The sequence below is a fragment of the Butyricicoccus sp. OF10-2 genome (genome assembly GCF_003481925.1).
Classification (GTDB): Bacteria; Bacillota; Clostridia; order Oscillospirales; family Butyricicoccaceae; genus Agathobaculum; species Agathobaculum butyriciproducens.
Genome location: NZ_QUMC01000001.1, coordinates 1 through 57,671, shown reverse-complemented (window position 1 = coordinate 57,671; position 57,671 = coordinate 1). Strand labels below are relative to the sequence as shown.

43 protein-coding genes, 1 tRNA gene, 9 pseudogenes and 1 riboswitch (1 of these 54 running past the window's edge) are annotated in these 57,671 nt (G+C 56.4%); of the genes and pseudogenes, 24 read left to right on the top strand and 29 right to left on the bottom strand.

The window, feature by feature from the left end:
• The 6 genes and pseudogenes from glgB to DXB00_RS00245 all read left to right on the top strand — a co-directional run.
• Positions 1-1,774, top strand: partial view of a 1,4-alpha-glucan branching protein GlgB gene (glgB, locus tag DXB00_RS00265; protein ID WP_119214340.1) — the 3' portion only. Its footprint begins 446 nt before the window's first position; the window shows 1,774 of its 2,220 coding nt (coding positions 447-2,220); the start codon falls outside the window, past its left edge; the stop codon is at positions 1,772-1,774.
• 96 nt (positions 1,775-1,870) lie between these two features.
• Positions 1,871-3,078: pseudogene (locus tag DXB00_RS00260) on the top strand (glucose-1-phosphate adenylyltransferase).
• Positions 3,079-3,093: 15 nt separating this feature from the next.
• The gene (locus tag DXB00_RS00255) at positions 3,094-3,921 is read left to right on the top strand and encodes a sugar phosphate nucleotidyltransferase (protein ID WP_119214339.1); all 828 of its coding nucleotides are present in this window, start codon (positions 3,094-3,096) and stop codon (positions 3,919-3,921) included.
• 58 nt (positions 3,922-3,979) lie between these two features.
• Positions 3,980-4,219 (top strand): annotated as a pseudogene (locus DXB00_RS16235) (glucose-1-phosphate adenylyltransferase subunit GlgD); the annotation flags it as partial.
• A 192-nt stretch (positions 4,220-4,411) separates the two neighbouring features.
• Positions 4,412-5,847: pseudogene (gene glgA / locus DXB00_RS00250) on the top strand (glycogen synthase GlgA).
• Positions 5,848-6,141: 294 nt separating this feature from the next.
• Positions 6,142-8,589, top strand: a complete 2,448-nt coding sequence (locus tag DXB00_RS00245; RefSeq protein ID WP_118728829.1) for a glycogen/starch/alpha-glucan phosphorylase — start codon at positions 6,142-6,144, stop codon at positions 8,587-8,589.
• A gap of 228 nt (positions 8,590-8,817) precedes the next feature.
• Here the strand turns inward: DXB00_RS00245 and spoIID are convergent, their stop codons facing one another.
• Positions 8,818-9,777 (bottom strand): stage II sporulation protein D, encoded by a 960-nt coding sequence (gene spoIID, locus DXB00_RS00240; RefSeq protein ID WP_118728828.1) that lies wholly within the window; start codon positions 9,775-9,777, stop codon positions 8,818-8,820.
• A 156-nt stretch (positions 9,778-9,933) separates the two neighbouring features.
• On the opposite strand from spoIID, the gene DXB00_RS00235 reads away from it, so the two are divergent.
• Complete coding sequence (locus DXB00_RS00235) at positions 9,934-10,176, top strand: hypothetical protein (RefSeq protein WP_116704711.1); 243 nt, start codon at positions 9,934-9,936, stop codon at positions 10,174-10,176.
• Positions 10,154-10,471, top strand: coding sequence for an RNA polymerase sigma factor (locus tag DXB00_RS00230; protein ID WP_118728827.1), 318 nt, complete (start codon positions 10,154-10,156; stop codon positions 10,469-10,471). Before DXB00_RS00235 ends, DXB00_RS00230 begins: the two co-directional genes overlap by 23 nt.
• Positions 10,472-11,078: 607 nt before the next feature.
• Here the strand turns inward: DXB00_RS00230 and thiC are convergent.
• The 3 genes and pseudogenes from thiC to DXB00_RS00215 form a co-directional block, all read right to left on the bottom strand.
• A complete protein-coding gene (gene thiC / locus DXB00_RS00225) occupies positions 11,079-12,401 on the bottom strand; it encodes a phosphomethylpyrimidine synthase ThiC (protein WP_118728826.1) in 1,323 nt (440 codons plus the stop codon).
• Positions 12,402-12,896: 495 nt separating this feature from the next.
• Positions 12,897-14,065, bottom strand: a pseudogene (gene thiH, locus DXB00_RS00220) (2-iminoacetate synthase ThiH).
• Positions 14,066-14,108: 43 nt separating this feature from the next.
• On the bottom strand, positions 14,109-14,873 hold the full coding sequence (locus DXB00_RS00215) for a thiazole synthase (protein ID WP_116704713.1): 765 nt from the start codon (positions 14,871-14,873) through the stop codon (positions 14,109-14,111).
• A gap of 79 nt (positions 14,874-14,952) precedes the next feature.
• Here DXB00_RS00215 and mscL point away from each other — a divergent pair, with 79 nt between their 5' ends.
• Entirely contained in the window at positions 14,953-15,366 is a 414-nt protein-coding gene (mscL, locus tag DXB00_RS00210; RefSeq protein WP_118728824.1) for a large conductance mechanosensitive channel protein MscL, read from the top strand.
• A gap of 47 nt (positions 15,367-15,413) precedes the next feature.
• Here the strand turns inward: mscL and thiF are convergent, their stop codons facing one another.
• Both thiF and thiS read right to left on the bottom strand, forming a co-directional pair.
• Entirely contained in the window at positions 15,414-16,049 is a 636-nt protein-coding gene (gene thiF, locus DXB00_RS00205) for a sulfur carrier protein ThiS adenylyltransferase ThiF (protein WP_117751049.1), read from the bottom strand.
• Positions 16,050-16,255: 206 nt separating this feature from the next.
• Positions 16,256-16,450, bottom strand: coding sequence for a sulfur carrier protein ThiS (gene thiS / locus DXB00_RS00200; protein WP_199677238.1), 195 nt, complete (start codon positions 16,448-16,450; stop codon positions 16,256-16,258).
• A gap of 72 nt (positions 16,451-16,522) precedes the next feature.
• Positions 16,523-16,625, bottom strand: a riboswitch (TPP riboswitch).
• A gap of 98 nt (positions 16,626-16,723) precedes the next feature.
• Between thiS and DXB00_RS16820 the strand changes: the two genes are divergently transcribed.
• Together DXB00_RS16820 and DXB00_RS16815 are read left to right on the top strand one after the other, a co-directional pair.
• Entirely contained in the window at positions 16,724-17,305 is a 582-nt protein-coding gene (locus tag DXB00_RS16820; RefSeq protein ID WP_243107109.1) for a DNA polymerase Y family protein, read from the top strand.
• Entirely contained in the window at positions 17,254-17,928 is a 675-nt protein-coding gene (locus DXB00_RS16815) for a DNA polymerase Y family protein (RefSeq protein ID WP_243107108.1), read from the top strand. Before DXB00_RS16820 ends, DXB00_RS16815 begins: the two co-directional genes overlap by 52 nt.
• A gap of 34 nt (positions 17,929-17,962) precedes the next feature.
• Here the strand turns inward: DXB00_RS16815 and DXB00_RS00190 are convergent, their stop codons facing one another.
• The 11 genes from DXB00_RS00190 to yajC all read right to left on the bottom strand — a co-directional run bounded on the left by DXB00_RS00190 (position 17,963) and on the right by yajC (position 26,969).
• Positions 17,963-19,003, bottom strand: coding sequence for a hypothetical protein (locus tag DXB00_RS00190; RefSeq protein ID WP_119214338.1), 1,041 nt, complete (start codon positions 19,001-19,003; stop codon positions 17,963-17,965).
• Positions 18,969-19,469, bottom strand: a complete 501-nt coding sequence (locus tag DXB00_RS00185) for an RNA polymerase sigma factor (protein ID WP_119214337.1) — start codon at positions 19,467-19,469, stop codon at positions 18,969-18,971. The genes DXB00_RS00190 and DXB00_RS00185 overlap by 35 nt, the downstream gene beginning before the upstream one ends.
• A gap of 87 nt (positions 19,470-19,556) precedes the next feature.
• Complete coding sequence (gene pdxR / locus DXB00_RS00180) at positions 19,557-20,963, bottom strand: MocR-like pyridoxine biosynthesis transcription factor PdxR (protein WP_119214336.1); 1,407 nt, start codon at positions 20,961-20,963, stop codon at positions 19,557-19,559.
• A gap of 738 nt (positions 20,964-21,701) precedes the next feature.
• Entirely contained in the window at positions 21,702-22,652 is a 951-nt protein-coding gene (locus tag DXB00_RS00175) for an AEC family transporter (RefSeq protein ID WP_119214335.1), read from the bottom strand.
• Positions 22,645-23,109, bottom strand: coding sequence for a MarR family winged helix-turn-helix transcriptional regulator (locus tag DXB00_RS00170; protein ID WP_110435344.1), 465 nt, complete (start codon positions 23,107-23,109; stop codon positions 22,645-22,647). The genes DXB00_RS00175 and DXB00_RS00170 overlap by 8 nt, the downstream gene beginning before the upstream one ends.
• 225 nt (positions 23,110-23,334) lie before the next feature.
• Positions 23,335-23,868, bottom strand: a complete 534-nt coding sequence (locus DXB00_RS00165; protein ID WP_119214334.1) for a hypothetical protein — start codon at positions 23,866-23,868, stop codon at positions 23,335-23,337.
• 71 nt (positions 23,869-23,939) lie between these two features.
• Positions 23,940-24,434, bottom strand: a complete 495-nt coding sequence (locus DXB00_RS00160; protein WP_118728817.1) for an NAD(P)-binding domain-containing protein — start codon at positions 24,432-24,434, stop codon at positions 23,940-23,942.
• A 98-nt stretch (positions 24,435-24,532) separates the two neighbouring features.
• Positions 24,533-25,912, bottom strand: a complete 1,380-nt coding sequence (gene scfB / locus DXB00_RS00155) for a thioether cross-link-forming SCIFF peptide maturase (protein ID WP_117751057.1) — start codon at positions 25,910-25,912, stop codon at positions 24,533-24,535.
• 70 nt (positions 25,913-25,982) lie between these two features.
• Complete coding sequence (gene scfA / locus DXB00_RS00150; RefSeq protein WP_110435348.1) at positions 25,983-26,126, bottom strand: six-cysteine ranthipeptide SCIFF; 144 nt, start codon at positions 26,124-26,126, stop codon at positions 25,983-25,985.
• Positions 26,127-26,138: 12 nt separating this feature from the next.
• Positions 26,139-26,555 (bottom strand): TIGR04086 family membrane protein, encoded by a 417-nt coding sequence (locus DXB00_RS00145; protein ID WP_117751058.1) that lies wholly within the window; start codon positions 26,553-26,555, stop codon positions 26,139-26,141.
• Positions 26,556-26,615: 60 nt separating this feature from the next.
• Positions 26,616-26,969 (bottom strand): preprotein translocase subunit YajC, encoded by a 354-nt coding sequence (yajC, locus tag DXB00_RS00140; protein WP_242988051.1) that lies wholly within the window; start codon positions 26,967-26,969, stop codon positions 26,616-26,618.
• A gap of 344 nt (positions 26,970-27,313) precedes the next feature.
• On the opposite strand from yajC, the gene sigK reads away from it, so the two are divergent.
• The 4 genes and pseudogenes from sigK (at position 27,314) to DXB00_RS00115 (ending at position 30,691) form a co-directional block, all read left to right on the top strand.
• Complete coding sequence (sigK, locus tag DXB00_RS00130; protein ID WP_110435350.1) at positions 27,314-28,021, top strand: RNA polymerase sporulation sigma factor SigK; 708 nt, start codon at positions 27,314-27,316, stop codon at positions 28,019-28,021.
• A 132-nt stretch (positions 28,022-28,153) separates the two neighbouring features.
• A tRNA-Gln gene (locus DXB00_RS00125) sits at positions 28,154-28,227 on the top strand.
• A gap of 125 nt (positions 28,228-28,352) precedes the next feature.
• Positions 28,353-28,817, top strand: coding sequence for a zinc ribbon domain-containing protein (locus DXB00_RS00120; protein WP_119214332.1), 465 nt, complete (start codon positions 28,353-28,355; stop codon positions 28,815-28,817).
• 120 nt (positions 28,818-28,937) lie between these two features.
• A pseudogene (locus tag DXB00_RS00115) lies at positions 28,938-30,691 on the top strand (1-deoxy-D-xylulose-5-phosphate synthase).
• A 169-nt stretch (positions 30,692-30,860) separates the two neighbouring features.
• On the opposite strand, the pseudogene ppdK reads toward DXB00_RS00115, so the two are convergent.
• The 4 genes and pseudogenes from ppdK to DXB00_RS00095 all read right to left on the bottom strand — a co-directional run bounded on the left by ppdK (position 30,861) and on the right by DXB00_RS00095 (position 39,675).
• Positions 30,861-33,491 (bottom strand): annotated as a pseudogene (ppdK, locus tag DXB00_RS00110) (pyruvate, phosphate dikinase).
• 220 nt (positions 33,492-33,711) lie between these two features.
• Complete coding sequence (locus DXB00_RS00105; RefSeq protein WP_119214331.1) at positions 33,712-36,045, bottom strand: trypsin-like peptidase domain-containing protein; 2,334 nt, start codon at positions 36,043-36,045, stop codon at positions 33,712-33,714.
• A 90-nt stretch (positions 36,046-36,135) separates the two neighbouring features.
• Entirely contained in the window at positions 36,136-38,703 is a 2,568-nt protein-coding gene (locus tag DXB00_RS00100; protein ID WP_119214330.1) for a DNA translocase FtsK, read from the bottom strand.
• 150 nt (positions 38,704-38,853) lie between these two features.
• Positions 38,854-39,675, bottom strand: a complete 822-nt coding sequence (locus tag DXB00_RS00095; protein WP_118728810.1) for a Cof-type HAD-IIB family hydrolase — start codon at positions 39,673-39,675, stop codon at positions 38,854-38,856.
• Between the two features lie 163 nt (positions 39,676-39,838).
• Between DXB00_RS00095 and DXB00_RS00090 the strand changes: the two genes are divergently transcribed.
• The 9 genes from DXB00_RS00090 to DXB00_RS00050 all read left to right on the top strand — a co-directional run bounded on the left by DXB00_RS00090 (position 39,839) and on the right by DXB00_RS00050 (position 48,019).
• Entirely contained in the window at positions 39,839-40,051 is a 213-nt protein-coding gene (locus tag DXB00_RS00090; RefSeq protein WP_118728809.1) for a hypothetical protein, read from the top strand.
• Between the two features lie 20 nt (positions 40,052-40,071).
• Positions 40,072-41,346, top strand: a complete 1,275-nt coding sequence (locus tag DXB00_RS00085) for a phage terminase large subunit (protein ID WP_118728808.1) — start codon at positions 40,072-40,074, stop codon at positions 41,344-41,346.
• Positions 41,347-41,361: 15 nt separating this feature from the next.
• Positions 41,362-41,553, top strand: a complete 192-nt coding sequence (locus tag DXB00_RS00080; RefSeq protein WP_118728807.1) for a hypothetical protein — start codon at positions 41,362-41,364, stop codon at positions 41,551-41,553.
• Complete coding sequence (locus DXB00_RS00075) at positions 41,543-43,102, top strand: hypothetical protein (RefSeq protein WP_118728806.1); 1,560 nt, start codon at positions 41,543-41,545, stop codon at positions 43,100-43,102. Before DXB00_RS00080 ends, DXB00_RS00075 begins: the two co-directional genes overlap by 11 nt.
• Positions 43,077-43,568 carry a hypothetical protein gene (locus DXB00_RS00070; protein ID WP_118728805.1) on the top strand — a complete coding sequence of 164 codons (492 nt, stop codon included), beginning with the start codon at positions 43,077-43,079 and terminating at the stop codon, positions 43,566-43,568. Before DXB00_RS00075 ends, DXB00_RS00070 begins: the two co-directional genes overlap by 26 nt.
• 48 nt (positions 43,569-43,616) lie before the next feature.
• Positions 43,617-44,648, top strand: coding sequence for an FN3 associated domain-containing protein (locus tag DXB00_RS00065; protein WP_117751069.1), 1,032 nt, complete (start codon positions 43,617-43,619; stop codon positions 44,646-44,648).
• Positions 44,649-44,767: 119 nt separating this feature from the next.
• Positions 44,768-45,136 carry a hypothetical protein gene (locus tag DXB00_RS00060; protein ID WP_110435363.1) on the top strand — a complete coding sequence of 123 codons (369 nt, stop codon included), beginning with the start codon at positions 44,768-44,770 and terminating at the stop codon, positions 45,134-45,136.
• Positions 45,136-46,956, top strand: coding sequence for a hypothetical protein (locus DXB00_RS00055; RefSeq protein WP_118728804.1), 1,821 nt, complete (start codon positions 45,136-45,138; stop codon positions 46,954-46,956). Before DXB00_RS00060 ends, DXB00_RS00055 begins: the two co-directional genes overlap by 1 nt.
• A gap of 16 nt (positions 46,957-46,972) precedes the next feature.
• Positions 46,973-48,019 (top strand): hypothetical protein, encoded by a 1,047-nt coding sequence (locus DXB00_RS00050; protein ID WP_118728803.1) that lies wholly within the window; start codon positions 46,973-46,975, stop codon positions 48,017-48,019.
• A gap of 349 nt (positions 48,020-48,368) precedes the next feature.
• On the opposite strand, the gene eno is transcribed toward DXB00_RS00050, so the two are convergent.
• From eno to DXB00_RS00005, 8 genes and pseudogenes are all read right to left on the bottom strand, one after another.
• On the bottom strand, positions 48,369-49,688 hold the full coding sequence (eno, locus tag DXB00_RS00045; protein ID WP_117489732.1) for a phosphopyruvate hydratase: 1,320 nt from the start codon (positions 49,686-49,688) through the stop codon (positions 48,369-48,371).
• Positions 49,689-49,938: 250 nt separating this feature from the next.
• A pseudogene (gene gpmI / locus DXB00_RS00040) lies at positions 49,939-51,425 on the bottom strand (2,3-bisphosphoglycerate-independent phosphoglycerate mutase).
• A gap of 362 nt (positions 51,426-51,787) precedes the next feature.
• Positions 51,788-52,558 (bottom strand): triose-phosphate isomerase, encoded by a 771-nt coding sequence (gene tpiA, locus DXB00_RS00035; RefSeq protein WP_110435367.1) that lies wholly within the window; start codon positions 52,556-52,558, stop codon positions 51,788-51,790.
• A 112-nt stretch (positions 52,559-52,670) separates the two neighbouring features.
• Positions 52,671-53,859 (bottom strand): annotated as a pseudogene (locus DXB00_RS00030) (phosphoglycerate kinase).
• A 223-nt stretch (positions 53,860-54,082) separates the two neighbouring features.
• Positions 54,083-54,960, bottom strand: a pseudogene (locus DXB00_RS00020) (DegV family protein).
• An 11-nt stretch (positions 54,961-54,971) separates the two neighbouring features.
• Entirely contained in the window at positions 54,972-55,457 is a 486-nt protein-coding gene (gene trmL / locus DXB00_RS00015) for a tRNA (uridine(34)/cytosine(34)/5-carboxymethylaminomethyluridine(34)-2'-O)-methyltransferase TrmL (protein WP_116704729.1), read from the bottom strand.
• A gap of 175 nt (positions 55,458-55,632) precedes the next feature.
• The gene (locus tag DXB00_RS00010) at positions 55,633-56,553 is read right to left on the bottom strand and encodes a hypothetical protein (protein WP_118728801.1); all 921 of its coding nucleotides are present in this window, start codon (positions 56,551-56,553) and stop codon (positions 55,633-55,635) included.
• A complete protein-coding gene (locus DXB00_RS00005; RefSeq protein ID WP_119214327.1) occupies positions 56,474-57,040 on the bottom strand; it encodes an RNA polymerase sigma factor in 567 nt (188 codons plus the stop codon). Before DXB00_RS00005 ends, DXB00_RS00010 begins: the two co-directional genes overlap by 80 nt.
• Positions 57,041-57,671 lie beyond the last annotated feature (631 nt).

Below are 57,671 nucleotides of genomic sequence, written 5' to 3'. Positions count from 1 at the left end.
GGTCAACATCTACGAATGCCACCTCGGCTCGTGGAAGATGCACGAGGACGGCAACTTCTACTCCTACCGCCAGCTGGCGGACGAGCTTGTGCCGTATGTCAAGGAAATGGGCTACACCCACATCGAGTTTATGCCGCTGACCGAGTATCCGTTCGACGGCTCGTGGGGCTATCAGGTAATCGGCTACTTTGCCGCCACCAGCCGCTACGGCACGCCGAAGGATCTGATGTACCTGATCGACAAGGCGCATCAGGCCGGTCTGGGCATTATCATGGACTGGGTTCCGGCGCACTTCCCGAAGGACGGCTGCGGACTGGTCGAGTTTGACGGCTCGCACCTGTACGAATACGCCGATCCGCTCAAGATGGAGCACAAGGAATGGGGCACGCGCGTATTCGACTACGGCAAGGTCTCCACGAGAAACCTGCTGTTCTCCTCCGCGATGTTCTGGATCGAGAAATTCCACATGGACGGCCTGCGTGTGGACGCGGTCGCTTCCATGCTGTATCTGGACTACAACCGGCAGGGCGAATGGCGGCCGAACGTCCACGGCGGCCGTGAGAACCTCGAGGCCGTTGACTTCCTGCGGCTGCTCAACGAGTACATCCTGACCGATCATCCGGACGTTATGATGATCGCCGAGGAGTCCACCGCATGGCCGATGGTGACCAAGCCGGGTTACGACGGCGGTCTGGGCTTCAACTTCAAGTGGAACATGGGCTGGATGAACGACATGCTGTGCTACTGCTCGGCGGACCCGTTCTTCCGCAAGGACATGCACGACAAGATCACCTTCTCGTTCATGTACGCCTTTTCCGAAAACTACATCCTGCCGCTCTCGCACGATGAGGTCGTGCACGGCAAGTGCTCGCTCATCAGCAAGATGCCGCCTCCGTATGAAAATCAGTTCGGCGGTCTGCGCGCGCTGTACGGCTACATGGCCGCACACCCGGGCAAGAAGATGCTGTTCATGGGCGGCGAGTTTGCACAATTCTCCGAATGGGCGTACCAGCGCGGACTGGACTGGATGCTGCTGGATTATCCGGCGCACCGCCAGATGCAGGCGTACGTCAAGGCGCTCAATCACTTCTACCTTGCTACTCCGCAGCTGTGGGAGCAGGATACCGACTGGCGCGGCTTTGAGTGGATCAGCCATGAGGACAACCGCAACAACATCATCGCCTTCCGCCGTGTGGCGAAGGACGGCTCGGATATCGTGGTCGTTGTCAACTTCTCTCCGGAGGAGCAGCAGGAATACCGCGTCGGCGTTCCGATCACCGGCACTTATGAAGAGATATTCACCTCGGACAAGACCGAGTTCGGCGGCAGCGGCATGGCAAACGGCAAGCTCAAGACCGAAAACAAGCCCATGCACGGTCAGGAACAGTCCATTGTTCTGAAGATTCCGCGCTTCGGCGTGCTGTTCTTCAAGGGCAAGGCAAGAGCCAAGCGCCGCACCAAGGCAGAGATCGAGGCCGCAAAAGCCGCGGCTGCCAAGAAACCGGTAAAGCGCACCCGCTCGACCAAAGCAGTTGCGAAATCCGGAACCAAGGCCGTTGCCCGCACAACCGAGAAGGCCGTAGCCAAGACCGGCTCCAAATCCGTTGCAAAGACCACCGAAAAGGCGGTGGCACGCACCAGAACCAAGGCAGTTGCGAAAACCACCGAAAAGGCGGTGGCACGCACCGGAACCAAGGCAGTTGCGAAAACCACCGAAAAAGCGGTTTCCGTACCGACAGACAAGGCAGTAACCGCAACCGGCGGTTCTAAATAAGCAAGCGCAAGTTTGCTGCAAAAGAGATACACAGAGGGGATACGCCAGACGGCGTATAGATCGCAGCGATGCAAACTGTGAAAAAGGAGAATTTACATGTATCGGAAAAAAGAATGCGTAGCCATGCTGCTCGCAGGCGGCCGCGGCAGCCGTTTGTATGTGCTGACCAAAAAGGTCGCTAAGCCTGCCGTACCGTTCGGCGGTAAGTACCGTATTATCGACTTCCCGCTTTCCAATTGCGTCAACTCCGGCATTGATACTGTCGGCGTGCTGACCCAGTACGAGCCGCATGTGCTCAACGCTTACATCGGTTCCGGCCAGACGTGGGACCTCGACCGCCTGCGCGGCGGCGTCTATGTTCTGCCGCCGTACGAGAGCAAAAAGACCGAGTGGTACAAGGGCACCGCAAACGCCATCTACCAGAACATTCAGTTCCTGGAGGATTACGATCCCGAGTACGTCCTCATTCTCTCGGGCGACCACATCTACAAGATGGACTACAACAAGATGCTCCAGCAGCACAAGGAGACCGGCGCTGACGCGACCATCGCGGTGCTGGACGTTCCGCTTTCCGAGGCTTCCCGTTTCGGCATCATGAACTGCAAGCCGGACGGCACCATCTACGAATTTGAGGAGAAGCCGAAGGAGCCGAAGTCCACGCTGGCTTCCATGGGCATCTACATTTTCACCTGGAAAAAGCTGAAGGAATACCTCATCAATGACGAGGCCAACGAGCAGTCCTCCAACGACTTCGGCAAGGATATTATTCCGGCGATGCTGAATAACGGTGAAAAGCTGGTTTCCTACCGCTTCAAGGGCTACTGGAAGGACGTAGGCACCATCGAGAGTCTGTGGGAAGCAAACATGGACCTGCTCTCTCCGAACTCCGGCCTGCAGCTTTCCGATGACAGCTGGAAAATCTACGGCCGCACCACCGGTTCGCCTCCGCATTTCACCTCCAAGCAGGCTAAGGTTACCCATACCCTGCTCTCCGAGGGCTGTGAGATCTACGGCGACGTTTCCGAGTCCGTCCTGTTCTCGGATGTTAAGATCGGCAAGGGTGCCAAGGTGGAATATTCCATCCTGATGCCGGGTGCCGTGGTTGAGGAAGGCGCGACCGTGCGCTACTCCATCGTAGCCGAAAAGGCCGTTATCGCCAAGGGCGCGGAAGTCGGCGGCAGCCGTCCGACAGCGACGTAGACAACTGGGGCGTTGCGGTAGTAGCCGAAGGCGTTCGCATCGGCAGCGGCGCAAAGCTGGCCGCTAAGGAAATGGCAGACGAGGATCTGCCGGACGTAAAGTAAGGGGGCGGCACAAACATGAACAGCGTTTTAGGCATGATCATTGCATTTGATACCGACAACGATCTTCGCGAGATCACCGAGCACCGCACGGTCGGTGCGGTACAGTGGGGCGGCCGGTATCGCATTATCGACTTTATGCTTTCCAATATGGTAAACAGCGGCATTTACCGCGTGGGCGTACTGATGAAGGACAAGTACCAGTCCCTGATCGACCACATCGGCAATGCCAAGGACTGGGATCTTTCCCGCAAGAACAGCGGCGTAACCATGCTGCCGCCGTACTCCTACTCCAAGAAGGCATCTCCGCTGGTAACCGGCGAGTACCGCGGCAAGATTGACGCACTGGCCGGTGCGGTTGACTTCCTGCAGAAGAACCGTGCAGACTATGTAGTTGTAGCGGACGGCGACATTGTTGCCAATGTACCGCTCGACGACGTGATCGACCGCCATATCAAGTCCGGCGCAGACCTGACCATGGTATGCACCAAGAAGCAGAAGAATTCCCCGTTCACCACCTATGTGGAGCTGAACCGCAAGAAGGAAGCCGTTGACATCCGCGTTGGAGACTGCAACGAGGGCAAGTGCAAGCATGCGGCACTCGGCATTTACGTCATGAGCCGCCAGTACCTTATCCACATGCTGTCCGACTGCGTAACCCATAACTGCATCCACTTCGAGCGCGAGTTCCTCACCCGTGCCCTGATGGACGGCACGGTAGCCGCTACCTGTTCAACGAGTACGCCGTCAAGATCGAGGACACCTTCGACTACTACCGCTCCAACATGGACATGCTCGACAAGGATGTCCGCAACGAGGTATTCAAGCGCACCCGTCCGATCCTGACCCGCATCAAGGACGAGGCTCCGACCTATTACGGCGATGAAGCGATGTAGAGGACTGCCTCATCGCCGACGGCTGCCGCATCGAGGGCAAGGTAAAAAACTCCGTCCTGTTCCGCGACGTTGTGATTGAAAAGGGCGCCGAGGTCAATAACTGCATCATCATGGAAGGCGGGCGCATTCTGACCGAGGCTTCGCTCCGTCATGTCATCACCGACCGCAATGTTATTATCCGTGATGGCCGCACGATGATGGGACACGAAAATTATCCGATCACCATCGCAAAAAACGCAACCGTTTGATCCTTTTCTGTTAAATCCGCATAAACTTCTGTTTAGAAGTTGCTATCACAGCAAAAACGCATTTTCCGCAGCGCAAATGTTCGTGAAATATTGCTATATTACATTCAGACAGAAACGAGTATAATAAAATTACAACGGGTGCGGAAACGGTCAGCGCTGTTTCCGCACTCTCTGTTGGGGAGGCTCGGCTTTATGAAAATCATGTATGTTACCAGCGAATGCGCTCCGTTCATCAAAACCGGCGGATTGGGCGATGTAGCAGGTTCGCTCCCGCAGGCACTCGCTGCCAAGGGACATGACGTGCGTGTATTCTGCCCGCTGTATTCTGCGATCGACCAGAGTATGCGCGAAAAGTTCTATTACATCAAAAACGCTTACGTCCGTCTGGGCTGGCGCAACCAGTACTGCGGTATCTTCCGCTATGAGGCAGACGGCGTTACCTATTATTTCATCGATAATGAGTATTACTTCGCACGCGGCCAGATCTACGGCGAGTACGACGACGCAGAGCGCTTCGCGTACTACTCCAAGGCGGTACTCGAGGTACTGCCCGATCTGGACTGGAAGCCGGATGTGATCAACTGCAACGACTGGCAGACTGCCCTCGTTCCGGTTTATTACAACCTGATGTTCGCTTCCCGTCCGTTCTACGAGAATATCAAGACCGTGTTCACCATCCACAACATCCAGTATCAGGCCGCTACGGCCGTGAGATTCTGGAGTATGTGCTCGGCATTGACGACGCACACTTCCGCTCCGGCTTTATGGCGATGGACGGTGACGTCAACCTGATGAAGGCTGCTATCGTGGCTTCCACGGCTATCACCACGGTTTCGCCGACCTACGCAAACGAAATTCAGACCGAATACTACGGCTACCGTCTGGATTCCGTGCTGCGCATGAACAGCTACAAGCTGCACGGCATCCTGAACGGCATCAACATGGATGCCTTCAATCCGGAGACCGACAGCAAGATCTTCAAGAAATACGGCCCGAACAATCCGCAGGATAAGCAGGTCAATAAGACCGAACTGCTCAAGCTCTGCGGCCTCGAGGGCGATGCAAACACGCCGGTTATCGGCATTGTCACTCGCTTTGTTGACCAGAAGGGACTCGACCTCATCGAAGCAGTCCTGCCGGATATTCTGGCAGATGATGTTCGCCTGATCGTGCTCGGCACCGGTGACTACCGCTATGAGCAGATGTTCATTGAGGCAAAGCGTCGCTGGCCGGATAAGGTTTCCGCGTCCATCATGTTCTCCGGCGATCTGGCAAACCGCATTTACGCAGGCGCCGATATGTTCCTGATGCCGTCCAAGTTTGAGCCGTGCGGCCTGGCACAGATGATCGCACTGCGCTACGGCACTATTCCGATCGTCCGCGAGACCGGCGGCCTCAAGGACACCGTTCACGCCTTTGTCGATTATGCCGGCACGGGCAACGGCTTCACCTTTGCAAGCTACAACGCGCACGACATGCTGCACGTTATCCGCGAGGCCTGCGGCGTATTCCGCTTTAACAAGCCTGCGTGGAGCAAGCTGATTATGCAGGGTATGCAGAGCGACTTCAGCTGGGGCAGCTCTGCCGATAAATATATCGAGGTTTACAAGACCGCGATGGGTCAGTAACCGACCTGTCAGCCCGACCCGTCACCCGATTTGAGGGAATACGGTGACGGTAACTGGTGATTCCGTAATTTTCATCCCATTGAAATCTACGGCACCCTTAGAGGTGCTGACGAGTGATACGGCAAGAGTGATTTGCGAGTAAAGTTTGTGATTTGGCTAGGCGCGGTTCCGCAGCAATACTTTGTGTATTGCAAGGGATCGCAACGACGCCAAAGCGCAAAATTTCCGCAAAGCACCGCAGACGTATCGCTCGGCAGTGCCTCCAAACAACTATGTGAGGAGATAAGAAAGACCATGCCAAAGACCCAGTACACAAAGACCGCTTTGAAAGAAGCCATTGCAGGTAAACTGCAAAGACATTTCGCCTGCGAGGTAGAGGACGCTACCAAGGATCAGGTATACGAGGCTTGTGCCCTCGTAGTGCGCGATGCACTGACAGAGCACATGATCGAAACCCAGAATGAGGTAGAGCGCGACGGAGAGCGTCAGGTGCATTATCTGTGCATGGAATTTCTTGTCGGCCGCAGCCTGCGCAACAACGCCTACAACCTCGGTATGCTGGACGCTCTGACCGCAGCCCTGAAGGACATGGGCTTCGAGATGGCGGACATCTTCGAGGAGGAAGCGGATCCCGGTCTGGGCAACGGCGGCCTCGGCCGTCTGGCTGCCTGCTACATGGACGGCATGGCGACCGACGGCGTACGCGGCACCGGCTACTCCATCCGCTACGAGCACGGCATTTTCAAGCAGAAGATCGTAGAAGGCCAGCAGGTCGAGCTGCCGGATTCCTGGCTGTCTACCGGCGAGGTTTGGCAGATTCCGGCAATGGATGAGACCCGCGAGGTCAAGATCGGCGGCACGGTTGACACCTACTTCGATGATAACGGCAAGCTGATCGTCAACTACCACGATTACACGCCGGTTCTGGCAGTTCCGTATGATATGCCGATTTCCGGCTACGGCACCAACAACATCGCGCGTCTGCGCCTGTGGAAGGCACAGAGCCCGATCGCACTGGACATGAAGCTGTTCTCCTCCGGTGAGTATCTGAAAGCACTGGAAAAGCACGCACTGGCAGAGACCATCTCCATGGTCCTCTATCCGGAGGATAACCACCGCGAGGGTCAGTCCCTGCGTCTCAAGCAGCAGTACTTCCTGGTTTCCGCAACCCTGCAGGACATCTGTGCAAAGCACAAGGCCAAGTACGGCACGCTCGAAAACTTCGCGCACAAGCACGTCCTGCACATCAACGATACCCATCCGACCCTGGTTATTCCGGAGCTGATGCGCATCCTGATGGACGAAAACGACATGAGCTGGGAGCAGGCCTGGAACATCACCAGCCAGTCTGTTGCTTACACCAACCACACCGTTATGCCTGAGGCCCTCGAGTGCTGGCCGGTATCGCTCGTTCAGGAGCTGATGCCGCGTGTTATGCAGATCATCTACGAAATCAACGAGCGCTTCTGCAAGGAGCTGTGGAACTACTTCCCGAACGACTTCCAGAAGATCTCCAAGCTGGCTATCGTTGCCGACGATACCGTCCGCATGGCGCATCTGGCTATCGCAGGCTCGTTCTCCATCAACGGCGTATCCGCGCTGCATTCCGAGATCCTCAAGGAGCGCGTATTCACTGATTTCTACAAGATCTACTCCTCCAAGTTCTGCAACGTCACCAACGGCATTGCACACCGCCGCTGGCTGTGTGAGGCCAACCCGGAGCTGGCTGAGCTGATCGAGAGCAAGATCGGCACCGGCTACCGCACCCATCCGTCCGAGCTGCAGGTTCTGAACAACTATGCGGATGACAAGGAGCTGCTCGACAAGCTGGGCGAGATCAAGCGCCACAACAAGCAGCGTCTGGCGGACTATATCAAGGAGCACAACGGCATCGAAGTCAACATGGACTCCATCTTCGACGTACAGGTTAAACGTCTGCACGAGTACAAGCGCCAGATGCTGAACATTCTGCACATTATCAGCCTGTACCACAAGCTGAAGGACAATCCGGATATGGATTTCGTTCCGCGCACCTTCATCTTCGGCTCCAAGGCCGCACCGGGCTACGCAGTTGCGAAAAAGACCATCCAGCTGATCAACTCCATCTCCAAGATGATCGACAACGATCCGGCAGTACGCGACAAGCTGAAGGTCGTATTCCTCGAGGACTACAAGGTATCTCTGGCTGAGATTATCATGCCGGCCGCCGAGGTTTCCGAGCAGATCTCCATCGCCGGCAAGGAAGCATCCGGTACCGGCAACATGAAGTTCATGATGAACGGTGCTCTGACCATCGGCACGATGGACGGCGCAAACGTTGAGATCTGCGAGGCAGTCGGCAAGGAGAACATCTTCATCTTCGGTATGGAAACGCCCGAGGCTGAGGCACTGGCCGCTTCCGGCAGCTATGAGCCGATGGTCATCTACCAGAACGATCCGGTCATCCGCCGCGTACTCGATCAGATGATCCATGGCTTCGGTGACGGCGTGGACTACACCGATATTGCCAACCTGCTGCTGCACGGCGGCAACGGCGGCCCTGCTGACCGCTATATGAGCCTCAAGGACTTCGCATCCTACGCAGCCGCTCAGGAGCGCGTAAGCGAGGTTTACCGCGATCAGGATCAGTGGAACCGCATGGCGCTGATCAACATTGCAAACTCCGGCCGCTTCGCAGCGGACCGCTCGATTGCTGAGTATGCACAGAATATCTGGAGAGTTAAGACCAACTTCGCCTTCTAAGCTTCGCCTTCGATAGAAAGGACGTAACCGTCCTTTCTATCGAGAAACGCCCTTGCCAGGCAAGCCTGTAAGGTCTATTGCAGAGAAATCCCCCGAAAACTTCCCGGTTTTCGGGGGATTTCTCTGTCTGTTAAAAAAGTCAGGCACATGTCCTGACTTTTTTTGTCGCGCTACGCGCTCCATTTTATATGCGAACATAGTTCGCAATCTTCCCATTTTCCATTCTCTTCACTCTCCACTCTCCAATCTCAACTCTGTATTCGGGTAGTAATGCGCAAGTATCTCGGTATAATCATATCCCTGCTCCGCCATATATTTCGCACCGTACTGCGACAGACCAACACCGTGTCCGTATCCAATGGTGTGAAACGTAATACTGTCCTCGGTGGTTGTGATGGTGAAATTCGTGGACTGCAGGCCAAACAGCGCCCGCACTGCGGTTCCCTCGACGGTCACGCCGCCGAGCTTCACGGTTTTCACACCGCCAGCCGCCGAGCGCACCGAGGACGCAAACCAGCGGTCGGGCGTACCGCTCACATCCGCTTTTGGCAGAGTCTGCGCGACCTTTTCGCGGAACGCATCCGCCGTTAGCGTCACCTCGCTCTCGTATCCGGCGTACTGCGTGCCGCCCGGACTGACCACGCTTTGCAGATACGGAATATCCTCGCCCCAGACATCGGCGGCAGACTCGGTCTTCGGACCGCTGACGCAGTGGAACACAGCCGCAATCGGTGCACCGTCGCAGGTCAGGATCTGCCCTGCCGTGTCCTTGACGGCCTTGCGTATCCGCGAATAGCCGGTGCTGAACGTCTTGACCGCGTCCGGCTGATATGCCGCACAATGGCTGTAATCGTCGCAGACATCCGCATCCGGATGCTCTGCCGGCCGTCCTCTCGACTGCTTATACACCGCGTACGTTCGCGCTGCGACCGCCTGTGCGCGGATGGCTTCAACCGGAAAATCGTCCGCAATCTCTGCCGCCGTCACGCCTTCCACATAGGTCTCCAGCGGCATTTCCTGCGCCTTGCCGTTCACCAGAACCGTGATGGTTAAGCCGTCTGTTGCTGCCGCTGTGACGCTTTCTGAGGGTGTCTGCGGCTCTGTCTTGTCCGTTTCCGATGGGTAAAATACCGGCAGCAAATACAGCACCAGCACCAGTCCGACACCGGTCAGCAGCAGTCTGTGCATGGTATCCCCTCCTTCCCTCTCTACCACAGTGTATGATGCAGATTCGAGGAATATAACACAAAATATAGTTTTTCATTGACAACTCATACTTTATGTTGTATTATAAGGGACATAAGGAATCGAACATTTGTTCGTATATCGTAAGGAGGGGCCGCCATGAAATTATGTGAGATGGCGCAGGAATACCGTGTAAATGTTGCTCTGCTGGAGCTGCGTATCAAGCAGCTTCAGGCGGCGCAGAAGCGTGCTCGTCAGCCGGAGGTGCGCTACCGGCTCAAGCAGCGCGCGAAATTCCTGCAGACGCTGATCAACGAAAGCCGCCAGACCGTATTCCTGATGGAGCACTACCACGACCACAGCGAAGAAGGTGACGCGCATGCGGACTGTCGCGCTGTCTGAGCACACAGCGACACGGCTGGCCTACCGGCAGTATCTCGGTCTGCTCGCGGAGGACGACCGCGGCTTCCGGCAGGCATTCCGCACGGCCTTCTTCCGGGCCATGCGCGAGCAGCTGACACCGCGGCAGTACGAGGTGCTGTGGATGATCGAGGTGGAGGGATTATCCTGCAAACAGTGCGCTGAACGGCTTAGGATCAGTCCATCGGCGGTATCGCGGCACTGTTCCCGCGGCAAAAAGCGGCTGCGGACGCTGCTTGCGTACAATCTGGAGCTGAGACACCAGTATTTTTCTTAGCTGCAAGCGAAAACCGGCACATACAGAGGTTTCTCTCCTTATGTGCCGGTTTTGTTTGTGGAATTTTGTCGTGCATTGACGAGTGTTGCGCAGGTGCCGTCCAGACGGCTGAGTGGTCCAAAAGGATAGACACCAAGGTTTGCCCGTAGGCTGCTATACCTTATTCCCGCGCAGTGCGCGGGTTAAATGAGTGCTATCCTCTTGGAACTCCAGTTTCCTTTTATTTCTTAGTCTGGCGCAGACCAGAGAGCGGCGACCGCTCCGAAAAGGGGTACGGCAGTCGGGTTACCGTTGCGTTTATTTCGTAAAATATTCGCAGTTCACAGACAGCGTACTGCTACACATACGGTTTACTCTCCGCAGGCGCGACAGAAGATGAATTGCCCGAAGGGCCAGAGAAGGTGCCCCGGGGTATGACCTCAGCGCACCGTTTCTAACGATTTGCAAACGTTTAACCGTAGGGGCGGCCATTGGCCGCCCACGCAGCACTCCGCCATCGCATTCATTTTCCATTCTCCATTTTCAATTCTCCATTCTGCACACGCCCAATTCAAACAAACAGCAAAAAAAGAGCGGTCTCCCGACCGCTCTTTTGTATTCCGAAGCATCAGCATGCGCCCTTTTCCGAGCAGAGTTTGACTTCTTTACCCTCAAGGATCATATTTGTGGTGCGCACGGCGCACATTTTACCGCACATCGAGCAGGTATGACGCTCGGTCGGCGGAACCTGATTATAGAACCGCTCTGCCTTTTCCGGGTCGAGTGCCAGCGCGAACTGCGCGGGCCAGTCCAGCTTATGACGCGCGTCCGCCATTGCGTTATCGCGGTCACGCGCACCGGGCAAACCGAGTGCGATATCGGCGGCATGGGCCGCGATCTTGCTGGCGACGATGCCCTCGCGCACGTCATTTTCATCCGGCAGGCGCAGGTGCTCCGCCGGTGTAACGTAGCACAGAAAGTTCGCGCCGGCCTGTGCGGCGATAGCGCCGCCGATGGCCGAGGTGATATGGTCGTAACCCGGTGCAATGTCGGTAACGAGCGGCCCGAGGACATAGAAAGGCGCTCCATGGCAAAGGCGCTTTTCCATCTGCATATTGGCCGCAATCTCGTTCATCGCCATATGGCCGGGGCCCTCGATCATAACCTGTACATCCTTCGCCCACGCACGCTGTGCAAGGTTGCCCAGCTCGATCAGCTCACTGATCTGCCCTGCATCGGACGCATCATCAATGCAGCCCGGGCGCAGTGCGTCGCCCAGCGAAATGGTAACGTCGTAGCGGCGCAGAATGTCCAGCACCTCGTCGTAATACTCGAAGAACGGATTCTCATTGCCGGTCATCTTCATCCACGCGAACAGCAGCGAGCCGCCGCGGGAGACGATATTCATTTTGCGGCCCTCACGCATAAAGGCTTCGACCGCACGGCGATTGATACCCGCATGAATGGTCATGAAGTCCACACCCTCCTTGGCGTGCGCCTCAACAACCTTGAGGAAATCCTGTGCGGTGATCTCGAGCAGATCCTTTTCCAGATACCCGATCGCGTCGTACATCGGCACGGTGCCGATCATCGCCGGCGACATGTCGATCAGCTGCTTGCGGAAGGTGTTGGTCTTGCCGTAGTTGGATAGATCCATGATGGACTCCGCGCCCATGTCAACGGCCATGCGCACCTTGCGCAACTCCATCTCGTAGTCCTTGCAGTCACCCGAAATGCCGAGATTGACATTGATCTTTACGCGGGTGCCGTCGCCGACCGCTTCTGCGGACAGGCTTTTGTGATTGATGTTCGCCGGAATCGCAATCGTACCCTTTGCGACTCGTTCCATGATGAACTCGACCGGACGGTTTTCCTTTTTGGCGACCGTTTCGATCTCCGGCGTGACGATACCGCGCTTTGCGGCATCCATCTGCGTTGCATAATTTCTCATGGCTTACTGATACTCCTTCTGAATTAGGCAATGCCGCATAATTAAGCAAGAGCGATTTACGAGTAAATTTTGCGTACTGATTAGGCGTGGTTTTGCAGCAATACGAGTGTATTGCAAAAAATCACAACAACATCAGGACGCAAAATTTCCGTAAAGCGCCGCAGCTTTAATTGTGCGGGATTGCCTTTTATATTGCTTCCGGAGTGCGGTTTTCATATAAATCTGCAGTGGCATGCGGTGCGCTCTGTCCTCAGCAGATTGCCGCACTTCGGCGGCTGACAAACCTTGTTCTAAGGGGGACTCCGTCCCCCTCGGCGCATCGCAATGCGCCGTTACAATACTTCAACAAAGTCCAGCTTTGCCGGACTTTGTTCCCTATACTTTGGGACGCGTGTCCCGAACCACCTTTGCCGTGCAAAGGTGAGGGGGTTATCCGAAAAAGTTTCTATGGAACTTTTTCGGTATCTAAGGGGACAGAGTCCCCCTTAGAAGTCGTTAAACGTACAGATAATCTGCCATTACAGGCTGCAGATTATGCTCTACGATTGCGTTATATACCTCATCGACCGAACGGCCGTCCGAAATCTCGAACTGCTCATCGCCCTTATCCTCGCCGGAGTGACCGCCGATACCGACGTCTACGCCTGCGGAAATCTTGGTGGCGGCGATGCCGATGATATTATCGCGGAAGCCTGCCCGCTCGCGGGTCGAGATAGTGATGGACGCGAACGGCATGAAGATGCGGTATGCACAAACGACCTGCAGCAGCTGCGGCTCGTGTACGTCCTCGGATTGATCTTATCGTTATTGATGATCGGGCGCAGGCGCGGACACGAGAACGCGATCTCTGCGTGCGGATACTTGCGCTGCAGCAGATATGCGTGCAGACCAGTCGCAAACGCATCCTTGCGGAAGTCGGACAGACCGAGCAGCGCCGCAAAGCCGACACCGCGCATGCCGCCCATCAGTGCACGCTCCTGCGCATTCAGGCGGTACGGGAAAATGCGCTTGTGACCGCCGAGGTGCAGGGTTTTGTACTTCTGGTCGTCATAGGTCTCCTGAAATACGGTAACGTAGTCCACACCGCACTCATGCAGATAAGCGTACTCATCCACGTTGAGCGGATAAATCTCGATGCCGATGACACGGAAATACTTGCGCGCCAGCTTAACGGCTTCACCGATGTAGGATACCGGCGACATGGCACGGCTCTCACCGGTCAGAATGAGGATTTCCTGCAGACCGGTCTCCGCGATGGCCTTCAGCTCCTGCTCGACCTCGTCCATATCCAGCTTGGCACGGCGAATCTTGTTGTGACAGTTGAAACCGCAGTAAATGCAGTAATTTTCGCAGTAATTGGCAATGTACAGCGGCGTGAACATCTGCACCGAGTTGCCGAAATGCTTGCGCGTTTCGGCCTGTGCGCGCTGTGCCATCTGTTCAAGGAACGGCAGCGCCGCGGGAGACAGCAGTGCGCCGAAGTCCTCCGGCGAGAGAACGTCCTTGCGAAGCGCACGCAGTACGTCAGCCGCCGTATAGGCATCCGCGTCATAGGCGTTCATGCGGGAAATGACCTCGTCCTGCACCTCGGAGCCGATGTTGTCCATGCCCGGCTGATACTCCATGTGATCGGTATCAGCAGTGATGTATTTCGCGGAAATCATTTCGTTTTTTTCGTTTTCCATGACAAATATCCCTCTTTCCGTCTTAATCCTGCAGGAAACCGGTCAGCGGAGAGGATGCCGACGCCGTCTCACGGACGCGGCCCAGACCGGCAAGGTACGCCGTGCGGCCTGCCTCAATCGCCTGCTTGAACGCCTCAGCCATCGCCGGAATATCGCCTGCGGTGGCAATCGCGGTGTTGGCCATGATAGCTGCCGCGCCCATCTCCATCGCCTCGCAAGCCTGCGACGGACGGCCGATGCCTGCGTCCACGATGATCGGCAGATCAATTTCATCAATCAAAATCTTGATGAACTCGCGGGTAGCGAGACCCTTGTTCGTGCCGATGGGAGCCGCCAGCGGCATGATGGAGGCCGCGCCCGCGTTGACCAGATCACGCGCAACGTTCAGATCGGGATACATATACGGCATGACAACAAAGCCTTCGTTTGCGAGAATCTCGGTCGCGCGAATGGTCTCCTGATTGTCCGGCAGCAGGTACTTGCTGTCGCGCATGATTTCGATCTTGACGAAATCGCCGCAGCCGCACGCACGCGACAGACGCGCAATGCGAACCGCCTCGTCGGCATTGCGGGCACCCGAGGTGTTCGGCAGCAGCGTTACGCCCTCCGGAATATAGTCGAGGATGTTAGCCGTGCCGCCCTCATTTGCGCGGCGCAGCGCCAGCGTGATGATCTGTGCGCCTGCGTTCTGCACGGCAGCGTTGATCAGGTCGAGCGAATACTTTCCGGAACCAAGGATAAAGCGGGACTGGAACTCGTGTCCGCCGATTACAAGTGTATCTTTCATGTGAAAAACTCCTTTTTTCTTGACCCATTTAAGGGAAACGTATAAACTGATAGTATAAATAAGAAAGGGGAACGTAAAAGTGAAAAAGTTTATCGAAGAATTCAAAGTCTTCGCGCTGCGCGGCAACGTGATGGACATGGCAATCGGTGTTATCATCGGCGGTGCGTTCACCAGCATCGTGACTTCACTGACCGATAACCTCATTAACCCGATTCTCGGCCTGTTCGGCGGCACCGATTTAAGCGGTTTCGTGCTGAACCTCGGCGGTGTGGAACTGCGCTACGGTGCATTCATCACCTCGATCATCAACTTTTTGATCATGGCGTTCGTGCTGTTCTGTCTGCTCAAAGCGGTCAATAAGCTGACTGCGCTCGGCAAAAAGCCGGAAGCACCCGCAGAGCCGACCACCAAGGTCTGCCCGTTCTGCTGCAGCGAGATTCCGATCAAGGCTGTCAAGTGTGCACACTGCGGTTCCGATCAGCCGAAAGAATAATGGAGAGCGGAGAATGAAAGCTGCGGCTTCTGTTCTCCATTTTCTATTTACGGCTCCGTTTCGCCAATGAGCAGGCGCAGCACCATCGTGCCTTCATGTGCCGAGCAGACCGCTACGCGCGGCGCCATCAGGCCGAGACCGTCGGCTACATCGCTTGTACCGTCGCCGCAGAGATACACATGGCCGAATCGTTTTTCGGTCTTGATCAGGTTCGCTGAGCCGTAGCCTGCCATGCCGCTGCCCGATACGACCGGCTTTTCCGGCAGTCTGGTAAGCAGATTCTCGAGCAGCATGGCCTTCTGGTCCGGCTTGTCGAACGCCTCTACGACCACATCACAGCCGGAGAACAGCCGCTCCACGTTGGACGGAACGACCCGCTCGGTGTAAGTCTCGTAGGTGAGATAGGGATTGATGGCCTCAAGCTGCTCGACAAGTGCGAGCGTTTTCGGGATGCCAAGGTCTTTCATCGTGTAATGCTGTCGGTTGAGGTTGGTGATGTCCACCACATCGAAATCCACGAGGATGAGATGACCGACACCCAGCCGCGCCAGAAAAATCGCAAGGTTGGAGCCAAGCCCGCCCAGACCCGCAATGCCGACACACGCCTTGTCCAGCTTAGCCTGAATATCCGCGCCGTGGCGTTCCACCAGTGCGTCATGCAGTTGTTCTTTGGTTAAAATCATGATTTTTCTCCTGTAATCACGCGCAGCGTGCATTTAATCGGGAAGAAATTGCATTGCAATTTTTTTGAAAACCGGGAGCTTGTATCTTTGTTTTCATACCAGTAAAAAATGTGTGTGCCGCTCGCAGCGCGCAAATTTCTTTGGGACATATCCGCGTTTTACGCAGTATGTCCCCTTCGCACCAACTGTGGTTGGTGCGAAGGGTATCAGCCGCCGCCCACGAAGCATACGACTTCCAGATGGTCTGCATCGGTCAGCTTCTCTTCCGCGAACTGCGCACGCGGAATGATGGTGCCGTTCTTCTCGACAGCCACACGCTGCGGGTCGTGACCCAGCTCCTTCAGCAGCGCCAGAACTGTGCCCTCTGCGGGAACGGCACGTTCTTTACCGTTTACTTTCATGCAAATATCCTCTTTTCCGCAAGAAAAAATGCTCCGGTCTCACCATGCGGTAAAACCGGAGCATTAAAATTTCAAGTGTATGCGACAGCTTCCCTACGATGGTGCTAACCAACAGGTTCAAAAGGTTAGGCTCTCGCCCTCTCAGCCGCTCATCACGGCACCCTTGCTTGCAAATACAGTATGCACCTCATTCTCCCACTTGTCAAGCACATTTTTTTCGGATATAATGCAGTTATACAATGCAAACATTCGTTCGGGAGGAGATGATGACCGATGGACCGAACCATTCTGCACTGCGACTGCAACTCGTTTTTCGCGAGTGTGGAAACGCTGCTCGACCCGTCGCTTGCCGACGGACCGACCGCCGTCTGCGGTGATCCGGAGAGCCGCCACGGCATCATTCTCGCCAAGAACGAGAAGGCCAAAGCCTTCGGCGTACAAACCGCCGAGACCATCTGGCAGGCGAAACGAAAATGCCCGGATTTACGGCTGGTAGCACCGCATCGGAGCGAATATGTGAAGTTTTCGCGCAAGTGCAACGAGCTGTACCTGCAGTACACCGATCTTGTCGATCCGTTCGGCATTGATGAATCCTTCCTCGATGTCACCGGCTCGATGCACCTGTTCGGCTCCGGTGAGCATATCGCGGACGAGCTGCGCCGCCGCATGCGCGAGGAGGTCGGACTGACCATCTCGGTCGGCGTATCGTTCAACCGCGCGTTCGCCAAACTCGGCAGCGATTACAAAAAGCCGGACGGCACGACGGTCTTTTCGCGCGAAATTTCAAGCAGCGCGTGTGGTCCTTGCCCGCGAACACGCTCCTGTATGTCGGCAAACGCGCCAGCGACCGGCTGAACCAACTGGGCGTACGCACGATCGGCGAGCTTGCCGCCTGCGATCCGGCGTTTATCCACAGCATTCTGGGCAAAAACGGCGATCTTCTGCTGCGTTACGCCAGAGGCGAGGACGATGAGCCTGTGCGCTCGTTTTACGCGGAACGAGAGGTCAAATCGGTCGGCAACAGCATGACGTTCGCGCACAATCTGCTCGGCGCGGACGAATGCCGCATGGGCATCACGGCGCTGTGCGACAATGTCGGCAGACGTTTGCGAAAGCGCGGCATGGTGTGCCAGACCGTGCAGCTCGGCATCCGCGACCCGGAATTTCACAACCGCTCGCGTCAAATAACGCTTGAGCGGCCGACCAATTCCACGCGTGCGCTCATCGACCTGTCCATGCAGCTGCTGCTCGGACACTGGCCGATGGACAAGCCGGTGCGCCTGCTGTCGGTCACGGCAGCCAATCTGCTGCCGGAAAATCAGTCGTGCGAGCAGCTTTCGCTGTTTGACGCCGCCGAGGATATCCAGAAGCGCGACCGTCAGCATAAGCTCGACCAGACGGTTGACGCGCTGCGGCAGAAATTCGGTGATAAATCAGTCATGTTCGCGCGTTCGGTGAAGAAAAAGGATAAAAAATGAGGACATATCTACCGGATATGTCCTCATTTTTGCGTTACTGCGTCAGCCGGAAGGATACCGCCCAGCTGCCGTCCATCAGGTCGCTTGCGGTGTAGATATCACCGGTAAGTGTACAGCCGGCAACATCCTCGTATGCCATCGGGAAAACGTACTCTGTGTAATCCATATCGTTGTCAAAATCCTTGTAGGATACCGCGTATTCGCACATCCGTTCCGTGCCGTCCGCAAGGTGCAAGGTCGAAAAATCTGCGTGATTATCCAGCGTCAGCGAACCATCTGTGCGATAATGCAAATGCAGTTCTCCATTTCGCCATCCGGCAGCAATCAGTGCGCATACCCCATTCTCACTCTGCCACAAAGTGCCCTGCGGAACAAGAAAATCATAGTCGTGCATGGTTTCGTACAGCGAGATATCCGACGCACTCAGACCGTTGATATCGTGGTTCTCGGTCGGTGCATTCTGCGTCACTGCGGACAAATCCGCCGTTACCGGAACATCTTCCTGCTCTACTTTTCCAATCAGCAGCTTGTTAAACGAAAACTTGAACGCGCCTGCCGGAACATCTCCTCCCAAATCGTCAATTTGAAGAAAATATGTTGCCGTGTGGGTACTTGGATCGTAGTCAACCGTCGAGCAGCCGCAGGACAGCGGTGCAGTTCTGCCCAAGCGCGGATAATCCAAATGCCAGCTGTCGTACATATCCGGCGCGGCATCGCCGAACAGGCTGCCGGTGGTATCGGTCAGCGACAAATAAACCTTTGCCGTGCTGCCTTCCACGTCCGCCGAAACGACCTCCAGCTTAACGCCCCGGTCCTCGCAGACCTGCCCGACCGGCTGCAGGTACTCCGCCATGCCGGGCGCAATTTGGTACAGCACCCGCAGAACCGCCTCCTGATTGGCAGCTACGGCGGTGCTCACGCAGGCCAGTGCCGCCGCAACCGCAAGGATGATCTTGAGCGGTTTTCGCGCTCTGTGCGGCCTGCCGCTCTCCATTTTGGCGATCGTCTGCTGCACCAGTGTGTCGCTCGGCGTGATATTCTCATTCATGTCGCGGTACTGCTTGTGAAAATCCATCGTCCAGTTCTCCTTTCATCAATTCGCGCAGCTGTGCCCGTGCGCGCGTCAGCCGTGTGCGTATCGTGGACGGTTTTTCCCCGCTCATGCGCGCAATCTCCTCTGCGGTGTAACCCTCGCAGTAGAATAAATGCACTGCCGCGCGGTACTTAGGCGTCAGCCGCCGCAACGCTTCATCCAGCGCGCTGTCCTCCGGCTCGGGAAACGGAATGCGATCATCGAGCGGTGTGTCGTGCCGCCGCCATGCCATGCGCCAGTGGCTTTTCAGGCAGTTGAGCGTCACCCGCAGCAGCCATGCCTTTTCGTGCTCCACACTGTCGAAAACCGGCTTTTTACGCACGGTCTGGAGAAAGACCTCCTGAAAAATATCGTCCGCGTCGTGACGGCTGCGCGTCTGCGCATACGCCAATCGGTATACCATGTCGCCGTAGACGCTGACGAGTTGTTCGGGTGTTTTTGCGGTCATGCTCCATCCTCCTTTCACCGGTAATACGAAACAAAAACCCGAAGTGCTACAAATTTTCGCAGAAATTTATCGCATTTCGGGTTGTATTTATTTTGTCCACGCTTGCTTGAGCAGCTTTGCCGCCTCGTCGATCTGCTGTTCGGTCAGACCGGCATAGCCGAGCACAAGCGTTGCTCGCGGCGGCTTGACCGGCGGCGTATAGTACGCCGAAAGCGGGTAAACACGCACACCGACCGCCTTTGCACGCTCAATAAGTTCGTGCTCGAGCATGCCGTTGCGCATGTGCAGCAGCAGGTGCAGACCGGCCTCCGAGCGCGAGACCTCATGCGGCAGGTCGGCCAGCTCGCGGTCAAGTGCGGCCATGAGCGCGTCGCGGCGTGCCTGATAGACCTTGCGGCTGCGACTGATGTGCCGCTCGAAGCCGCCGGTGTGCATGAAGGCCGCCAGCGTGTACTGGTCAAAGCTCGGCACGGTAGATGAGTACCGCGAAAACTGTTCGCGATAGCGCGCCATCAGCGCATTCGGCAGCACCAGATAGCCGATGCGCAGTCCGGGGGCAAGGCTTTTCGCAAAGGTGTTGACGTACACGACGCGTCCGGTCCTGTCCAGCTCACCCAACGCCGGAATTGGGCGTGAGGCATAGCGGAATTCGCTGTCGTAGTCATCCTCGATGATGTAGCGGTCGGGCGCTTCCGACGCCCAGCGAAGGATTTCCAGTCGGCGGGCAGCCGTCATAACCGTGCCCAGCGGGAAATGGTGCGACGGCGTAAGGTATACCACCGATGCGTCACTCGCAGCCAGCGCGTCAGCACGCAGACCGTGCTTGTCCAGCGGTGTCGGACGCACGGTCACACCGTTCACTGCGAAAATCTGATACAGCTTGCGGTAGCCGGGGTTCTCGAGCGCGTACACGCGGTCGCGGCCGAGCAGCTGAATGACAAGGTGCATCAGATACTCCGAGCCTGCGCCGATGAGGATGTTGTCCGGCGAGACATTGATGCCGCGGAAGTCGTGCAGGTAGCGCACGATCTCCTCTCGAAGTTCCGCCGCGCCGCATGGGTCGGTCGCACGGAGCAGCGCACTCGAGTATTCGCTCAGCACACTGCGCGACAGCCGCGCCCATGTGGAGAACGGAAAGCAGCCGTTATCGACAAAATCCGTGCGAAAATCGTAAGGATAGGTCTCCTCAGAGGCGGAAATCGGCGGCAAAGGCGGTGCAAATGGCTCCTGTGGCTCGGAGACCGGCACGGCAAGCTGCTCCTGCACAAAGTAACCGCGCCTTGGCGCAGAGGCGATGTAGCCTTCGGCGGCAAGCTGACCGTAAGCGGTTTCCACGGTGATCTGGCTGACGCGCAGATTGGCCGCCAGCTGGCGTTTGCTCGGCAGGCGCGTGCCGCCGGGCAAGGCGCCGGACATGATGTCCGCGCGGACAGCGTGGTAGAGCTGCTCGTAGAGCGGCTGTTGATCGTGCGGTTTAAGGTGGTAAGTCAGCATGGCCGGAGGCTCCTTTCTTTGCGTCTTTTGCAAAATCTGTGCTGATTATATGAGTTATCGCTTGCGAAGCGAACGAAATCTGCGCTGACGCCGCGCGGGCGCACAAGAGGGTAGACACCAAGGTTTCTACCCTCTTGTGAATCACCCGTTTCCTGTCATAGTCTGGCGCAGACCAGAGACCGGCGACCGCTGCGAAAATAGGGGTACGGCAGTCGGGTTACTCTTGCGTTTGTTTCGTAAAATATTCGCAGTTCCCGGATAGCTTACTGCTACACAGACCGGCTACTTCCAGCAGGCGCGACACAACAATGTCGCGCAATTCGTTAGTCGGAGATTATAGACAGCACCTACGGATTAGGCATTTAGTACCATTTATCTTCGCAGACCCTGTCTATCATAACGCGCTAAAGAATCGTGCGGCACTGTTATCCCCCAGGGGACTCTCTCTTGCCCTTCGGGCAATTCACCTTGTGCCGCACCCAGCGTAGAATAAACCGTATGTGTAGCAGTAAGCTGTCTGACCCTGCGAATATGCGGATACATGGGCGGCCATTGGCCGCCCCTACGGAAGATGAACAGTACGGCCGTTCCCCCATAGTCTCAGTTCTCTGATAGCCGCCGTGCTAAGAGGAAACGGGGAGATTCACAAGAGGGGTGGAAACCTTAGGTGTCCATCCCTCTTGTGCGCCCGCGCGGCGTCAGCGCAGTTCCCCTCGCCTCGAAGGCGAAAAACTTACGTTAAATAAGCGCCATCGAACGCAGAATGAACAGCGTCAATGTCAGCGTAACCGCACTCAACGCCGTGCTGAGCACAATGATCGACGATGACAGCACATGATCACCGCCCATATTTTTCGCCATAACATAACCGGACGCTGTGCTCGGCGCACCGCACAGGATGACGATGGCCACCAGCGTCTGCTCGCGGAAGCCGAGCGCCACGCCCATCGGCAAAAAGATAACGCTCAGCAGCACCAGCTTGATAAACACGGCTGCACAGGTCGGGCCCAGCTTTTTGATTGCCTTTGCGCCCTCAAAGCCCGCGCCGATGCTCAGGAGCGCCATCGGTGTGGCGCAGTTGCCCAGCATCGCGAGGCCCTTGTCCAGCATGGGCGGAAAGTCGATCGCGAGGAGCGAGAACGGCAGACCCGCGAAGATGCCCAGAATGATCGGATTGGTGATGATGCCGCGCAGCGTTTTGCCGACCAGCCCGCGGTGATCCACCTGCTGTGCATCCGGCGCGGTGACGGTGAGCACCAGCACCGAGAAGATGTTATACAGCGGTACGCTCGCCACGATCATCAGCGGGACAAGTCCGGCATCGCCGTACAGATTCTGCACAAAAGCCACGCCTAAAATCGCCTGTGAGCCGCGGAACGCGCCCTGTGTGAACGCACCGACCATGCTCTTATCCTTGAGGAAAATGGATGCACCGATCCAGACGGCAAAGAAATACACGGTCGTCGCACCCGCGCAGAAAAAGAAAAACACGGGGTCGAACTGCTCGGTGATGCGTCCCTGCGCGATATCTCGGAACAGCAGGATCGGCAGCAGCACCTTGAACGACAGACGGTCGATGTCGGTCAGCGTCTGCTTGGTGAAAAAGTTTTTGCTGCGCAGCCAGCGGCCAAGCACGATGATCGCAAAAATCGGCACGGTGGCATTCAGACAGAATATCAGGTTATCCATTGGTTTCTCCCTCCACGGCTGCTTCCTCGTGGCGGAAGAAGTCCTGCAGTTTCTCTAAGCTCTGCGCCAGAAGCGCGGTCTGCTCGGGCGAGAGCGTGTCCACCAGAGACGCGATCATGCGCTCGTGAAAGTCCTTGTGGTACTCGTAGGCGGCCCTGCCCTTGTCGGTGAGCATGATATTGACAACGCGGCGGTCCTCCTGGCTGCGCACACGGCGCACCAGTCCCTTGGCGACCAGCTTGTCGCACGCAACCGTCAGCGTAGCCAATGTTACGCCGATTGACCTGGCAACCTCGCTCATACGCACAGGTTCCCTGTCACCGATCTTCTCGATGATGTGGATTTCGGTGATGGACACCGCGCTGCCCAGTCCGCCGGCCATAGCGCGTTCTTCGATTTTATTGATCCGGCCGAACACATCGACCAGAAAGGAATTGAGCTGCTCTGCGTCTTCCATGTTCGCGCTGTCCCTCCGTTAGTTCGTTAATCTAACTAAATATTAGCATGGATTTGTCGAAATTGCAACACTGCCGTGCCCACGGCAAGTTCAAAGAGGAAGGGACACCTACGGTGTCCCTTCCTCTTTGAACGCCTGCCTTGCAGAATCTCTTCACTCTTTGTAAAACTTTCAATCTATGTTTCACGCTATCCTGATTGTGCATTTGTGCATTTTTGTGCAAACTTACACATTGCACAGTGCCGCTATCGCGGCCCTCAGGAGGGCGCTCAGCACGGCAAGCGTAATACACAGGAAATACGGCATCCTGCACGTTCGAAGCGAATACCGTCCGGTGGCTTCACCGCCCTGCCAGACCATAGAGCATGCGGCAAGCAGCGCGGAGACGCTCAGTACGGCGGGTACGCCGGCTGCTCCTATGATGAGGGCGTTTCCTTCTCCCACGCTGACCGCGACGGTCATGGCAAGCACGAAGCCGCGTGCTGCGGCAACCGCACTCAGCAGCAGCTCTCTCGGGCGCAGAAAGGCGCACACGAGCGGCAGCAGCACCCAGATGAGCGCGCACAGCGTGCTCTGCACCACATGCGCGGGCAATTCAGCCAACAGACCGGAAAGCACTGCCGCGCTGTCCCCTTCGCCGGCCCGCAGACCAGTCAGACCGCCCGCCGCTGCACCGCACAGGAACATCGCACACAGGAACAGGAACACCGGTGTCCGCACCAAATCGTCAAAAAAACCGAGAATATGCTGTTTGTTCATACGTCTTCCCCCTTGGAAAAGTCATAGAACAGCATACTCCCGGTTTTGTCTTTTTAGAACAACAGACGGATTTAGCCTTCCTCGTTGATCGTCTCGCACATCGCGTTCACAAGATCCTCGCAGGGCTTGCGCAGGAACGGACGCACCTTTTTGCTGAACTCGTAGGTTGCATACAGCTTGCCTTCCTCATCACGGTGCAGCACGGCTGCGATCAGCTCGGTTGCAGCGGCGATGCGATCAGCCAGGTACGCAAGATCCACCTTTTCGCTGTCGCACACGGAAACTACCACGCGCTTTTGCGAACTGCTGGAAATCTTGGCAAGCTCGGTCGGCATTTCACGCTTGGAAGCGGTGAGCAGCACAATCTCGCTCTTGATCATGGCAGCAAGTTCGTCCTCGCAGATACGAACCTCGTCGTAGCCCTCTGCAGCCTTGCAGGCCGCCGCATTCTTCGCGGACAGGAACAGATTGCGCTGCGGTACGACCTCCTTCTCCAGGATGGCGCGGATCAGCTTCTGAAGATATTCACCTTCACCAAGCACGGAAACCAGTACATTCTGCGGCATAATATCATCTCCTTCACAGGGCAGTACAAATACAAGAGCAATTATACGCACAAACAGTCTGTTTCGCAACGGATTTTACGGATTCTTTTTACAATTCATCACTTCGACTGATTTGCACAAATTTTATCCATTGCCTTTAGGTAAATTGCACATTCCAGACGCTTACGCTCCATCTCGCAGCCGAGGTCGTAGGAGTCGTTCATGTCGTGGTTCATGTTGTAGTTTGCTGCCGAGCAGCCACCCGAGCAGTAGAACTTCGCCCAGCACTTCTGGCACTTCGGACGAGAATAGATGTTCATGCCGGCAAACTTCTGCGCGATGTCCATATTGAAGGACTGGTCGAGCACACTGCCCTGCTTGAACTCATCCTTGCCGACAAACTGGTGGCAGGGATAGATGTCGCCGTCCGGCGTTACGGCTACATACTCGTAGCCCGCGCCGCAGCCGCGCAGACGCTTGACAACACACGGACCCTGATCCAGATCGACCATGAAGTGGAAGAAGGTAAACGGCTTGCCTTCCTTCTTACGCTCGAGCATGATATCGGTCAGGCGGTCGTACTCGGCCTCGATCTTCGGCAGATCGTCCTCGGTCAAGTCGTATCCGCAGCCCGGGTCAGCCGTTACCGGCTCGACGGAAAGGCGGTCAAAGCCTGCATCCGCGATGCTCAGAACGTCCTCGGCAAAGTCGAGGTTGTGCGAGGTGAACGTGCCGCGTGCGTAGTAATCGAGGTTCGGGTCGCGCTCGTCCACCAGCGCCTTGAACTTAGGCACGATGGTGTCATAGCTTCCCGTGCCGGCAACCGTCTTGCGGAACTCGTCGTTGACCTCACGGCGGCCGTCGAGCGACAGCACGCAGTTGTCCATGTTCTCGTTGATGTACTTGCGCTTGTCCTCATCGAGCAGCAGACCGTTGGTAGTGATGGTAAAGCGGAACTTCTTGTTATACTTCTCCTCCAGGCTGCGGGCATAATCGACCGTCTGGGTAACGGTATCCCACGCCATGAGCGGCTCGCCGCCGAAGAAATCGACCTCGATGTTGTGACGCACGCCGGAACGCGCGATAACAAAGTCGATGGCCTTCTTGGCGATCTCAGGCGGCATGATCTTGCGGCCCTGACCAAAGTCGCCGGTGGATGCGAAGCAGTACTGGCAGCGCAGGTTGCAGTCGTGCGCTACATGCAGGCACAGGGCCTTGACCGGTGCATTCACCGGAATGTAGCGACTTACATCGATGTAGTCATCCTGCGCGAACAGCTGACCGGCCTTTTTCAGCTCGTACAGCTCGTCATATGCCTCGCGGATCTCGTCCGCGGTGTAGTCCGGCAGGGCATCAATGATGCTCTGCGGACAGGTATCACCCATGTTTTCATCCAGCAGTCCGGACACTGCATAGCTGATATCATCGAGCAGATGTACCGCGCCCGAGTTGACATCGAGCACGAAATTCAGCCCTTTTTTCTGATAACGATGAATCATTTATTTTCCTCCGATATACAGGAACAAGGCGCACCCGCAGGCGCGCCTTGCATATTCCTTTTAAGCGTGATTACTTTGCGTGCTCGCACTTCTGGTTTGCCACGGTGCAAGAGGTCTTGCATGCGGACTGGCAGGAAGTCTGGCACTCGCCGCAGCCGCCGTGTGCTGCAGTCTGCTTCAGGGTTGCAGAAGTCAGGGTAGAAATATGCTTCATTTGATTTCCCTCCTATTTTTTGATGTGGCTGTAACGCTTCTTTTTCCGCATATTGGCACCGGCGTAACCGCCCAGTGCCGAGGCGATCAACGAGCAGAGCAGGCTGATCACCGTGCGTACAAAATGAATGGATTGACCGAGCGGCAGCACCGCAACGATCAGCAGGATCAGAAAAACCGCAAAACCTGCGCCGAGCGACCAGTAAAACTGTTTTTCGCCTGCGCGCTTTGCAGCGACCAGTGCAGCAAGCGCACTGCCGAGTGCAAGGAACACCAGCGCACAAGGCGCTATTGCACCCTCTGCCAATGTGCCGCGGTGAACGAGCACCGCACCGAGCAGCATCAGCAGCAGAGTACCGAGCAATCCGGCAAGCACCGACGGTAAAAGGATACCGACCGGTGACTGACCCTCATTGGTTTTTCTCATCATTTCATAGCCTCCCGCCGAATTTTATTTATATGTCATGCTATTCGGCAAGAAATGGGGTTATTACTTTGCGTCCTTCTTTGCTTCCTTGGGCGCCTCGACCGTCTCGGTCGCCGGAGCCTCCTTACCGCGGATTGCCCAGCGGTAAATCTTGAGCTTCGTGCGGTCGCTCGAAGACTCGATGACCAGAACGTCGTCCTTGATGCTGACTACGCGGCCGATAAAACCACCGATGGTGGAAATCTCATCACCGATCTCGATGGAGTTACGCATATCGCGCTCCTGTTTGTCGCGCTTGCGCTGCGGACGGATCAGGAAAAAGTAGAATACGACGATCAGAACTACAAACGGCAAAAACTGCGCGATGATCGCGCCATAATCCGACAGAGCCGGCATTTTGTCCAATGCCATAACCATGGTTACACCTCCCTATGCAATTTGCTGTAAATACTCACTATATTATACTGGATATTCTGTCAAATTACAAGTCCTTTTTGGAGGCAATACCACATAAATCAGCTGCGGCACTTTACGGAAATTTTGTACCCTGATATCGGCCTCGATTCCTTGCGCGAGTTCCATCCGCGCTGCCGCGATTTTTTGCAATACACAAAGTATTGCAAGAAACCGCGCCTAATCAGTACGCAAAATTTACTCGTAAATCGCTCTTGCTGTATTATGCGGTACTGCCTCTTTATTTGTGCTACTTAAGCTATTCACAGCATAAAATAGCAGTATCTTATCGAAACGAGGTGCTGACCATGCTTTTCCCTGCTTTATTTGCGCTCGGCGGCGCATTTTTCTTCTTTGTGCTGCGTGTACAGGGCGCGGACGGGTCGTTTCCCAAGCCGCTCACGCCCGATGAGGAGGCGGTTCTGCTGCGCCGCATGCAGCAGGACGGGGACGCCGAGGCACGGGAAAAGCTGATCGAGCACAATCTCAGACTGGTAGCACATATTGTGAAAAAATATTACGCCGTAAGTACAGAGCAGGACGATCTGCTGTCCATCGGCACGATCGGGCTGATTAAAGCCGTGAACACCTTTAAGGCGGATAAAAATATCCGCTTGGCGACATACGCCTCCAAATGTATCCAGAACGAGCTGCTGATGTATTTCCGGCAAAAGCGCAAGAGTGCGGGCGAGCTTTCGCTCTCGGACACGCTCGAATCGGACGGTGACGGCAATGCGCTTGCCCTGCAGGATATTATCTGCTGCGAGGACAGCGGTCTTTCCGCCGTTGAGGAGCAGGACCGGTACCATGCCATGCACCGCGCGCTAGCAGGCTGTCTCTCTCCGCGGGAACGCGAGATCATCCGCCTGCGGTACGGCATCGGTCTGGCATCTCCCCTGCCGCAGCGCGAAATTGCCGCGCGGCTGGGTATTTCGCGCAGCTATGTTTCGCGCATTGAAAAGCGTGCGCTCGAAAAGCTGCGGGAGGCTCTCGAGCGCGAGGGACGGCCGCCGTAAAAGCGACGGTTGTCCCCTTCCGAAAAAATTTTTAATTTTTTTTGAAAAAGGGTTGACGAATCCCGGATTCTGATATATACTAAACAAGTCGTCAGCGATAAGTCATCAAAACGACAGCAAAACTTAACAAATAGCCGAATTGTGTAAAGGTAGCACGACAGACTCTGACTCTGTTTGTGAGGGTTCGAATCCTTCTTCGGCTGCCACCGAAAACCGTCTTTTCTTTGAAAAGACGGTTTTTCTTTTGCCTTTTCGTGGTTTTCCTGTGACGGCTATTTGACAGACTGTCTCTCTCCCGATATACTAAAGTATATGTAAAGGAGCGATTACCATGTTTTGCATGAACTGCGGCACGCAGCTGCCGGACGGCGCAAAATTCTGCATGAACTGCGGCACAAAGGTCGGTGGGGTCGGCGCCGGCGCTGTCCCTTCCAGCAAAAAATATCCCTCGTACGCGATGCTGTACCCGAACAGCATGGCTTATCTCGAGTCCCCTGCCTATCAGCGCGAGCGCGGTCTGATGAAGCAGTCCGAGCTTGGCGCGACGCCATATGCGGGTTTTGACTTTACCAACTATGTTTCGCTCGATGACGGCACGATGGTCGGCTTTGTGTTCGGGCACACCGCGCGTTACCGCGCTGCCGAGGACTTCGGCTACAATCTCTATCGTCTGAATCCGGACGGCACAGCGGTTTTTCTGAACGCCGGCTGCAAACGCGGCGGCACCGAGCTGTATGTGCAGGACGGAACAGCGCACTGGACGGTGAATGGAGAAGCGTTTTCCGCATCTATTTGAGTATTAAGGCACCTGGTATCAGGTGCTTTTATTTTTGCATAATTTTTCGTAAAACCGCTTGACTTGGAGCACACTCCAAGTGATAGAGTGAGTTTATAAAAAATATTCAGGAGGAAAACTATGTATATCGAGAACATCAACGGTCCCGCTGACGTGAAGAAGCTGAACATTAAGCAGCTGACCGTGCTTGCGTCCGAAATACGTGATGCACTGCTGACCAAGCTGAGCCGTCACGGCGGCCATTTCGGTCCGAATTTTGGCATGGTAGAGGCAACCATCGCACTGCACTATGTATTCGAGTCCCCGAAGGATAAGTTTGTATTCGATGTTTCCCACCAGTCCTATCCGCACAAGATGCTGACCGGCCGCAAGGACGCCTTTCTCTACGAGGAGCACTACGACGATGTTTCCGGCTACAGCAACCCGCACGAGAGCGAGCACGACCATTTCACCATCGGTCACACCTCCACCTCGGTCAGTCTGGCCTGCGGTCTGGCCAAGGGTCGCGACCTCAAGGGTGAGGACGGCAACGTGGTTGCTATCATCGGCGACGGTTCGCTCAGCGGCGGCGAAGCGCTCGAAGCACTCAACTATGCGGCAGAGCTGGACGGAAACCTGATCATCCTTGTCAACGACAACGATATGTCCATCGCAGAGAATCACGGCGGTCTGTATCAGAACCTGCGCCTGCTGCGCGAGACGGGCGGCAAGGCCGAGTGCAACCTGTTCCGTGCGATGGGTCTGGATTACCGCTTTGTAGCCGACGGCAACGATATTGCTTCGCTGATCGAGCATTTAAGGCCGTAAAGGACAGCAGGCAGCCGGTTATTGTGCACATCGTCACCCAGAAGGGCAAGGGCTATGCGCCTGCCGAGCAGCACAAGGAGGCATGGCACTACTGTGCGCCGTTCCATCCGGAGACCGGCGAGCCGCTGATGGACATAAGCGGCGAGTGCTACGAGAGCATTACGCTCGACTTTATGATGAAGAAAATGCAGGATGACCCATCTGTGTGCATGATCACCTCGGGTACGCCGACCGTGCTTGGCTTCACCGAGGAGATGCGTAAGAAGGCCGGCAGCCAGTTCATCGACGTAGGCATTGCCGAGGAGAACGCGGTTGCACTGGCGTCCGGTATCGCAGCAAACGGCGGCAAGCCGGTCTACGGCGTGTACAGCACGTTCATTCAGCGCGCCTATGACCAGATTTCGCAGGACCTGTGCATCAACAGCAACGCAGCTACCATTATCGTTGCGTGGGGCTCGGTTTACGGCATGAACGATGTAACGCATCTCGGTCTGTACGACATTCCGATGCTGGCGAACATCCCCAATCTGGTTTATCTGGCGCCGACCACCAAGGAAGAATATCTGGCAATGCTCGACTGGAGCATTGAGCAGAACGAGCATCCGGTCGTTATCCGCATGCCGGGCGGTGCACTGGTTTCGGACGGAAAGGCTGTTACCAAGGACTTCGGCAGGCTGAACACCTACGAGGTTAAGGAGAAGGGCGCCCGGGTTGCCGTGATCGGTCTGGGTTCGTTCTACCCGCTCGGCGAACAGGCGGCGGCGCTCATCAAGAAAAAGACCGGCGTACAGCCGACCCTTATCAACCCGTACTATATCACCGGCGTGGATACCGACCTGCTCGAGAGCCTCAAGGCGGAGCACGATGTGGTCATCACCCTCGAGGACGGCGTACTCGACGGCGGCTTCGGTGAGAAGATTGCGCGTTTCTACGGCGACTTTGACATGAAGGTACTGAACTTTGGTCTCAAGAAGGAGTTCCTCGACCGCTATGACGTAGACGAGGTACTGAAGGACAATCACCTCACCGCAGAACAGATTGCGGAGGATGTGGAGAAGGTTCTGTAAGATTCCCTTTCCATTAGAAATTCGGTAACTTTTCTCCGAAGGGCGGGCTACCCTCAGCCTGCCTTCAATCCTCTAAATACTACTGCATATATTTGTGCATGAAAAAGCGTGAAAGGCTTCGGAGCAATGCTCCGAAGCCTTTCGCGCTGTATGTCAAGTTTGGGGAGGTTTATGCCAGTCCAAGCTCCTTTACGCGAGCCTGTGCCGCTGCCAGACGTGCGATCGGCACGCGGAACGGCGAGCAGGAAACGTAATTCAGACCAACATTGTGGCAGAACTCGACGGAGGACAGGTCGCCGCCGTGCTCGCCGCAGATGCCGAGCTTGATGTCCGGACGGGTGCGCTTGCCTTCTGCAACAGCGAAGCGGATCAAGCGGCCTACGCCGTTCTGGTCCAGACGAGCGAACGGATCGGACTCGAGGATCTTCTTATCGAAGTAAGTCTCCAGAATGCGGCCCACGTCATCACGGGAGAAGCCGTAGGTCATCTGGGTGAGGTCGTTGGTGCCGAAGGAGAAGAACTCCGCTTCCTTGGCCACATCGCCTGCGGTGACTGCGGCACGCGGCGTCTCGATCATCGTGCCGACCATATACTTCATCTTCAGGCCGGACTGCTCGATCAGCTCGTCAGCCTTAGCCTTGATAACCTTCTTTACGAAGCGCAGCTCATTGACCTCGGATACCAGCGGAACCATGATCTCCGGCGTGATATGCAGGTCGTCTTCCTTCCAGACGTTGATAGCTGCGGATACGATAGCCTCGGTCTGCATCTCGGCAATCTCCGGATAGAGAACGTCCAGACGGCAGCCGCGGGTACCCAGCATCGGGTTGAACTCGTGCAGGCTTTCTACCTTGCCCTTGAGCTTGTCGAAGGATACGCCCATCTCATCGGCCAGCTCCTTGATCTCGTCATCCTCGTGCGGGAGGAACTCATGGAGCGGCGGGTCAAGCAGACGGATGGTTACCGGCAGGCCGCCCATTGCGCGGTAAATTGCCTCAAAGTCGCCGCGCTGCATAGGCAGGATCTTGGCCAGAGCCGCCTTGCGCTGCTCGAGCGTATCGGAAATAATCATCTCACGAACCGCCTTGATGCGGGCCGCTCGAAGAACATATGCTCGGTACGGCAGAGGCCGATGCCTTCTGCGCCGAACTTGCGGGCCTGCGTTGCATCACGCGGGGTATCGCCGTTGGTGCGAACGTGCAGGGTGCGAATCTCGTCAGCCCAGCCCATGAAGCGGCCGAAGTCGCCGGTCAGCTCAGCCTCCTGCGTTGCGATCTCACCGAGGTATACGTTGCCGGTGGAGCCGTCGAGCGAAATAACGTCACCCTCGTGCACTACCGTGCCGTCGGCAAAGGTCAGGGTCTTATCCTCTTCGGAAACCTTGATGCCGTTTACGCCTGCTACACAGCAGTGCCCATGCCGCGGGCTACTACGGCTGCGTGCGAGGTCATGCCGCCGCGGGCGGTCATGATGCCTTCGGATACGGCCATGCCGTCGATATCCTCCGGAGAGGTCTCCTGACGGACGAGGACAGCCTTGATTCCGGTCTTGTGGGCCTTAGCTGCAGCATCTGCGGTGAAGTAAACCGCGCCGCAGGCTGCACCGGGCGATGCCGGCAGGCCGGTGGTGATCGGCGTAGCTGCCTTGAGAGCTGCCGGATCGACGTCGGGTGCAGAAGTGCGTCAAGCTGCTTTGCCTCGACCTTCATAACCGCCTGCTCCTTGGTGCAGACGCCTTCGTCTACCAGATCAACCGCTACCTTGAGCGCTGCCTGTGCGGTGCGCTTGCCGTTACGGGTCTGCAGCATGTAGAGCTTGCCGTTTTCGATGGTGAACTCCATATCCTGCATATCGCCGTAATGCTTCTCAAGGCGGCTGGAAATGTCAACAAACTGCTGATAAACCTCCGGCATGGTATCTGCCAGCGCAGAGATCGGCTGCGGGGTGCGGATGCCGGCTACAACGTCCTCGCCCTGTGCATTCATCAGGAACTCGCCGTACAGCTTCTTTTCGCCGGTGGCCGGGTTGCGGGTGAAGGCTACGCCGGTGCCCGAGGTCTCGCCCATATTGCCGAATACCATGGACTGTACGTTTACGGCAGTGCCCCAGCTGTGCGGGATGTCGTTCATGCGGCGGTAGGTGTTCGCACGCGGATTATCCCACGAGCGGAATACCGCGCGGACAGCCTCCATCAGCTGCTTCTTCGGGTCCTGCGGGAAATCTTCGCCGAGGGACTTCTTGTAGTGATCCTTAAACAGAACGATCAGCTCGGACATATCGTCCGCGTCCAGTTCATTATCCATCTTAACGCCCTTTTTGTCCTTTACCTGGTCGATAAACTGCTCGAAGGTGGACTTAGGCAGCTCCATAACAACGTCAGAGAACATCTGAATGAAACGGCGGTAGGAATCGCGTGCGAAACGCGGGTTATTGGTCAGCTTGGCAACTGCTTCGCAGATCTCGTCGTTCATGCCGAGGTTAAGGATGGTATCCATCATGCCGGGCATGGATGCGCGTGCACCCGAGCGAACGGATACGAGCAGCGGCTTCTCGGGATCGCCGAGGGTTTTGCCGGTAACCTTTTCAAGCTGATCGAGGTACTCCAGAATCTGATCCTGAATATCCGGATAAATAGTCTTGCCGTCCTCGTAATAACGGGTGCAGGCCTCGGTGGTGATGGTGAAACCCTGCGGCACAGGCATGCCCAGTCCGGTCATTTCAGCCAGATTGGCACCCTTGCCGCCAAGCAGCTCACGCATTTTTCCGTTGCCCTCCGGGAACATGTAAACATACTTTTTCATTTGGGTATTTCCTCCGTTTCGATTGATGCTCTCTCTAATACTCATTCTCTTTATCACGCAAGCACATTATAGCACGTTAGCGGTGAAATATTCCATTGTAGTATTATACCGATTTCCCACGAATATATTGTGCACTTTGACCAATTATGTATTTTTAACCAAAACTCAAACGTTTGCGTAAAATCTGTCTTTTTAATTTATCAGAAATTTTATCCGATTTTTATTTTATCTTTTCCTGTTTTTCTCGATTTTTGCGGTGTTTTGGGCGTAAATACGTTTCATGCCCATCAGCTTTCATTTCATTAGGCGTAATGCACAAATTCCTGCAAAGAAAATCGGCGGTCTGAGGCAGACCGCCGATAGAAGCGAAGGAATTGCTGGAAACCACGACACTGATCGCAGGGATGCCGTCGTAGCTGGTCTCGTAGAGCTTGACCGAATACGGATACGTCGAGGACGAGGTGAACGAGCCGCCGGTGAACTGGTAGAAGGTATTTTCGCCCAGTGCGGCATAGTAGCGGAGCAGAATCTTGTCGCCGGCTTCTACCTCTTCCCTGTCGTAGTAGTAGGTGGTCGTGGTGCCCTCCCGGATGGTGCCGAGCAGTGTGACACCGGTCACCGTGCCGAAATCCGGCACCGGATAGTGCTTGTTGTAGCAGCGCGACGCATCCGGCTTGTGGTTGCGGTTATACTCGCCGGGAGAGTACGCCGTACCGTCTCCGATCAGGTTGTTCAGGTAGCGGATCGGCACCGAGTAAGACGGTACGCCGCCGGAATGGCTGCTGACCGTAATGCCGACAACCTTGCCCTCATCGTTGATGAGCGCACCGCCGGAATTGCCGCTGATGACCTGCGCCGTGCTTTCGATCATCGGTGCAAGGTAATCGTCGTTTTCCGGGTCGGTCACCTTGCCGGTCGTAACCGTTGCGGCGCCGCCGCCCGGGTAACCGAGCGCGTAGACCGTGTCGCCTTTCTCGACCTCAGTGGTAACACCGAGGTACGGCAGCGTGCTGCCGACAACACGGATATGCGCGATGTCCGCGTCCGCGTCAAAGTTGTAGATCGTGACCTCACGCTTGGTGCCGTCGTACATCTCGGCCACAAGGCGGTAAACACCGTTGACAAGGTGTCCGCAGGTCACCGCATCGCCGCGTGCGCTGAGCACAACGCCGCTGCCGATGCCGAGGATGTTGTTCTTGTAATCGTAGGCGTACAGCTTGAAAATCGCCGGTACACAGGCGCTGAACACCTCGTCCGCCGTCATGCCGACATGTGCTTCGATGGTGAAGCTCTGCCGCAGATCCGGCTTTGCCATACGGGTGACGATAGCCGCAACCTCGCTGCGGCGAATGTTGGTGTTCGGCTTGAAATCGTGCGCGTTGTTGCTGCCCGTGAGCACGCCCGCCCGGTACAGACGGTACACATCAGCGGCATAGTCTGCCGATATGTCCACATCCGCAATCGCACCGTCCGCAATGTCGTTGATCGCGGTCAGAGCGTCCTCCGGCAGCGCGTTTGCAAAGATGGACGCAAACTGTGCTCGGGTCGCCGGCTGATCGTAATTCACATAAGTCGTGTTAATAATACCATTTTCCAATGCATACGTCACATACGGCTGATACCACGGACGCGCAGTCTCAAAATCGGTCGTGCCGCTGACATAGGTGCTGTGCAGACACGCCGCCAGCTTGATCGCCTGTGCAATCGTCAGGTTGCTGTTCGGCTTGAACTGGGTGGCGTTTACGCCGTCCACCAGCTTGTATTCATACGCCGCCTGAACATTCTGCGCGTACCACTCGGTTGAGGGCACGTCGGTGAACTGTCCGGCAGGATACGTTGTTTTCGAAGTAAAGTTTTCATAGCCCGCAAAAGCCGCAGGCAGCATGCCGACCATCAGCGCAGCCGCTGTGATCAGACTGAGCAATCGTTTTTTCACGAATTGCATTCCTCCCTTTTGAGGCGTGGGTTTGTGGATTGGGATACAGGGCCGCAGAGCGACCCTGTACTTCTTTCTTGATGATACACCAAAATCGTGAGGAATTGGTGAATTTTCTGTGAAATCAGTTCTCGTAAGCGCTACGATCTCGCCGATATACATGGTGTGGTAGTCGTGATCGCCGTACCACTTGTCCTGCACTTCCTGAGCCATATCGTCCGGTGCAATGTCGGTCACACCGCGCTTGCGGCAGATGAGTACCAGCTCGGCCTCCTCGAAGGTCGGCTGACCCTCTACGAATACCGGGGTAAGGCCGCTCTCGTGCATCTTATCCATGTCACGGCCAGACTTGGAGCCCATCTTGTTCAGCGCATCACGGTTGCCGTCCTTGAGCACGGTCAGGGTGAAATACTCGCCCGCATCTACAAACTCCTTGGTGAAGCGGCTCTTGCGAATATAGCAGGTCGCACTCGGCTTGCCCCACATAACGCCTACGGCACCCCAGCTTGCAGTCATGGTGTTCCACTTGTCCTCGGTGCCTGCGGAAATCAGCATCCACTTCTGACCGATCAGGTCGAACGGATTGAAAGACTTTTCGGCAATGTTGATCTTCTTCATGATATGTTACCTCCTAAGAGATTTGTTTAGCAAATTGAGAATTGAAAATGGAGAATTATAGAACGGCACAAAGATAGCGTTCATTTTCCATTACTGCTGCTTGTCGAGCGGCATTGTGCGGCGCAGTTTCATCTCCTGCCAGTCCTCACGCGAGATGAGGATCTGGCGCGGCTTGGAGCCTTCGGACGGGCCGATGATACCGCGGTCCTCGATCTGGTCGATGATACGCGCGGCACGCGAATAGCCCAGCTTCAGACGGCGCTGCAGCATGGATGTGGATGCCTGACGGCAGTCCATGATGACCTCAATGGCTTCCTCGATGAGTTCATCCTCATCGTCGCCCAAATCGCTCGTGCCGCTGCTGCCGCCGCCCTTGTTATTGCCCACCTGCTCGGCCTGCTGCTCGATGTGCTCAAGGATCTCCTCGCTGTACTCGGCGGTGCTGGTCTCCTTGATGCGGGCAATGACAGCCTCAATCTCCTCGTTGGAGATGAAGCAGCCCTGTACACGGGTCGGCTTGCCCTCACCGAGCGGCGCATACAGCATATCGCCCTTGCCGATCAGCTTTTCTGCGCCGGTCGTGTCCAGAATGATACGCGACTCGATCTGGCTGGCTACCGCAAACGCGATACGCGACGGGATATTTGCCTTCATAATACCGGTGATAACGTCAGCCGACGGACGCTGCGTTGCTACAACAAGGTGCATGCCTGCGGCTCGTGCCTTCTGCGCGATACGGCAGATGGAGTTCTCGACTTCCTTGGCGGCGACCATCATCAGGTCAGCCAGCTCGTCGATAACGATGACGATCTGCGGCAGCACCTGATACTGCTCGGGATGACCGTCCTCGGTCTGCTCGGCTTTGGCCTTTTCGGAACGCATGAGGTCGTTATAGCCGACCAGATTGCGCACCTGATGGTCTGCGAACAGCTTGTAGCGGCGTTCCATCTCACCAACCGCCCAGTTGAGCGCACCGGCGGCCTTTTTGGGATCGGTAACAACCGGAATCAGCAGGTGCGGAATGCCGTTATAGTTGCCCAGCTCAACCATCTTCGGGTCCACCATGATGAGGCGGACTTCCTCCGGCGTGGACTTGTACAGCAGCGAGATCAGCATGGAGTTGATGCACACCGACTTACCGGAGCCGGTGGTACCGGCAATCAGCATGTGCGGCATCTTGGCAATGTCACCGATGACCGGCTTGCCGGTGATGTCCTTGCCGACGGCAAAGGACAGGCGGCTTTTCGCGTTGGCAAACGCAGGCGAGCCGATACACTCGCGGATAAAGACCGTATTGACGGTTTTGTTCGGCACCTCGATGCCGACCGCGACCTTATCCGGAATAGGCGCGATACGCACGTTTGCCGCGCCGAGCGACAGTGCAATGTCGTCCGCCAGTGCGGTGATGCGCGAGATTTTGATACCGCGCGGGATGGTCAGTTCAAAGCGGGTGACGGACGGGCCGCGCACGATGCCGATGATCTGTGCCTCGATGTTGAACGAGTCGAGCGTATCGAGCAGGCACGCCGAGCTTTCGCGCAGCTCGGTCTCCGCACCGGCTACCGAAGCGTGCTTGCCCTGCGTCAGCAGGTCGATCGGCGGGTAGTCGTACACCGGCGCGGGAGCCTTCTGGCTCTCATCGATCTGCTCGTTCATGGCCGCCTGCTCGATTTCCGAGATGTTCTCGGTCTTTTTCGGCTTGGATGCCGGTGCAGGAGCCGCCTCATGCTCGGGCTCCGACTCGGAAACGTGCGCCGGTTCTTCCTCCGGCTGCTTGTTTTCGACCAGATCCATAATGCTTCCGGCCTTTTTCTTCACGTTATCGCGCAGTGAGCGCAGATATTCGTCCGGCGCGATTACCTTGCCGTGGTGCTTGTTCGGGTCGATCAATTCCTCGCCCGGCTTATCCTCTCCGGGCGGATCGGCGTCGATCGGGATGTCAAAGTCGGATTTACGGTGCGCACGGCGCTCTTCTCGGCGCTGTGCATGCGCAGCTGCCGCTTCGTGGATGTTCGGCAGCTGAACAGGCGCTTCGTAGCGCTCACGCTCCTCCTCGTCCTCGTATTCATACTCAGGCGGACGAACCATGTCGTACAGCGCCTGCGGCGTGATGCGACAGGCCACCAGTAAAGTCACGATGAACAGCACCAGCAGGATGAGCAGTGCGCCGATGGACGAGAGCGCCCACTCGAGCAGGATGTACAGACCGCCGCCCAGCAGACCGCCGGACGAGCCTTCCATACCGGTAGAGAGCAGACCGCTGAGCGTGCTCATGGACAGGTCGTACTCATTTGCACACGAAAAGGCGTGAATGATACTGCCGATCAGCAGCGGCATGAGCGCGATACACGTTCCGCGCAGACGCACGGGACCCTTGGGACGCGCAAACAGCAGCACGGCGATGCCGATCAGCGCAAACGGCATGACATACGCACCCTTGCCGATGAGCGCACCGATGCCGCGGTGCAGCCACTTGAGCAGCACGCCGTCGATCGGCAGGATCGACAGCAGGCACAGCAGACCGACAATGCCCCAGATCGCGCCCCAGACCGGACGGGACAGGATCGGACCGAGTTCCTCCGGCTGCGGCTGTGCCGCACGCTTGCCCTTGGGTGCGCTTTTCGTCGATTTTTTAGTTGTGGTTTTCCTTGCAGCCAAAACTTTTATCCTTCAACTTTCTTTGTGATTCAATCTGACGGCGTTCTGCGCCGTTTTTCCGCTTTCTGCGGATACTCTGCAAGTATATTATAGCATAGAAATCCGATTTTTACCACTGTTTTTCCGGAAAACAGCGGCCGGTCTGCTCGTTTAGCCGTTCTCCGCGATGATGCGGTCGATGGCGGCTGCTACGCCGTCCTGTGCGTTGGTGAGCGTCTCGCGCAGGCACAGATTTTTAACGGCTGCGCTTGCGTTTCCCATCGCAATCGGGAGGGCTACGGCGTTCAGCATTTCGAGGTCGTTTTCGCTGTCACCGATGGCGGCGGCGTGGTCGAGGTCGGTGCCCAGCTCACGGCACAGCATGCCGAGAGCAACGCCCTTGTCCGCGGCCGGCGTGATGACCTCGAGGTTGTCAGCCGCGCTGCTCATCACGCGGATACCCGGGATCTGTTCCAGCTGTGCACGAGCGCGCACGAGCATGACCGGGTCATGGCTGCGGATGAACATTTTATCGACCGAAACATGGTTTGTGGCAATATATTCCGCAACAGACGGCACAACCTTTTTCGAGCTTAAATAGCCTTCATTCGACTTATATTTGCCGAATTCAATATCATCATACGGGGTAATGAGCAGCGTCTCTCCTGCATACACCATTGTGATCATGCCGATGCGCTCCACCACGGCAGACGCACGCACAGCAGCTTCCCACGGCATGGACATGCGCATGGTGCAGCGCTCCTGCGACACGCTCGACAGCGTCGCGCCGCCCGAGGTGACCATCTGGTCATCCGTGCCGAGCATGAGTGCAAAGTCGCGTGCCTCACCGCAGATTCGTCCGGTGGAGACCACAACATGAATACCGCTCTCGCGGGCACGGCGCACGGCATCGGCGGTCGCCGGAGAGACCTGATTCTGCGGATTGAGCGCAGTTCCGTCTAAATCGAGCGCGATAAGGTCGATTCTTTTCATCTTCTTTCCTCCTGATACTGGCGCTGCTGCGCCGCATATTTTCCATCTTATTCAGCATACCGCAGCTGGGCAAAAATTGCAAGCAAATAAAAAATCGAACATTTGTTCTTGACAAATTTGGATTTTGCTCCTATTCTATGGCTCATCGAAAGGAGGTGAGGCCATGTGCAGCGAAAACGAAAAGCCGGATCGGCTGATCCGCATGCTGTACGACATCGCGGACGATGCGGAAGCACCGGCGAACAGCCGGCTCAGCGCGATCAAGGAAATCCTCGACCGGACGGTCGGCAAGGGCGTGATGCTTGGCGACGAGCAGACCGAAGCTCAGCCGGTGGAGATCGTGTTTCGGATCGTAGACGATACGAATTCCCCGTAACACGGCGGCAGGCAGCGTTCATGCAGTCGGACACGCTCGAAACACTGTTCGGCGGCGCGGCAGGCGGCGGCAAAAGCCACGGTCAGCTGCTCGATGCTTTGCGGTTTGCGGTTTGCTATCCGGGTTCACGGCAGCTCATGCTGCGAAGGACCATGCCGGAGCTGGAGCGCTCGCTTGTACCGGCGGCTTTGCGGCTGTATCCGCAGTGCATTGCAAAGTACAAGGTGAGTGAGCACCGGTGGGATTTTGCAAACGGTTCGGCGCTGGAATTCGGGTACTGCGACGCGGAAAGCGATGTGACCAAGTACCAGAGCGCGGAATACGATGTCATCCGGTTCGATGAGCTGACACATTTCACCGAAAGCCAGTTCACCTATCTGCTGTCGCGTATCCGCGGCACGAACGGATTCCCCAAGCAGGTCAAGGCGACGACCAATCCCGGCGGTGTCGGTCACCAGTGGGTGAAGAGCCGGTTTATCGACTCCATGCCGCCGGACACCGTGCGCGAGTTCGACGGCGGCACGCGGCTGTTTCTGCCCGCAAGACTGGGTGACAACCCGTTTCTCCGCAAGGCGGATGCAGGCTACGAGAAACGCCTGAAGCTGCTCTCTCCCACCGACCGGAAAGCACTGCTCGACGGCGTGTGGGAACTGAACGAGGGGCAGTATTTCAGCGAATTTTCGCGCGACCTGCATGTTGTAAAGCCGTATGCCATCCCGCATGACTGGCGGCGCTGCCTGACCATTGACTACGGTCTGGACATGCTGGCAGCGCTATGGATTGCGCAAAGTCCGGACGGACACAGCGTGGTCTACCGCGAACTCTACCGTCCGGGACTCATTATTTCGGATGCAGCGACGCAGATACTTGCCTGTGAGACGGCCGGAGAACACATTGACTGCCGTCTCGCGCCGCCCGATCTGTGGAACCGACGGCAGGAAACCGGCAGAAGCGCGGTAGAACTGTTCGCGGACAGCGGACTGGATTTTGTCAAAAGCAGCAATGAACGCGTCGCCGGATGGCTGGCGCTGCATGAGCTGCTGCAGCCGCGCAAGGATACGGATGGCACCGTTCGTCCCAGACTGACGATTTTCGACACCTGCCGCAATCTGATCCGCACGCTGCCTGCGCTGCAGCACGACAAGCGCAATCCGTCCGACACAGCGAACACGCCGCACGAGCTGACCCATGCGCCGGATGCGCTCCGCGGGTACGCCGCGACCGTTTATGAGCCGGTTAAGGCGGTCCCCCAGTCGGCGTATGACTGCGAAGTAGGAGAATTTCTCAGGTTTTGAGTGAAAGGAGGCATTATGGAAATTTTATGTTACGCGCTGTCTGCGGCGGTACTGGTCCTGACCGGTGCAATCATCTCCGGCGGTGTGGTTCTGCCGCGACGTTTGCCGAAGGAGCACACGGCAGAATCTACGCCGGAGGATACGCTCAGCCGCGATCTGGCGGCGCTGATGAACTACGGACGAGAGGAGGACAACGATGAAATTTGATCCGTCACCGACGGCAATCTGGAAGAAATATGAGCGCGACCGCGACTACAAGCGCTCGATCGGTTTATACGACCGTGTTCGGCGCAACGAGGCGTTTTACCTCGGCAGGCAGTGGGAGGGTCTGCGCGTGCAGTCCCTCGACCCGCTGATCTTCAACGTGCTGCGCCGCTGCGTCAACCTGTTTGTGTCCATGCTGGTCTCCGACGATGTGGCGGTACGCGCCCAGCCGTTTGACATGGATGAGGACGGGCGGCAGACCGCGCATGTGCTCGAACGCGCGTTTGCATCCGCGATCGAGCGTTCGGGTGTCAAGGCACTCGGCCGCCCGCTGCTGAAAAACGCCTGTGTGGACGGTGATGCTTGCTTCTACATGCACTTTGATCCGGCTCTTGAGACCGGTCAGGCGGTCAAGGGCGATATTGCGGTGGAGCTGATTGATTCCACGAACATCTGCTTCGGCAACGCCGCCTGCGATGAGGTACAGCGCCAGCCGTACATTATCATTGCCATGCGGCGCGACGCGGACGAGGTGCGCCGCGAAGCGCGTGCCAACGGCATCTCCGCGAGTGACGCGGAAGCCATTCGACCGGATGATGTGGGCGAGTACCACCGTTACCGTACCTCGAGCGACGGCGAGCGCGTGACCGTACTGCTGCATATGCGCAGGACCGAGAACGGCATTGCCTTCTGCAAGACCACGCGGAATGCCGTTGTCATGCCCGAAAAGGTGCTTCCCTATCGGCTGTATCCGGTGACGCATCTGTGTTGGAACCGCGTGCGCGGCTCGTGCCACGGCGAAAGTCCACTGACCGAGGCCATTCCGAACCAGATCGCCATCAACAAGCTGTACTCGATGTACGTCCAGTGCATCAAGCAGGTGGCGTTCCCTAAGATCGTGTACGACATGACGCGGTTCCCGAACGGCTGGTCGAACGACGTCGGCAAGGCAATCGGCATGCGCGGCAACCCGAACGACGCCATCGCGGCGGCGTTCCGCGCACCGGATATCTCGGCACAGGTGCTGCAGCTGCTCAAGCAAATGATGACCGATACCGCGGAACTCATGGGCGCAAGCGAAGCCGCACTCGGCACGGTCAATCCGGACAACACCTCGGCAATTATCGCGGTGCAGAACGCAACGGCGGCTCCGCTCGAGCTGACAAAAATGGAGTTCTACCGCTTCACTGAGGACTGGGCGCGCATTTTCCTCGATATGATGGGCGCGCACTACGGCGTGCGCACGCTCGTTCTGCCGAATGAGGACGGCGGCGAACCCGAAAAATGCACGTTCGACTTCTCCGCACTCGCCGGACAGGACATGCGCCTGCAGGTGGATGTCGGCGCGGCAAGCTACTGGTCCGAAACCATGCAGACGATGACAAACGATCATCTGCTGGAGAGCGGCGTTATTTCCGACCCGCTCGTATATCTGGAAAACGTACCGGATTATCAGGTACGCGGCAAACACGACCTGCTGCACGCACTTCGCGTACAGCGACAGCAGCAAAAGGAGGCAAACAGTAATGCAGAAAACAGCAATGAATCCTAATCCCGAGCAGGAAATGGCGGTCAATCCGTTCGCACAGGAGCAGACGGCGGAAATCCAGCCGCAGGAAAATGCACAGACCTATCCGGTCGAGGTGGACGGCGATATCGTCGAACTGACGCTCGAAGAGCTGATTGACGCAGCCGCACAGGGACTTTCCAAGCGCAACGCGTACATCCGCCGTAATCGTGCGGCAAACGCCATGCCGAACGGCCAGATCTACGCCGCATTCGTCGAGGAATATCCCGATGTCCGTCCCGAGGACATTCCGCAGCAGGTATGGGAGTGGGCGCAGCAGGAAGGCTCGCTCGTGTCCGCGTACCGCAAGTGGGAGATTGCCGAGCTGAGAGACGAACTGGCAGCCCTCGAGATGAACCAAAAGAACCGCCGTGCGGCGGTCGGTCCGGCGCAGTCGGACGGGGAACCCACGGGAGCAGATCCGGTCACCCTCGCTTTGCTCGGCAAGTAACATTCTCATTACTTCACGATTTAACATTTATATAGGAGGTAAATTTTTATGGCTATCAATCTCGCAAGCAAGTATTCCGACCAGATTGCGGAGGTATTCACCCGTGCGTCCTTCATCAAGGGCAAAACCGCGGAGACGTATGACCTGACCGGCGTGAAAACGCTCAAGGTTTACACCCCGATCACGGTGGAGGAGGTCGATTACGACCGTGACGGCGGTCTCAAGCGTTACGGCGATGTGACTGAAATGCAGGACGTGGTGCAGGAACTGACCATGACGCAGGACAAGGCATTTACCCTGACCATCGACAAGGGCAACAACCTCGATCAGAATCTGGTCAAGAATGCCGCCGACATGCTGCGCCTGCAGCTGAACGAGAAGTCCACACCGGCGGCGGACAAGTACGCATTCAAGCGCTTTGTCACCATGGCGGGCAGCATTGTGGAAAGTGCAAAGCCGACCAAGGCGAATATCATCAGCAAGATTGCGGATGCATCGCAGGCACTTGACGATGCGCTTGTGCCGGACGACAACCGCTATCTGTACCTGACCAGCGAAATGTACAAGCTGGTGTGCACCTCGGACGAGTTTGCCGGTGTGGACGTGCTAGCGCGTCAGTCCATCGCCAAGGGCGTGTGCGGCGAGGTATTCGGCATGAATGTCGTCCGCGTTCCCAAGAGCTATCTGCCGGAGGACGTGTACTTCCTCGTTGCACACAAGGATGCCGTGCTCATGCCGTACAAAATCGCAGATGCCAAGGTGCACGAGGACCCGGTCGGCGTGTCCGGTGCGCTGATCGAGGGCCGTCACTACTACGACGCGTATGTGCTCGGCGCAAAGTGCGGCGGCGTGTATGCACTGGTCGATGAGGACTGCCGCTCGAGCGCACCGACCATCAGTCAGGGCAAGATCACCGCGTTCGGCAAGGTGCGCTACACCCTGGACGGCTCGGATCCGCGCTACTCGGATTCCGCGAAGGATTATGTTGCCGGCACCGTGCTGACGCCTGAAACCGGCTGCAAGATCCGCGCATATTGTGTGCAGTCCGGCGCGTATCCGTCCGAGGTAGCGGAAGGCTAAATTCAAATAGCAGATAAGAGTTAGGAGTGAGGAGATAGGAGTTTTTCTTCGTTTACTCCTCACTCCTTCTCCTAACTTCTCACTGTATCCAATGAACCCATCACAAAGGAGGTAACCCTATGACCGGAACCGAATGCTTTCGTGCAGCGCTGAATATTTTATCCGAAACGCCGGACAGCGGTGTGTATTACGAGCAGTTTGCGCTCGGTGCGCTCAACCAGCTGTTAGCGAACAGCCTGCGCGAGATGAACGCGGAACGTGCGTCTGACGGCAAAGACGTGCTGCTTGTGCCGCCGCGCATGACGGCGCTGACCGAGGAACTGCCCGCCGGTGACTGGCTGGCGCGCGAATGTTTTCCGTACGGACTGGCGGCGCTGCTTGTCGCGGATGACGACAAGGCCAAGTTTAACTGGGCGGCAACCGAGTACAGCGAACGCCTGCTGAGTCACTGTCCCGCGCAGTTTACCGCCGTGCAGGAGATGATTTAATGCGAAGCTACGAATTCCCCTATCCGGAGACCGAGCAGCAGACTGTGGTCAGCCGGTTCGGCGGCATCGACTGCCGCACGCATCCGACTAAGGTGTCTCTCTCCCGCTCGCCGGATATGCAGAACATGATCTGCGACCAGAACGATTTTCTGGTAAAGCGCACCGGATGGCGCACACAGGCGCAGTTTAACGCACCCATCTACGGGTTATTCGCCATGCCGGATGGTGTGGGCTGTGCCGTTCATGCGGGTGCGAAGCTGTATTTTCGGACACAGGACGGCACGCAGACCGAGCTGTGCGCGGACATGAACGAGGCGTTTTCTCAGTCGTTCACGGTGAAGGGTGTACTCTACCTGATGGACGGCAAAACCTATCGTGCGGTGCGCAAAAGCAGCAAAAACACGGTCTGGGAAGCCGTTCCGGTATCCGGCACGGCCTATGTGCCGACCACGACCATCTCTGCGGCGCCGACCGGCGGCGGCACCAGCTACGAGGCAGTAAATCTCTTGACGCCTAAGCGCATCAACACCTTTATCGGGGACGGCACGGCGACCCAGTTCAAGGTGGACGCGACCGACCTCGACGAAACAGCTGTTACAGCTGAGGTCAACGGCTCGGCGGTTACCGTTTCGGCGGTCAACCGCTCGACCGGTCTGGTGACGCTGGCCTCTGCTCCGGCAAACGGAAACGGACTGGCGAATGTGTCCATCGCGTTTGCCAAAACCGTCAGCGGACACGCGGACAAGATCAACAAATGCCGCTTTGCCGGTCTGTACGGCGGCAAAAACGACACGCGCGTATTCCTCTCCGGCAACCCGGACGAGCCGGACTGCGACTGGCAGAGCGGCCTATACGACCCGACCTACTTTCCGGACACCGGCTACACTCGCATGGGCACGGACGCATCTGCGATCGTCGGCTATCTCAAGCAGTACGAAAGTCAGGTCGTGGTCAAGTCCGGCGGCGCACAGGAGGCGACCAGCTATCTGCGCACCTACATGATGGCAGATGACGGTTCTGCGCTGTATCCGCTCAAGCAAGGTGCGCAAGGTGAAGGCGCGATTTCGAGCCGCTGCTTCGCCGTGCTGAACGACCTGCCGCTGTATCTCTCGGCAAGAGGTGTGCAGGGCGTGTACGGCACCGCCGTTGCCGAACAGCGGACGATCCGCTCGGTATCCGATGCCATTGTGCCGAAATTATCGCAGGAGGCCGACCTCCAAAACGCCTGTGCGGTGGTATTCGAGGGCAAATATTATCTGGCAGTGAACGGACACATTTATGTCGCGGACGGCTCTCTGACCGAGGAAAACGGCGATCCGGCGTGGTTTTTCTGGGTGAACGTGCCTGCACAGTGTCTGGCGGTGCTGAACGGTCATCTGTGGTTCGGCACGGCAGACGGCCGACTGTGCCGTTTTGCCAAAAGCGAGGAGGAGCACGCCTATCTTGATGACACGGCGGCGATTGCCGCGTACTGGCGCACGCCTACCCTGCCCTTATCCGACTGGAGCCGCTTCAAGACCGTGCGGGATGTGATTCCGACGCTCATGCCGCATTCCCGCTCGGGCGCGACCGTGCAGTACGAGAACGAAAACGGTGTCCAGCTTGCGCTTTCCCGCAATATGGACCTGTTTTCCTTCCGCACACTGGATTTTTCGCGGTTCTCCTTCCGGTGCATTCCGGGTGCGGTGACGTACCGTACCCGCTGGAAGCAGCACCGCAGTCCGCTGTTTGCCGTGCGCATCGGCAACGACCGGCCGGATGAGCCGTTTGGTCTGCTCGCGCTCACCATCCGCTGGACACAGGGTCAGACCGTAATTTAGAAAGGAGGATTCCCCTTTGGCAATCATCAAATCAACTTCCACACGCCGAACATCAACGATAAAGTCAACCACATCCAAGTCCACTTCGACTAAGACGGCGACAAGCAAATCGACGTCGAGCAAGTCCTCCGGCACGCTCAATTCCAATGGCTACCGCGACAATTTTGACTACTCGGCGGCGATTGCCGGCACGACTGATTCAGCGAAACGCCAGCAGCTGCTGAGCGAACGCCAGAACAAGATTGACTCGCTCGGTCTCGGCGGCAAGGTTGCGTCCAACGACGCGGTTTCGACATGGAACGGCAGCTACCGTCCGTACTCGGTTTCAAGCACAACAACCGGTGCAAACCGCGTCAGCAGCCTGTATGACGCGGCGGAAAATGCCCGTTTCAAGCGATTTGAAACCGCCCGCAGCCGCATTGCAAAGCAGCTGGAGAGCAATCTCGCGTCCATCGAGAACGACTACGCCGCCGGTATGCGTCAGACCGATATCAATGCCCGACAGTCCGCAGTGAATAACGAGGAAAAGCTGGCGGCGCTCGGACTTAACATGGGCGCACGAGGGCAAGCGACCACCAGCGGCATGGCAGAGACCAGCCGTATCGCGGTGGACAACCGGTACCGCAGCGACCTGAATGCGCTCGGCCAGGCGCGTCTGTCCGCGCGTGCGGCGGCGCAGAATGCTGCCGATGAGCAGACCGCAGCCGCCGAGAGCAGCTACTATACCGCATCGGAAAATGCAGCGCTCCAGCAGGCACAGGCGGCGCTGAGCCAGTTTAACGCCGACCGCGATTACGGCTTGTCCGTAGCCGGTCTGACCGGCTTCCTGAACGGCACGCCGACGCTGAACTGGCGCAATTATCAGCTGAATGTCAGCAGTGCGGCGGCGAATGCACAGACCCGTGCCTACGAGCAGGCGCTTGAGCGCTGGAAAACCAGCGGCTACGTACGGCAGGGTGACGCGGCGATCCTCGGTGTGCCTGCCGGAACGCCGACCGCCGATGTCAGCTACAAGAACGCAGCACTTGCGCTGCAGCGATGGAAGAACGGCTACGGCGGTTGATTTTCTCAAGTCGCGTCTATCCGAAAAATAAATCACCTCTGCACACAAGGTGCAGAGGTGATTTATGATAAAGAAATGAAAATGTGAGCAATTTTATCCAAAACAGCCAGATTCCCCGTTTCAGCACAGAGAATTCGCTATGTTACTGCAGTTATGATAGCACAAGTTTGTCCGTCCGTCAACCCAAGCGCAAGAATTTACTATATATTCGCAAGAAATTTCTATATAAAAAGGCTCAATCATTATATCAGAAATCCTTCATCCCACAGCTTTTATGATTAAGCCATAAAAAAACCGCACGCAAAAGCGTGCGGTTTTCTCATATTGCAGTAACGGTAAGGACGGAGACTTACTTGTTCTTCAGGTTGAAGAAAGCCTTCTTGCCCAGGAACTGTGCAACGTCCTCGCCCAGCTCTTCCTCGATGCGGAGCAGCTGATTGTACTTTGCAACGCGGTCGGTACGAGACGGAGCACCGGTCTTAATCTGGCCAGCGTTCAGTGCAACAGCGATGTCAGCAATGGTAGCATCCTCGGTCTCGCCGGAACGGTGGGATACAACTGCAGTGTAGCCAGCGCGGTTAGCCATCTGGATAGCATCCAGGGTCTCGGTCAGGGAGCCGATCTGGTTAACCTTGATCAGGATGGAGTTAGCAACGCCAAGCTCGATGCCCTTGGACAGACGAGCGGTGTTGGTTACGAACAGGTCGTCGCCAACCAGCTGGATCTTGTCGCCCAGAGTCTTGGTCAGCATAGCCCAGCCTTCCCAGTCTTCCTCTGCCATGCCGTCCTCGAGGGAGATGATCGGGTACTTCTCAGCGAAGTTCTTCCACATCTTAACCAGCTGCTGCTGAGTCAGCTTCTTGCCGGACTTCGGCTGGATATAGCACTTCTCCTCGTCGTTCCACCACTCGGAGGAAGCAGCGTCGATCGCGATCATGAAGTCCTCGCCCGGCTTGTAGCCAGCTTCTTCGATTGCCTGAACGATAACCTTCAGAGCGTCCTCGTCCTTCTTCAGGTTCGGAGCGTAGCCGCCCTCATCGCCTACACCTGCTGCCGGAGTGCCGTTCTCCTTCAGGGTGGTCTTCAGCTGATGGAATACCTCTGCACAGCGGCGCAGAGCCTCGCGGAAGGACGGAGCGGAAACCGGCATGATCATGAATTCCTGAATCTCAACGTTGTTGGTAGCGTGTGCGCCGCCGTTCAGGATGTTCATCATCGGCATCGGCAGGGTCTTAGCGTTGCAGCCGCCGATGTAGTTGTACAGCGGCAGGCTCAGAGCCTCTGCAGCAGCCTTGGCAACAGCCAGGGATACGCCGAGGATAGCGTTTGCGCCGAACTTGGTCTTGTTCGGGGTGCCGTCAGCCTCGATCATAGCCTTGTCGATTGCCTGCTGGTCGAGAGCATTCATGCCGATAACAACTTCAGCGATCTCGCCGTTTACAGCGTCAACAGCCTTGAGTACGCCCTTGCCGTTGTAGCGGGACTTGTCGCCGTCACGCAGCTCGCAAGCCTCGAAGATACCGGTGGAAGCACCGGACGGAACAGCAGCGCGGCCCATGTATGCGCCGGTGTCGCCCTCAACGTAAACCTCAACCTCAACGGTCGGGTTGCCGCGGGAGTCCATAACTTCGCGGCCGATTACATCAACAATTTCAATGTAGCCCTTCATAATTCTTTCTCCTTCTTATTATAAAATAAAATGGTTGGCTAACTAAACAGCAAAAATCACATTTTTGCTGCGCCGCGCGCACGCGGCGATAAAATTCCCCATAAAAGTCCAGCTCTGCCGGACTTTTATACCACTGCTTCGGGACACGTGTCCGAACCGTCTTTGCCGTGCAAAGATGAGGGGGATATCCGAAAAAGTTTCCTTGGGAACTTTTTCGGTATCTAAGGGGGACAGCGTCCCTCTTAGATGCTCACTTTACAAGCAGCGAGTGACCTGTCATCTCCTCCGGCTGCTTGAGACCCATCATATCCAGCATGGTGGGAGCCAGATCAGCCAGTACGCCGCCTTCTGCCAGCTTGCCCTCGTGGCCGATCATTACAAGCGGCACCGGATTAGTGGAGTGTGCGGTGAACGGAGTAACACCATCGGCATCGAGCATCTGATCGACGTTGCCGTGGTCGGCAGTGATCAGGCACTGGCCGCCCATCTTGAGGATGGCATCAACGACCTTGCCTACGCCGTCATCGGTGGCCTCGATAGCCTTGACTGCAGCCTCGAATACGCCGGTGTGACCTACCATATCGCAGTTTGCGAAGTTGAGGATAACAACGTCGTACTTGCCGGACAGGATGCGCTTTACGCACTCCTCGGTAACGGCAGGCTCGCTCATCTCCGGCTGGAGATCATAGGTTGCAACCTCGGGGACGGAATGAGGGCGCGATCCTCGCCCGGGTACTCCTTCTCAACGCCGCCGTTGAAGAAGAACGTAACGTGTGCGTACTTCTCGGTCTCGGCAATGCGGAGCTGGGTCATACCCAGATCGGAGATATATTCACCGAACGTGTTCTTCAGGCTCTGCGGCTTGAAGGCGATCTCCACGCCCGGAATAGTAGCATCATACTGCGTCATGCAGACGTAGTGGATCTTAGGCTGTACGCGCTCAAAGCCGGTGAACTCCGGATCAACGAATGCACGGGTGATCTCACGCGCACGGTCGGGACGGAAGTTTGCGAAGATGATCGCGTCGTCGTCCTTGACGGTCGCGCCCTCGGTAACGATAACCGGAACAACGAACTCGTCGGTTACGCCGTTTGCGTAGGACTGCTCCATAGCCTCGTGTGCGGTAGCAGCGTGCTCGCCTTCGCCGAGTGCGATAGCGTTGTACGCCTTCTGTACACGATCCCAGCGGTTATCACGATCCATTGCGTAGTAACGGCCGGATACGGTTGCGATGCAGCCGACCTCGACAGCGTCGATCTTGGCCTGCAGGCGGTCGATATACTCGATACCGGACTGCGGCGGCGTGTCGCGGCCGTCCATGAAGCAGTGGAAGCAAACCTTGCGCAGACCATTGCGGCGTGCCAGCTCGAGCAGCGCAAACATGTGGTCAATGTGGGAATGCACACCGCCGTCAGACAGCAGACCGAAAATGTGCAGAGTGGAATCGAACCACTTGCACTGGTTGATCGCGCTCATCAGAGCCGGATTCTCGAAGAAATCGCCGTCCTGGATGGCCTTGGTGATGCGGGTCAGCTCCTGATATACAATGCGGCCTGCACCGATGTTGGTGTGGCCAACCTCGGAGTTGCCCATCTGGCCGTCCGGCAGACCAACGTCCAGACCGGATGCACCGATATAGGTGAGCGGGTTCTCTGCGAAAATCTTATCGAGATTCGGCTTTTTAGCAGCCTCGATGGCGTTGCCCTTGGTCTCCTCGCGGTGACCGAAGCCGTCCATGATAATCAGAGCGGTCGGCTTCTTCGGGCCCTCTGCCTTCTTGGCAGCAGCGGCGGCTGCCTTGGGCTTGCGGCCGCGCTTTGCTGCCGGCTTTTTCTCCTCGGCAGTCTTAGCAGCGGTCTTGCGAGTACGCTTTGCCGCCGGCTTTTTTGCAGGAGCCGGATCTGCCAGAACATTAACCGGTGCGGAAGTCTTGATCTCGACTACCTCTACCTCCGGCATGCCCGGCATAGTGGTTTTTTTCATACTGATAAAACTCCTTTACAGAAGCGAACGATAAGAGAATAAAAGGGGACACGATATGCACCATGTCCCCCTCCGCAAAACGGTGAGGGAGCGTTTCCCTTTCCCGTATCCTTATCTTACTGGTTAGCTGCTTCTACGATGGTAGCGAAGTCAGCGCTCTTCAGGGAGGCACCGCCGATCAGGCCGCCGTCAACGTCCGGCTGAGCCAGCAGCTCGGAAGCGTTCTTCGCGTTCATAGAGCCGCCGTACTGGATGGTGATGCCGCGTGCAGCGCGTGCGCCGTACTTCTCGCGCAGGCAGTCACGGATAGCGGAGCAAACCTCGTTAGCCTGCTCTGCGGTAGCGGTCTTGCCGGTACCGATTGCCCAGATCGGCTCGTAAGCGATGACAACCTTCTTAATGTCCTCAACAGCTACGTTCTGCAGAGCGATCTTGATCTGCTTGCGGATAACTTCCATGGTAACGTCCTGCTCGCGCTCGGTCAGAGACTCGCCTACGCACAGGATCGGGCGCAGACCGTTCTCGAGAGCGACCTGAACCTTCTTGCCGCAAGCCTCGTCGGTCTCGTTGAAGTACTGACGGCGCTCGGAGTGGCCGATGATAACGTACTTAACGCCCAGCTCCTTGAGCATGTCAGCGGAGATCTCGCCGGTGAAAGCGCCGGACTTCTCGAAGTGCATGTTCTCAGCGCCGATTGCAATCTTGGAGCCCTTAGCAGCCTTTACAGCAGCCTGAATATCGGTAAACGGTACGCAAAGAACCATCTCGCACCACTTGGTCTTGGACAGGAGCGGCTTCATCTCTTCGATCAGAGCCTTAGCCTCTGCCGGAGTCTTGTTCATCTTCCAGTTGCCGGCGATAATGGTCTTACGATATCTGCGATTCATGTTGGTTTTACCCCTTTCAAACATTCGGACGGACTTTTCCGTCTTAAATCTTTATGTATTTATACGGAGCGCTCAACAGAACGCGCTCCGATATAAAGCGTTCCTAATGGACTTACTTGTCCTGCAGGCATGCGATGCCCGGCAGCTCCAGACCCTCGAGGAACTCCAGAGAAGCGCCGCCGCCGGTAGAGATGTGGGTCATCTTGTCAGCAAAGCCCAGCTTCTCAACAGCAGCTGCGGAGTCGCCGCCGCCGATGATGGAAACAGCCTTGCTCTCAGCGATTGCCTTGGCAACAGCCTTGGTGCCGACTGCGAAGTGTCAAACTCGAATACGCCCATCGGACCGTTCCAAACAACGGTGCCTGCGTCCTTGACAGCCTCGGAGAACAGCTCTACGGTCTTCGGGCCAATGTCCATGCCCATCATGTCAGCCGGGATCTTGCCAGCCTCGTATACGACCGGAGCAGCGTCCGCGCCGAAGTGATCTGCACAAACGGTATCAACCGGCAGGAGCAGCTTAACGCCCTTGTCAGCAGCCTTCTTGAGCAGGCCGAGTGCCAGCTCGATCTTGTCTTCCTCACAGAGAGAGGTGCCGATCTCGCCGCCCTTTGCCTTGGAGAAGGTGTAGGCCATGCCGCCGCCGATGATGATGGTGTCGCACTTGTCAATCAGGTTCTCGATAACGCCGATCTTGTCGGAAACCTTAGCGCCGCCCAGGATTGCAACGAACGGACGAGCCGGGTCGCTCAGAGCCTTGCCCATGATGGAGATTTCCTTCTTGATCAGGAAACCGCATACAGCCGGCAGGTAATCTGCGATGCCTGCGGTGGAAGCGTGTGCACGGTGTGCGGTGCCGAATGCGTCGTTGACGTAAATGTCAGCCATGTCAGCCATAGCCTTTGCCAGCGCAGCGTCGTTCTTGGTCTCGCCCTTTTCAAAGCGAACATTCTCAAGCAGAACGACCTCGCCCGGCTTAACCTCAGCGGCCAGCTCTTAGCATCCTCGCCTACAACGTCCTTTGCCAGCTTGACTTCCTTGCCAAGCAGCTCGCCCAGACGCTTAGCGACCGGAGCCAGCGAATACTTCATGTTTACTTCGCCCTTCGGACGGCCGAGGTGCGAGCACAGGATTACAGCAGCGTTGTGATCCAGCAGGTAGTTGATGGTCTCCAGCGAAGCACGGATGCGCTTGTCGTCGGTGATGTTGCCGTTCTCGTCCTGCGGTACGTTAAAATCGCAGCGGGCAATTACCTTCTTGCCGGATACGTCGATATCCTCAACGCTCTTCTTGTTATACTGCATAAATATCCCTCTCCTTTAAGATGTATTATAAAGTTACGATAAGGAACAAAAGCACGAACTTATTACTTAAATAATTCCGTTTCCAATACAGAATTATACTCGTAATTCGTGTCATTCGCAAGCAAAATTGTGAAAATCATCACATTCCAACTCGCTTTTAGAGGATTTTTGCGTTTTTCGCCAAAAAGTTGCGAAATATTAAACAACATTCACAATTTTTGCATCAATCCCGCGGCGTTCCATAATACGCTACAGCCATCGCCAGCGGACCAGTATTTGTCAGAACCGAAGGACCGATCGCTACGCGTTCCACATCGCGGAATCCAATTTCGGTACGCAGACGCTTTTCCATTTCATCCAGACGCTCGGCGGGTACGTCGCCGTAGAGCAGGATAGCCGTCTGCTTATCCGGCTGCACCACACGGGCGGAGACTTTTTTGCTCATTCCGGCAACGAGTGCCTTCTCACCGCGCACCTTGTCACACACCTTTACCGCACCGTCATACACATGGCTGATGGGCTTGAGACCGAGCGCCTCACCCACGAGGCCGCGCCGCCCGAAATACGGCCGGACTTCTTGAGGAACTTGAGGCTGTACACACCGAGGTAGGCTTCCACGCGGTTAAGACGGCTTTTTACCACGCTGACGATCGCGTCAAAGCTCTCGCCCTGCTCACGCATTTCGGCAGCCTTGACAACAATGTGTCCGTAAATATAGGTGTATGTCTTGGAGTCGATGACCTCGATGGTCATTTTGCCCTCACCCTGCTCCTCCTCGAACATGGATTTTGCAAGGCAGGCCGCCTGATAGGTACCCGAGCCGCCGCCGTTGATGAGCACTGCCAGCAGATGCGTGCAGCCGCGCTCAAATGCACGGTTGTAGGACTCGAGGAATACGGTCGGCGTAGTCATGGCCGTGCCGGGAATCTCGCTGCTGGTCTCGAGCAGCCTGCAGTAGTCCTCAGATGTGATGTCGTAATATTCGCGGAAGCTGCGTCCCTCATGCGTCAGCATGATCGGAACGATCTCAATGCCGTGCGCCTCTACCAGATCGTGCGGAATATCCGATGAGGAATCGGTCAAAATATGAATCTTTTCCATTCTTTACTCCTTTATGCCTGCGGAAACGGTCCCGCAAGTCTCAGATTTTCAAAGCCGGTCTGCCGCAGTGCCTCAAACACAATAACAGCGACCGAGTTAGACAGATTAAGGCTGCGCGCGCCCTCTCTCATGGGAATGCGGACGCAGCGTTCCGGGTGCTCGATGAGCAGCGCTTCCGGCAGACCGCGGGTCTCTTTGCCGAACATCAGGTAGTCGCCGTCGCAGTATTCCACCTCATGATAGGCGTGCGGTGCCTTTGTTGTCGCATAGAAGTAGCGGCCGTCCGGATTTTTCTCAAAAAATTCATCCAGATTTTTATACATACGCACATCGAGCAGGTGCCAGTAATCCAGACCGGCCCGCTTCATGCGCTTATCGTCGATAGCAAAGCCGAGCGGCTCGACCAGATGCAGCACACAGCCTGTCGCCGCACAGGTGCGGGCAATGTTGCCGGTGTTCTGCGGGATCTCCGGCTCGACCAAAACAATGTTGAGCATACTTTCGCCTCATTTACGAACTAAACTTCTTCTATTTTATGCGATAACACCGTATTTTTCAAGGTATATTCCCATTTTTCCGCAAAAAAGTTTCCTCTGAACACAAGATTCAGAGGAAATTTTCATGCACTATACTAATTTTTGATGATTTTGAACGAACGGCACATATCTTCAATTACTCAATATCCGCATAGACGCCATAGATATAGCCTTCCGCTGCGGCCTGCTCATCGGTCAGCACTTCGCCGGTAAGGCTCGGACCGGACGTATCGTCCTTGTATTCCACGCCCAGCTTGCCGGTGTGCAGCGTCATCGAGCGGGTCTGCTCCGAGCCGTCAGTAAAGGTGATGGTGACGGTCAGCTTTGCGCCCTCAAAGCCGTCCACAGCCTTGTGCCACGAATCCTGCAGATCGTCATCCGTGGTTTCCGGCTGGCTGGGCAGCCACAGACCGTAGCTGGTGTCCGGGTCGTACGCGTCGGTGAAGCCGTTGTCCAGCTTCCAGCACAGGTCGGCGTACATATGCATCTCGTCACTGCCCCAGACCATGATCCTGTCGGCACCGTCGAGTTCGGGGTTCGTGCCCTGATGCATCGAGCGCACCCACTCGTTACGGTCGGCCGATGTATCCTTGACGGTTTTCATGCGGTAGACTGCGCCCTTGTCGATGGTCGCAGATACGGTTTTGATATTCTCGCCGGTCACCTTGAACAGACAGCCGGAGTAGAACCCCTTTTCCGGATCGTCTGCGCCGCTGCCGGTGTCGAACACGATCTTGCTGTCCTTCGGCTGACGCAGCTCGCCGGTATCGGCGGCATAGGCTGCAAAGCCGAATGTGTGATTGATGGCGTCCGCTACGGCTGCACTGCCGGTCTGCGCGGTGCCATTATGCGTGCGATACACAGCCGTGCCGCCCAGCACAATACCGAATGCGCAGGCTGCCGCCAGAAGGCGCTTTGCCATTCCCCACGGATGGCGCGGCACCGCATGCAGCGGTTCGTTCGTCAGCTTACGCGCTTCACGAGCTGCTGCCAGCGTGCGCTCCTTCAGCTCCTGCGGAGCCTTGATGTCCTTCAGTTCGTTCCAGTTGTTCTTCATCGTAAGATCCCTCCAAATCCAGCTTTAATTGCTTTCTTGCGCGATGCAGCCGCGTGCGTACCGTTGCCGGACGGCAGCCGACCATTTCCGCGATCTCCTCTGTGCGGTAGCACTCCACATAGTGCAGCCACACCGCGATTCGCTGATCGTCCGGCAGTGCGTGTACCGCCTGCCACAGCTCACTGCTGCTTTCCGGTTCCGGAGCGGCAGCATCCGCGGCAGCTTCCATCGGTGCAGTGCGCTTAAACCACGCCGACCGGCGAAGATCGGCGCACCGGCTGAGCGTTACGCGCAGCAGCCATGCTTTCAGATGCTCGGTGTCGCGGAAATCGGTGTCGTCCCGCAGCAGCCGGAGAAAGACTTCCTGATAGACGTCCTCTGCGTCCGCGCGGCTGTTCAGTCTGCACAAAGCTAAGCGATAGACCGCGTCGCCGCAGGTGTCCATCGCCTGCTGCAGAAATGCGTCCGACCTGAGTTTTGTCTGCATTGCTCTCTCCTCCTTTCACCAACAACACGCTTTGCAGCGGCAAATCGTTCCCGCTGCCGTCGGATTTTTTGAGATTTCGGCTTGTTTTCCCTTCGTTTTGTGTTCCCCTACAATTTACAGATGTTATTTTTGTAGTATATGCACAAAAACTTTTGCATTTTCTCTGGAACATTAAACAAAAAATCTATTGCATTTTTATCTAAAACGACTATAATAATAATTGTTCTAAGGAACACAACAAATCGACAATAACCAACAACCACATTGGTTTTTATATTTTATTTGCTCTCTTTTTTTCTTTTTTCTTTCTTTACTCTTTACCTGCTCTTTGAGGGAAAATCGCCGTCTGATTCATCAGGCGGCTTTTTTCCGCCTTGCGGCAAAAAAGCTGCGGTTTAACCGCAGCTTTCAGTCTGTCGATACAGTCAATCTATCGTTTTTACTTTTCGTGCGGCAGCATGCATAAAATAGAATTTGCACAGCAAATTCATAATTCCCGAGGGCGTGTACCTCGGGAATTATACAAGGGACGAAAAAATTGTGCCCGTAGGGCGCGGCTTTTCGTCAAGATTCGATTGAAAGCGTGGTTTCAATCGAGAGGCTGCTCGAAAAACGGAGTTTTTCGACAGCT

Coding starts and splice junctions, on each gene's coding strand:
- DXB00_RS00255 (WP_119214339.1), top strand. CDS start 3,094: ATGAACAGCGTTTTAGGCATGATCATTGCATTTGATACCGACAACGAT.
- pdxR (WP_119214336.1), bottom strand. CDS start 20,963: ATGCTGACTTACCACCTTAAACCGCACGATCAACAGCCGCTCTACGAG.
- thiS (WP_199677238.1), bottom strand. CDS start 16,450: ATGAAAGTAAACGGTAAAGAACGTGCCGTTCCCGCAGAGGGCACAGTT.
- DXB00_RS00170 (WP_110435344.1), bottom strand. CDS start 23,109: ATGGAAGACGCAGAGCAGCTCAATTCCTTTCTGGTCGATGTGTTCGGC.
- DXB00_RS00160 (WP_118728817.1), bottom strand. CDS start 24,434: ATGCCGCAGAATGTACTGGTTTCCGTGCTTGGTGAAGGTGAATATCTT.
- trmL (WP_116704729.1), bottom strand. CDS start 55,457: ATGCTCAACATTGTTTTGGTCGAGCCGGAGATCCCGCAGAACACCGGC.
- DXB00_RS16820 (WP_243107109.1), top strand. CDS start 16,724: ATGGACCGAACCATTCTGCACTGCGACTGCAACTCGTTTTTCGCGAGT.
- scfB (WP_117751057.1), bottom strand. CDS start 25,912: ATGATTCATCGTTATCAGAAAAAAGGGCTGAATTTCGTGCTCGATGTC.
- DXB00_RS00235 (WP_116704711.1), top strand. CDS start 9,934: ATGAAATTATGTGAGATGGCGCAGGAATACCGTGTAAATGTTGCTCTG.
- DXB00_RS00010 (WP_118728801.1), bottom strand. CDS start 56,553: ATGAAGAACAACTGGAACGAACTGAAGGACATCAAGGCTCCGCAGGAG.
- DXB00_RS00190 (WP_119214338.1), bottom strand. CDS start 19,003: ATGGATTTTCACAAGCAGTACCGCGACATGAATGAGAATATCACGCCG.
- DXB00_RS00075 (WP_118728806.1), top strand. CDS start 41,543: ATGAAATTTGATCCGTCACCGACGGCAATCTGGAAGAAATATGAGCGC.
- DXB00_RS00060 (WP_110435363.1), top strand. CDS start 44,768: ATGACCGGAACCGAATGCTTTCGTGCAGCGCTGAATATTTTATCCGAA.
- DXB00_RS00145 (WP_117751058.1), bottom strand. CDS start 26,555: ATGATGAGAAAAACCAATGAGGGTCAGTCACCGGTCGGTATCCTTTTA.
- DXB00_RS00090 (WP_118728809.1), top strand. CDS start 39,839: ATGTGCAGCGAAAACGAAAAGCCGGATCGGCTGATCCGCATGCTGTAC.
- DXB00_RS00070 (WP_118728805.1), top strand. CDS start 43,077: ATGCAGAAAACAGCAATGAATCCTAATCCCGAGCAGGAAATGGCGGTC.
- DXB00_RS00185 (WP_119214337.1), bottom strand. CDS start 19,469: ATGACCGCAAAAACACCCGAACAACTCGTCAGCGTCTACGGCGACATG.
- DXB00_RS00245 (WP_118728829.1), top strand. CDS start 6,142: ATGCCAAAGACCCAGTACACAAAGACCGCTTTGAAAGAAGCCATTGCA.
- sigK (WP_110435350.1), top strand. CDS start 27,314: ATGCTTTTCCCTGCTTTATTTGCGCTCGGCGGCGCATTTTTCTTCTTT.
- scfA (WP_110435348.1), bottom strand. CDS start 26,126: ATGAAGCATATTTCTACCCTGACTTCTGCAACCCTGAAGCAGACTGCA.
- thiF (WP_117751049.1), bottom strand. CDS start 16,049: ATGATTTTAACCAAAGAACAACTGCATGACGCACTGGTGGAACGCCAC.
- DXB00_RS00095 (WP_118728810.1), bottom strand. CDS start 39,675: ATGAAAAGAATCGACCTTATCGCGCTCGATTTAGACGGAACTGCGCTC.
- DXB00_RS00175 (WP_119214335.1), bottom strand. CDS start 22,652: ATGGATAACCTGATATTCTGTCTGAATGCCACCGTGCCGATTTTTGCG.
- DXB00_RS00080 (WP_118728807.1), top strand. CDS start 41,362: ATGGAAATTTTATGTTACGCGCTGTCTGCGGCGGTACTGGTCCTGACC.
- DXB00_RS00085 (WP_118728808.1), top strand. CDS start 40,072: ATGCAGTCGGACACGCTCGAAACACTGTTCGGCGGCGCGGCAGGCGGC.
- DXB00_RS00120 (WP_119214332.1), top strand. CDS start 28,353: ATGTTTTGCATGAACTGCGGCACGCAGCTGCCGGACGGCGCAAAATTC.
- DXB00_RS00215 (WP_116704713.1), bottom strand. CDS start 14,873: ATGAAAGATACACTTGTAATCGGCGGACACGAGTTCCAGTCCCGCTTT.
- eno (WP_117489732.1), bottom strand. CDS start 49,688: ATGAAGGGCTACATTGAAATTGTTGATGTAATCGGCCGCGAAGTTATG.
- DXB00_RS00165 (WP_119214334.1), bottom strand. CDS start 23,868: ATGAACAAACAGCATATTCTCGGTTTTTTTGACGATTTGGTGCGGACA.
- DXB00_RS00105 (WP_119214331.1), bottom strand. CDS start 36,045: ATGAAGAAGATCAACATTGCCGAAAAGTCTTTCAATCCGTTCGACCTG.
- tpiA (WP_110435367.1), bottom strand. CDS start 52,558: ATGAATCGCAGATATCGTAAGACCATTATCGCCGGCAACTGGAAGATG.
- yajC (WP_242988051.1), bottom strand. CDS start 26,969: ATGGTTATGGCATTGGACAAAATGCCGGCTCTGTCGGATTATGGCGCG.
- DXB00_RS00065 (WP_117751069.1), top strand. CDS start 43,617: ATGGCTATCAATCTCGCAAGCAAGTATTCCGACCAGATTGCGGAGGTA.
- thiC (WP_118728826.1), bottom strand. CDS start 12,401: ATGAGAAATTATGCAACGCAGATGGATGCCGCAAAGCGCGGTATCGTC.
- DXB00_RS00005 (WP_119214327.1), bottom strand. CDS start 57,040: ATGCAGACAAAACTCAGGTCGGACGCATTTCTGCAGCAGGCGATGGAC.
- DXB00_RS00055 (WP_118728804.1), top strand. CDS start 45,136: ATGCGAAGCTACGAATTCCCCTATCCGGAGACCGAGCAGCAGACTGTG.
- spoIID (WP_118728828.1), bottom strand. CDS start 9,777: ATGCACAGACTGCTGCTGACCGGTGTCGGACTGGTGCTGGTGCTGTAT.
- DXB00_RS00230 (WP_118728827.1), top strand. CDS start 10,154: ATGCGGACTGTCGCGCTGTCTGAGCACACAGCGACACGGCTGGCCTAC.